The 57,671-nt window shown below is 46.7% G+C and carries 51 protein-coding genes; 36 read left to right on the plus strand and 15 right to left on the minus strand.

The window, feature by feature from the left end; all coding sequences use genetic code 11:
- Nucleotides 1-396: 396 nt before the first annotated feature.
- Nucleotides 397-687, plus strand: a complete 291-nt coding sequence (locus GXP69_RS15640) for an isoamylase early set domain-containing protein (protein ID WP_163916026.1) — start codon at nucleotides 397-399, stop codon at nucleotides 685-687.
- Nucleotides 688-828: 141 nt separating this feature from the next.
- On the opposite strand, the gene GXP69_RS15645 is transcribed toward GXP69_RS15640, so the two are convergent.
- Nucleotides 829-2,301, minus strand: coding sequence for an alanine/glycine:cation symporter family protein (locus tag GXP69_RS15645; protein WP_163916027.1), 1,473 nt, complete (start codon nucleotides 2,299-2,301; stop codon nucleotides 829-831).
- A 522-nt stretch (nucleotides 2,302-2,823) separates the two neighbouring features.
- Here GXP69_RS15645 and GXP69_RS15650 point away from each other — a divergent pair.
- Entirely contained in the window at nucleotides 2,824-3,180 is a 357-nt protein-coding gene (locus tag GXP69_RS15650) for an endonuclease domain-containing protein (RefSeq protein WP_163916028.1), read from the plus strand.
- Between the two features lie 111 nt (nucleotides 3,181-3,291).
- Here GXP69_RS15650 and hrpB read toward each other — a convergent pair whose 3' ends face one another.
- Entirely contained in the window at nucleotides 3,292-5,742 is a 2,451-nt protein-coding gene (hrpB, locus tag GXP69_RS15655; RefSeq protein WP_163916030.1) for an ATP-dependent helicase HrpB, read from the minus strand.
- A gap of 168 nt (nucleotides 5,743-5,910) precedes the next feature.
- Here hrpB and GXP69_RS15660 point away from each other — a divergent pair, with 168 nt between their 5' ends.
- Complete coding sequence (locus GXP69_RS15660; protein WP_163916031.1) at nucleotides 5,911-6,381, plus strand: hypothetical protein; 471 nt, start codon at nucleotides 5,911-5,913, stop codon at nucleotides 6,379-6,381.
- Between the two features lie 570 nt (nucleotides 6,382-6,951).
- Here GXP69_RS15660 and GXP69_RS15665 read toward each other — a convergent pair.
- On the minus strand, nucleotides 6,952-8,496 hold the full coding sequence (locus GXP69_RS15665) for an anti-phage dCTP deaminase (protein ID WP_163916033.1): 1,545 nt from the start codon (nucleotides 8,494-8,496) through the stop codon (nucleotides 6,952-6,954).
- Nucleotides 8,497-8,822: 326 nt separating this feature from the next.
- The gene (locus tag GXP69_RS15670; RefSeq protein ID WP_235925764.1) at nucleotides 8,823-9,014 is read right to left on the minus strand and encodes a hypothetical protein; all 192 of its coding nucleotides are present in this window, start codon (nucleotides 9,012-9,014) and stop codon (nucleotides 8,823-8,825) included.
- 106 nt (nucleotides 9,015-9,120) lie between these two features.
- On the opposite strand from GXP69_RS15670, the gene GXP69_RS15675 reads away from it, so the two are divergent.
- On the plus strand, nucleotides 9,121-9,411 hold the full coding sequence (locus tag GXP69_RS15675; RefSeq protein ID WP_163916035.1) for a transposase: 291 nt from the start codon (nucleotides 9,121-9,123) through the stop codon (nucleotides 9,409-9,411).
- 413 nt (nucleotides 9,412-9,824) lie between these two features.
- On the plus strand, nucleotides 9,825-10,166 hold the full coding sequence (locus GXP69_RS15680; RefSeq protein ID WP_163916037.1) for an ASCH domain-containing protein: 342 nt from the start codon (nucleotides 9,825-9,827) through the stop codon (nucleotides 10,164-10,166).
- 217 nt (nucleotides 10,167-10,383) lie between these two features.
- Here GXP69_RS15680 and GXP69_RS15685 read toward each other — a convergent pair whose 3' ends face one another.
- From GXP69_RS15685 to GXP69_RS15695, 3 genes are all read right to left on the minus strand, one after another.
- Nucleotides 10,384-10,989, minus strand: coding sequence for a YceI family protein (locus GXP69_RS15685; RefSeq protein WP_163916038.1), 606 nt, complete (start codon nucleotides 10,987-10,989; stop codon nucleotides 10,384-10,386).
- A gap of 278 nt (nucleotides 10,990-11,267) precedes the next feature.
- On the minus strand, nucleotides 11,268-11,687 hold the full coding sequence (locus GXP69_RS15690) for a DUF4345 domain-containing protein (protein WP_163916040.1): 420 nt from the start codon (nucleotides 11,685-11,687) through the stop codon (nucleotides 11,268-11,270).
- Between the two features lie 75 nt (nucleotides 11,688-11,762).
- Nucleotides 11,763-12,347, minus strand: coding sequence for a Crp/Fnr family transcriptional regulator (locus GXP69_RS15695; RefSeq protein ID WP_163916042.1), 585 nt, complete (start codon nucleotides 12,345-12,347; stop codon nucleotides 11,763-11,765).
- An 844-nt stretch (nucleotides 12,348-13,191) separates the two neighbouring features.
- On the opposite strand from GXP69_RS15695, the gene GXP69_RS15700 reads away from it, so the two are divergent.
- Nucleotides 13,192-14,037, plus strand: coding sequence for a hypothetical protein (locus GXP69_RS15700; protein WP_235925766.1), 846 nt, complete (start codon nucleotides 13,192-13,194; stop codon nucleotides 14,035-14,037).
- Between the two features lie 355 nt (nucleotides 14,038-14,392).
- Nucleotides 14,393-15,007: a c-type cytochrome gene (locus GXP69_RS15705; protein ID WP_163916044.1), complete on the plus strand. Its 615-nt coding sequence runs from the start codon at nucleotides 14,393-14,395 to the stop codon at nucleotides 15,005-15,007.
- A 162-nt stretch (nucleotides 15,008-15,169) separates the two neighbouring features.
- Here the strand turns inward: GXP69_RS15705 and GXP69_RS19325 are convergent, their stop codons facing one another.
- Both GXP69_RS19325 and GXP69_RS19110 read right to left on the minus strand, forming a co-directional pair.
- Nucleotides 15,170-15,478 carry a DUF6644 family protein gene (locus tag GXP69_RS19325; protein WP_317164603.1) on the minus strand — a complete coding sequence of 103 codons (309 nt, stop codon included), beginning with the start codon at nucleotides 15,476-15,478 and terminating at the stop codon, nucleotides 15,170-15,172.
- 3 nt (nucleotides 15,479-15,481) lie between these two features.
- Nucleotides 15,482-15,655: a hypothetical protein gene (locus GXP69_RS19110; protein WP_235925768.1), complete on the minus strand. Its 174-nt coding sequence runs from the start codon at nucleotides 15,653-15,655 to the stop codon at nucleotides 15,482-15,484.
- 229 nt (nucleotides 15,656-15,884) lie between these two features.
- On the opposite strand from GXP69_RS19110, the gene GXP69_RS15715 reads away from it, so the two are divergent.
- Together GXP69_RS15715 and GXP69_RS15720 are read left to right on the plus strand one after the other, a co-directional pair.
- Nucleotides 15,885-16,664, plus strand: a complete 780-nt coding sequence (locus tag GXP69_RS15715) for a bestrophin-like domain (RefSeq protein WP_163916046.1) — start codon at nucleotides 15,885-15,887, stop codon at nucleotides 16,662-16,664.
- Between the two features lie 410 nt (nucleotides 16,665-17,074).
- Nucleotides 17,075-17,974: a hypothetical protein gene (locus tag GXP69_RS15720; protein WP_163916048.1), complete on the plus strand. Its 900-nt coding sequence runs from the start codon at nucleotides 17,075-17,077 to the stop codon at nucleotides 17,972-17,974.
- A 116-nt stretch (nucleotides 17,975-18,090) separates the two neighbouring features.
- Here GXP69_RS15720 and GXP69_RS15725 read toward each other — a convergent pair whose 3' ends face one another.
- The gene (locus GXP69_RS15725) at nucleotides 18,091-18,714 is read right to left on the minus strand and encodes a DUF4403 family protein (protein WP_163916050.1); all 624 of its coding nucleotides are present in this window, start codon (nucleotides 18,712-18,714) and stop codon (nucleotides 18,091-18,093) included.
- 691 nt (nucleotides 18,715-19,405) lie between these two features.
- On the opposite strand from GXP69_RS15725, the gene GXP69_RS15730 reads away from it, so the two are divergent.
- A complete protein-coding gene (locus tag GXP69_RS15730) occupies nucleotides 19,406-20,332 on the plus strand; it encodes a macrolide 2'-phosphotransferase (protein ID WP_163916052.1) in 927 nt (308 codons plus the stop codon).
- A gap of 109 nt (nucleotides 20,333-20,441) precedes the next feature.
- On the opposite strand, the gene GXP69_RS15735 is transcribed toward GXP69_RS15730, so the two are convergent.
- The gene (locus tag GXP69_RS15735) at nucleotides 20,442-21,494 is read right to left on the minus strand and encodes a transglutaminase domain-containing protein (protein WP_163916054.1); all 1,053 of its coding nucleotides are present in this window, start codon (nucleotides 21,492-21,494) and stop codon (nucleotides 20,442-20,444) included.
- Between the two features lie 252 nt (nucleotides 21,495-21,746).
- On the opposite strand from GXP69_RS15735, the gene glgP reads away from it, so the two are divergent.
- Nucleotides 21,747-23,399, plus strand: a complete 1,653-nt coding sequence (gene glgP, locus GXP69_RS15740; RefSeq protein ID WP_163916056.1) for an alpha-glucan family phosphorylase — start codon at nucleotides 21,747-21,749, stop codon at nucleotides 23,397-23,399.
- 851 nt (nucleotides 23,400-24,250) lie between these two features.
- On the opposite strand, the gene mug is transcribed toward glgP, so the two are convergent.
- Nucleotides 24,251-24,814 (minus strand): G/U mismatch-specific DNA glycosylase, encoded by a 564-nt coding sequence (mug, locus tag GXP69_RS15745; RefSeq protein WP_163916058.1) that lies wholly within the window; start codon nucleotides 24,812-24,814, stop codon nucleotides 24,251-24,253.
- 269 nt (nucleotides 24,815-25,083) lie between these two features.
- Between mug and GXP69_RS15750 the strand changes: the two genes are divergently transcribed.
- Genes GXP69_RS15750 through GXP69_RS15775 form a run of 6 tightly spaced genes read left to right on the plus strand, consistent with a single transcriptional unit; the run spans nucleotide 25,084 to nucleotide 31,708 of the window.
- A complete protein-coding gene (locus tag GXP69_RS15750) occupies nucleotides 25,084-25,974 on the plus strand; it encodes an EboA domain-containing protein (protein WP_163916060.1) in 891 nt (296 codons plus the stop codon).
- 59 nt (nucleotides 25,975-26,033) lie between these two features.
- Nucleotides 26,034-26,960 carry a TatD family hydrolase gene (locus tag GXP69_RS15755; protein WP_163916062.1) on the plus strand — a complete coding sequence of 309 codons (927 nt, stop codon included), beginning with the start codon at nucleotides 26,034-26,036 and terminating at the stop codon, nucleotides 26,958-26,960.
- A complete protein-coding gene (gene eboC, locus GXP69_RS15760) occupies nucleotides 26,961-27,869 on the plus strand; it encodes a UbiA-like protein EboC (protein WP_163916064.1) in 909 nt (302 codons plus the stop codon).
- A 16-nt stretch (nucleotides 27,870-27,885) separates the two neighbouring features.
- Entirely contained in the window at nucleotides 27,886-29,079 is a 1,194-nt protein-coding gene (locus GXP69_RS15765) for a 3-dehydroquinate synthase (RefSeq protein ID WP_163916066.1), read from the plus strand.
- A 12-nt stretch (nucleotides 29,080-29,091) separates the two neighbouring features.
- Complete coding sequence (eboE, locus tag GXP69_RS15770) at nucleotides 29,092-30,324, plus strand: metabolite traffic protein EboE (RefSeq protein ID WP_163916068.1); 1,233 nt, start codon at nucleotides 29,092-29,094, stop codon at nucleotides 30,322-30,324.
- Nucleotides 30,317-31,708: an alkaline phosphatase family protein gene (locus GXP69_RS15775; protein WP_163916070.1), complete on the plus strand. Its 1,392-nt coding sequence runs from the start codon at nucleotides 30,317-30,319 to the stop codon at nucleotides 31,706-31,708. Before eboE ends, GXP69_RS15775 begins: the two co-directional genes overlap by 8 nt.
- Before the next feature lie 31 nt (nucleotides 31,709-31,739).
- Here the strand turns inward: GXP69_RS15775 and GXP69_RS15780 are convergent, their stop codons facing one another.
- On the minus strand, nucleotides 31,740-31,982 hold the full coding sequence (locus GXP69_RS15780) for a hypothetical protein (protein WP_163916072.1): 243 nt from the start codon (nucleotides 31,980-31,982) through the stop codon (nucleotides 31,740-31,742).
- A gap of 454 nt (nucleotides 31,983-32,436) precedes the next feature.
- On the opposite strand from GXP69_RS15780, the gene GXP69_RS15785 reads away from it, so the two are divergent.
- The 3 genes from GXP69_RS15785 (at nucleotide 32,437) to GXP69_RS15795 (ending at nucleotide 35,023) form a co-directional block, all read left to right on the plus strand.
- Nucleotides 32,437-33,075, plus strand: coding sequence for a hypothetical protein (locus GXP69_RS15785; protein WP_163916074.1), 639 nt, complete (start codon nucleotides 32,437-32,439; stop codon nucleotides 33,073-33,075).
- Between the two features lie 3 nt (nucleotides 33,076-33,078).
- On the plus strand, nucleotides 33,079-34,119 hold the full coding sequence (locus GXP69_RS15790) for an SDR family oxidoreductase (protein ID WP_163916075.1): 1,041 nt from the start codon (nucleotides 33,079-33,081) through the stop codon (nucleotides 34,117-34,119).
- A 97-nt stretch (nucleotides 34,120-34,216) separates the two neighbouring features.
- Nucleotides 34,217-35,023 carry a hypothetical protein gene (locus GXP69_RS15795; protein WP_163916077.1) on the plus strand — a complete coding sequence of 269 codons (807 nt, stop codon included), beginning with the start codon at nucleotides 34,217-34,219 and terminating at the stop codon, nucleotides 35,021-35,023.
- 122 nt (nucleotides 35,024-35,145) lie between these two features.
- Here the strand turns inward: GXP69_RS15795 and GXP69_RS15800 are convergent, their stop codons facing one another.
- Nucleotides 35,146-36,318: an alanine racemase gene (locus GXP69_RS15800; RefSeq protein WP_163916079.1), complete on the minus strand. Its 1,173-nt coding sequence runs from the start codon at nucleotides 36,316-36,318 to the stop codon at nucleotides 35,146-35,148.
- A gap of 210 nt (nucleotides 36,319-36,528) precedes the next feature.
- Here GXP69_RS15800 and GXP69_RS15805 point away from each other — a divergent pair, with 210 nt between their 5' ends.
- The 6 genes from GXP69_RS15805 (at nucleotide 36,529) to GXP69_RS15830 (ending at nucleotide 42,372) form a co-directional block, all read left to right on the plus strand.
- The gene (locus GXP69_RS15805; RefSeq protein ID WP_163916081.1) at nucleotides 36,529-37,500 is read left to right on the plus strand and encodes a DKNYY domain-containing protein; all 972 of its coding nucleotides are present in this window, start codon (nucleotides 36,529-36,531) and stop codon (nucleotides 37,498-37,500) included.
- Nucleotides 37,501-37,742: 242 nt separating this feature from the next.
- A complete protein-coding gene (gene hemN / locus GXP69_RS15810; protein WP_163916083.1) occupies nucleotides 37,743-39,116 on the plus strand; it encodes an oxygen-independent coproporphyrinogen III oxidase in 1,374 nt (457 codons plus the stop codon).
- 744 nt (nucleotides 39,117-39,860) lie between these two features.
- Nucleotides 39,861-40,391 (plus strand): CopD family protein, encoded by a 531-nt coding sequence (locus GXP69_RS15815; RefSeq protein WP_163916085.1) that lies wholly within the window; start codon nucleotides 39,861-39,863, stop codon nucleotides 40,389-40,391.
- 58 nt (nucleotides 40,392-40,449) lie between these two features.
- A complete protein-coding gene (locus GXP69_RS15820; protein WP_163916087.1) occupies nucleotides 40,450-41,088 on the plus strand; it encodes a hypothetical protein in 639 nt (212 codons plus the stop codon).
- A gap of 286 nt (nucleotides 41,089-41,374) precedes the next feature.
- Entirely contained in the window at nucleotides 41,375-41,584 is a 210-nt protein-coding gene (locus GXP69_RS15825; protein ID WP_163916089.1) for a hypothetical protein, read from the plus strand.
- Nucleotides 41,585-41,739: 155 nt separating this feature from the next.
- A complete protein-coding gene (locus GXP69_RS15830; protein WP_163916091.1) occupies nucleotides 41,740-42,372 on the plus strand; it encodes a class I SAM-dependent methyltransferase in 633 nt (210 codons plus the stop codon).
- 763 nt (nucleotides 42,373-43,135) lie between these two features.
- Here the strand turns inward: GXP69_RS15830 and GXP69_RS15835 are convergent.
- Nucleotides 43,136-44,125 carry a polysaccharide deacetylase family protein gene (locus GXP69_RS15835; protein ID WP_163916093.1) on the minus strand — a complete coding sequence of 330 codons (990 nt, stop codon included), beginning with the start codon at nucleotides 44,123-44,125 and terminating at the stop codon, nucleotides 43,136-43,138.
- 306 nt (nucleotides 44,126-44,431) lie between these two features.
- Here GXP69_RS15835 and GXP69_RS15840 point away from each other — a divergent pair, with 306 nt between their 5' ends.
- From GXP69_RS15840 to GXP69_RS15885, 10 genes are all read left to right on the plus strand, one after another.
- Nucleotides 44,432-45,196, plus strand: a complete 765-nt coding sequence (locus tag GXP69_RS15840; RefSeq protein ID WP_163916095.1) for a polysaccharide biosynthesis/export family protein — start codon at nucleotides 44,432-44,434, stop codon at nucleotides 45,194-45,196.
- A gap of 3 nt (nucleotides 45,197-45,199) precedes the next feature.
- On the plus strand, nucleotides 45,200-47,575 hold the full coding sequence (locus tag GXP69_RS15845) for a tyrosine-protein kinase (protein WP_163916097.1): 2,376 nt from the start codon (nucleotides 45,200-45,202) through the stop codon (nucleotides 47,573-47,575).
- 89 nt (nucleotides 47,576-47,664) lie between these two features.
- Nucleotides 47,665-49,185 carry a lipopolysaccharide biosynthesis protein gene (locus GXP69_RS15850; RefSeq protein ID WP_163916099.1) on the plus strand — a complete coding sequence of 507 codons (1,521 nt, stop codon included), beginning with the start codon at nucleotides 47,665-47,667 and terminating at the stop codon, nucleotides 49,183-49,185.
- Nucleotides 49,186-49,212: 27 nt separating this feature from the next.
- Nucleotides 49,213-50,424 carry a glycosyltransferase family 4 protein gene (locus GXP69_RS15855; RefSeq protein WP_163916101.1) on the plus strand — a complete coding sequence of 404 codons (1,212 nt, stop codon included), beginning with the start codon at nucleotides 49,213-49,215 and terminating at the stop codon, nucleotides 50,422-50,424.
- 26 nt (nucleotides 50,425-50,450) lie between these two features.
- Entirely contained in the window at nucleotides 50,451-51,746 is a 1,296-nt protein-coding gene (locus tag GXP69_RS15860; RefSeq protein WP_163916103.1) for an O-antigen ligase family protein, read from the plus strand.
- Nucleotides 51,747-51,796: 50 nt separating this feature from the next.
- Nucleotides 51,797-52,735 (plus strand): nucleotide-diphospho-sugar transferase, encoded by a 939-nt coding sequence (locus GXP69_RS15865; protein ID WP_163916105.1) that lies wholly within the window; start codon nucleotides 51,797-51,799, stop codon nucleotides 52,733-52,735.
- 3 nt (nucleotides 52,736-52,738) lie between these two features.
- Nucleotides 52,739-54,004, plus strand: coding sequence for a glycosyltransferase family 4 protein (locus GXP69_RS15870; protein WP_163916106.1), 1,266 nt, complete (start codon nucleotides 52,739-52,741; stop codon nucleotides 54,002-54,004).
- On the plus strand, nucleotides 54,001-54,840 hold the full coding sequence (locus GXP69_RS15875) for a glycosyltransferase family 2 protein (RefSeq protein ID WP_163916108.1): 840 nt from the start codon (nucleotides 54,001-54,003) through the stop codon (nucleotides 54,838-54,840). The genes GXP69_RS15870 and GXP69_RS15875 overlap by 4 nt, the downstream gene beginning before the upstream one ends.
- 12 nt (nucleotides 54,841-54,852) lie before the next feature.
- Nucleotides 54,853-56,088: a glycosyl hydrolase gene (locus GXP69_RS15880; RefSeq protein ID WP_235925769.1), complete on the plus strand. Its 1,236-nt coding sequence runs from the start codon at nucleotides 54,853-54,855 to the stop codon at nucleotides 56,086-56,088.
- Between the two features lie 85 nt (nucleotides 56,089-56,173).
- A complete protein-coding gene (locus GXP69_RS15885) occupies nucleotides 56,174-57,058 on the plus strand; it encodes an alpha-1,2-fucosyltransferase (protein WP_163916110.1) in 885 nt (294 codons plus the stop codon).
- Nucleotides 57,059-57,671 lie beyond the last annotated feature (613 nt).

Here is a 57,671-nt window from a genome sequence, read left to right on the forward strand (position 1 = left end):
TCCTATTTGTGGTATGCAACTATAGCATAATAGTTTAAACTATAGCTATAACCGAAATTCCCCTCTCGGGAGGGGCTGGGGTGGGTTAATTGCAAACTATAGAACTATAGCTTCAACAAGAGCACCTCACACTCCTATTTTAAGGTTTAGACGCCCTTGATAAAACAGAGACTTACTCTACCCCCCAATCCAACCTATAAAACCCAGCTTTAAACGCGCTTGAACATTACTAAACAGAACACTTTCTTATTATTGTCGTAAGGCAGCTAGGAAAAAGATAATAAAAAAACGTGATGTAAAACTGAAGGTTCAGACTTAAAGGCTGGTGTGGTTTACTATAAACTCCTCGACTATTCCGTTGTAGAACCTTAAGTACAGGCGATAAATCTTATACTCATGATTCAGAAAACGAACCTAAAAACCAAAGACCAGTGCAAAGTTAAATTTACTGCAAGCTTTGATAATGCAGAGCGTGTAGAAATTCGTGGCTTGAACAATGATTGGGATACACCTGTACCCATGGCAAGAAAGAAGAACGGCACTTTTGAAGCCGTACAGACGCTGCCTAAAAACAGTCAGCACGAATTTAAGTACGTTATAAACGGTACCGAATGGAGAAATGATCCGGAAGCAGACGGTGAAGCACCAAACGAGTTTGGTGAAACCAACAGCCTCTTAATTGTCTAGCACACAACCATACCGCAGTTAAACACTTTGCTGGTTAAGTTTTCTGGCTCTATAGTTGCGTTGTTATCTCATTTAAAACAAAAGAGACGCTTTAGAGGCGTCTCTTTTGTTTGATCAGGAAACAGGATTCAGAATGGTAAACTATACTGTTTCCAGTTCCTTTTCCTTCTTTACATTTACTTCAGCTTCCGGTTCTATATCCCATTCCTCTGCATTCTTTATACCAAGTTTCTTAGCACTGAAAACTGGGTCGAGGCCGGCTTTGCGTTGCTCCTGGTAATCTTTAAGGGCTTTTAAGGCAGGCTTGCGAAGCAGGAAGATTGCGATCACGTTCAACCAGGCCATCAAGCCAACACCAATGTCTCCCAGCACCCAGGCCGATTCAGCTGTTTTCACAGATCCGTAGAAGGTAGCCACGAGCATTACCAGACGCAGCGCCCAGATCATCCATTTGCGCCCCTTTGTGTTCAGGTAGCTCAGGTTGGTTTCTGCGATGTAGTAATAAGCCATGATGGTAGTGAAAGCAAAAAAGAACAGGGAAATCGCCACAAAGCCGCTGCCCAACGTCGGGAAGTGGGTATTAACCGCCGACTGGGTGTATTCTGGTCCGAAAGGTACGCCAGGCAGATTTTCAACTATAAAACCGCCTTCCGGGTTCACAACGTTGTACTGCCCCGTAAACAGGATCATGAATGCGGTAGCTGTACAAACAAACAGCGTATCTACGTAAACCGAAAAAGCCTGTACCAATCCCTGTTTGGCCGGGTGACTTACTTCGGCGGCAGCAGCAGCATGTGGCGCTGTTCCCTGGCCGGCTTCGTTTGAGTAAATTCCACGCTTCACACCCCAAGAAATAGCCATACCGATTACGCCGGCAAAAGCTGGTTCAAAGTTAAAGGCAGAGCGAAAGATCAAAGCAAGCACCGCCGGCACTTCTGTAATGTTCATCATAATAATGACAACCGACATCAGGATATAAGCACCAGCCATAAACGGCACCACTACCTGCGCTACATTACCAATGCGCTTTACGCCCCCGATAATAATAAGGGCAAGCAGCAAGGTAACAGCGGCACCGGTATATGCTACCGGAACCTGGAAGGCATTGCTGATACCTGAGGCAATGCTGTTGCTCTGCACACCTGGCAGGAACAGGGCCATACTTACAATAGTAGCAACGGCGAACAAAACAGCATACCATTTTATGCCCAGGCCTTTCTCAATGTAATAGGCAGGGCCACCACGGTACTGTCCGTCTTTGGTTTGCTTATAGATCTGCCCCAACGTAGCTTCAATAAAGGCTGAGGCACTGCCCAGAAATGCAATTGCCCACATCCAGAACACAGCGCCCGGGCCTCCCATGGCAATAGCAGTAGCTACACCAGCAATATTACCCGTACCCACACGCCCGGCAATAGCAACCGTAAAAGCCTGAAACGAACTGATTCCTTTGCTGGATGATTCGCTGTTGAATAACAGGCGCCACATTTCACGGAGCTGGCTGACCTGCAGAAACCTGGTAACAATAGAGAAGTAAACCCCTGCTCCCAGGCAAAGTAAGATTAAAGCATCGCTCCAGATAATATCATTAACAAAACTGATGACGTTTTCCATTAGGTAAGGTGGGTAAAAGGTGTGGTAAAGTTTAGTGTTAGTAAGGTTGTTTGGTGTTTGTGCAGTTTAAATTAAAAGAAATAATTCAGAACTGCAGGGTTGTCAGCCAGCTTTCTGTCCAGCCAACCTGCTTAAACAGATGTTACAACACAATTCACCATACCCATACCACACTAGCTATCAGCACATTAATCAATACTCGCGATGTAGCAATCAAAGATTTATTTTTGAGTGAGTGATCACTTTTATTTGGGCATTACCCGCTCGCTATAGTTTCAGAAGATGAGATTTGTAGGTATACCTACCTCGTCTGGACTGCGGACTAAGGGGATTGGGGATTAGGGTTTTCTATGTTGGTGCTGTTTGTACCCTATTCCCTCAGGAAGGGACGTTTTTGTTATATTATAGCTGGAGCTATAGTCTTATAGTTAACATTATCCAACCACCCCTACCCCCTCCTTGTCTAAGGCGGGGAATTATTGGTGAGCTACTGTTGTCTGCATTTAGATAGCTTCAATAAGAATGAAAGTGCATAACAGGAAATACCTGAAGGACTTTAGAAGAGAATTAAGGAACAACTCTACTGGTGCGGAAGGTGAACTTTGGAAATACTTAAAAAACGGTCAGCTTCATGGACGAAAGTTCAGGCGCCAGCATAGTATCGGAAACTATATTCTAGATTTTTACTGTCCTACCGAAAGGCTAGCCATTGAGTTAGACGGCCAAGTGCACCAACACATTATATTAGAGCGGGCAGATATGGAGCGTGACAGAGCGTTAGGAACTATAGGAATTAAAGTTCTTCGTTTTGAAAATAAGGATGTGTTTCATCAACTCGAAGCCTTGCTTCAGGAGATTAGCAACAACTTTAGTAAGTAAGAAAAATTCCCCGCCTTGGATAAGGAGGGGTTAGGGGTGGTTGGACCACGTAAACTATAGAACTGTAATCCAACCGCTGCAAAGCAAACCCCAAACCCTTAAACTCTCAAACTAACCTCTCTCCCACTTCATCTCCGGAAACACTACTTCCAGCTGCCTTTTGATCACCCTATAGTTCCCTTTCCAGAAACTCGCCAGGTCCGACACCGTTGTAATAGCTTTCAAATCAGGCGTAAGCAATGACAACTCCACCGTCATCTCACCATCATCCACTTTAGGGCTTTCCTCCCACCCCAGCACATCCTGCAACCTTATTTCCAGCTTCGGTTGAGCACCATCGGGTTTATATTCTAATTCTATAGATGATCCATCCGGAAGCGTCAAAAAAGCAGGTGCCAGTATATCCAGCCTAGCGCGTTGTGAATCATCCAGGTACTTCTTTTTCAGTATCGGCAGCAGCTCCAGTTCCATCAGCTCGTCGGGGTGCTCGATGTCATACAGATAAGGTTTCAGCCACTCTGCATTTGTTATGAGCAGGGTGCTGGTGCTTACGTCGGGCCAGAACTCGGAGGGGCGCCATTTGCGGAGGCTCATCACGCGGTTTTGCCATTGCGTGAGCTCGTGGTTGAATTCCAGCAGGTGCTCGCCTTCTGCCTTGATGGCTTCAGACATGGCCGGTACGCGGTGCTTCTCGTCGGGTGCAGGCAGCGGCTTGCTTTGCAGCACGATGCTGCCGATGCGCGTGTCCAACGAGGCGGTGAGTTCGCCGTCGTTCACGTCCCAGTGGTATACCTCCTGCTGCTTGAGCAGCGGTGCCAGGTCACGGGGGTTGAGCGGGGAGGCCAGGAAAATGCGGCCCGGGTTGTCGCCCGTGCCGGCGTGCAGGTGCGCGATGGCCAGCCAGGGCTCGTGCGCCAGATCATCCCGATGACCAGCAGAAGCATACTGCCCGCTGGCCAGCTGAAACTGCGCGTTGTTGCCGGGACGGGCGTAGGCGATGCGCTCGGGGTAGCAATGCGCCAGCAGCACACCAGTTTCATACTCGTCGAAGGTGCCGTTGTCGGGCTCCACCTCAAAGAGCTGGCGGTACGAGCGGGCGATCTTCTCGATCTTGGCAAAGCGCTTGCCCTGCCCCTGCTCTTTTCTATACCTGCGGAGGGCTTCCACTCTCAAATTAATGTCGATGCCGGCATTGCGATCCAGCGGGTCGCGCTCTTCCAGCACGGCGGCAATATCAGAGGCCAGCGGCACCTGGTTGGTTTCTTCGGCTTTGAGCAGCATGTGCGCAATGCGCGGGTGGCAGGGCAGCCGGTGCATGTTCTGGCCGTGCTCCGTGATGCGGCCATGCTCCAGCGCCTGCAGCTGATGCAGCATGTCGGTGGCATAGGCCAGGGCAGCGCGCGGCGGCGGGTTCAGCCAGGTAAGGCCCCGTATATCCGTAATGCCCCACTGCGCCATGTCCAGCACCAGCGAGGACAGATCGGCTTCCATGATCTCGGGGGTGCGGTGCGGGGCCATGCGCTCCTGCGTGGTTTTGCTCCACATGCGGTAGGCGGTGCCGGGGCCCAGACGTCCGGCACGACCAGCACGCTGGTCGGCGGCGTCTTTGGAGATGCGCACCGTTTCGAGGCGCGACAAACCCGACTTCGGGTCGAAGCGGGAGGTTTTGCCGAAGCCCGTATCCACCACCACCGAAATGCCTTCAATGGTCAGGCTGGTCTCGGCGATACTGGTGGCCAGCACTACTTTGCGCCTGCCCTGGCGGTCGGGCATGATGGCGGCGTACTGCTTGCCGAAGGGCAGCATACCGAACAGCGGGTGTATCTGCACGCCGCGCAGCTGCTTGCGAAGTATAATCTCTACTTTCCGGATGTCGTTTTCGCCGGGCAGGAACACGAGGATATCGCCTTCCTGCTCCTGCGCGGCCTGCTGCACTACTTTGGCCGTCATTTCGGGCAGCATGCGGTCGTCGGCGTCGCCGGTATAGATGGTGTTGATGGGGTATTGCCGCCCCATGCTTTGCGCCACCGGGGCCTTGAGCAGGCTCGTGAGCTGCGGCATGTCCAGGGTAGCCGACATCACCATGATGCGTAGGTCCGAGCGAAGCGCCTGCTGGGCTTCCCGGCTCAGGGCCATGGCCACATCGGCATGGATGCTGCGCTCATGAAACTCGTCGAAAATCACGATGCCAATGCCTGTCAGCGAGCGGTCGCTGTGGATCATGCGGGTGAGGATGCCTTCTGTCACGACCTCGATGCGCGTGGCAGCGGAGGTGCGGTTCTCGAAACGGATGCGGTAGCCGACGGTCTGGCCTACCTCCTCGCCCAGCAGCTGCGCCAGGCGCTCGGCAATGGTTTTGGCCGCCAGGCGCCGGGGCTCCAGCATGACGATCTTCTGGCCCTCGAGCCAGGCCTCGTCCAGCAAAGCCAGCGGCAGCAAGGTGCTTTTACCGGCTCCGGGAGGGGCGTTAACGATCAGCGTGTTCTGCGCCGCCAGGTGCTCCCTAACAGCAGGTATAATTTCCCGAACGGGTAAGTCTATGGTGAATGGATTGAAGGGCAAGGTTTATGCTTTATAGTAAATTAAATTACTTTGATCCTACAAAGCTATAAAAGATTGATTAGAGATAAATACCTAAGAATTAAACAATAATATTATGAAATTTATATATTTTTAGAAATCAAAAATTCAATAATATCTTCTGTACTTAGTTAGTAACAAAATACATAGATGCTTGAAGTAGCTAACCTTTCGCTCAAACTCAACCTTAATGTACCTGACTATAAAATCATTGACATAGGTTTAGATTCATTCAATTTAGCACTTGAAGCTCAGCAAAAGTTTTTTCAAACTTCAGACGGAAAAGTTCATGTTTGGGTAGAACAGGGGTCTGTTAAATATAGATATAAATTGTATTATGGCTTGCTAACTTTAGTTAACATTATGGGTAATTTTGATGGATTTGTTGGTGGTATTGAAAAAGTTGTTACATATGGAAATAAAGCTATGGACTATATTACTCAAGAGTCTATAGTTTCACATAATACTCAAAATGTTATTGTACTTTCTCATAGTAGATCACTTGGTTTTCCAGGTAAAGTTAAAGCACTAATGACAGAAGTTAGTAAGGGGCATTTAACTCCCGAAGAAGCTACAGATAAAATAATTAACTTATTAGAGGAAGAAGAAAACATAGTTTAAAAAAATAAGTTTGTCGATCAGTTCTATTACACTTCGCAAAATCTTTATCGTTATCCAATAAAACAGCTAGAGCTCTATCCATTAGAAGATTTCGAAATACAAAATCCTGAAAACAGTCAGAACAAACAGAACAAACGCAATCATAGCCCAGCTATAAAGCCACGTTTACAAGGCGTTGAAATTTGGCAAGATGAAATTAGTGGTGATAAAATTATAAAAACTTATAAGAAGTAAGTTTCTGCACAATATTCCAATGTGTATCTTGTACAATAAAAAAGCCGAAGGTTGTTTTTACCTTCGGCTTTTTTATTGTACAAGTAATGAACTAGTCCATTTTCCTATTTAAAATACTTTTGTAAATACTTGATCTATCATTTATTGCAATAACCTTTGTTTCGTTATCAATTGAATTAACAATATTGTAAGCGTAACAGCAGTCTTCTACTAATGGGCTTAATGTTATTACTTTCGCCTCATTGAGATGTACACCAAAGTCTATTCTAAGTTGTATATATTTTGAAACTGTTTTGTTATTTTTCTTAATCATAAAAAGCCCATTTAGAAATAAAATTACTGACCATCAATTTTGATCAACTCTTTACTCTCTAATTCTTTAATAATTTCTTTCTCTAGTATCGGAATTGCTTGCAAAGATACAGTATGCTTAGGGAAAGCTTTCTTTTTATCTATATTTTTAACAATGCCATTTTCCTTCCTAGAATTAGGACTCATTGTAAAGAACTCAAGGTATCTTCTAGGTGAAACACCATCAAACATAAGAATACGTACTTTGTCAGTTTGAGATTCAATCTCAGTTATCGAATCTTGATGTAACTTCAATGCAAGGCTCTTTCTGTAAGGCTCAATATAATAAACATCTTTTATACCAGCAGCTATAATATGCCTTGCACAGTTATGACATGGATAAGTAGTACAAAATAATTTACCTCCGACTACATCTGCCCCTGATTTTTGACTACCAACTATAATCGCATGCATCTCGGCATGCACAGCTCTTGAAAATTCAATGAGTTCTTTAATTCTAGAAGATCTGATAATTGAATCCGCCTTAACCTTATCTTCTAAGTTAATTACACCTTCTTGTATTAGTTTATCAAGTAAAAGAGATTGAATTAATTGTTTCTCAGAATCATTAAAACACTTACCTCCTTCTACGTAAAGACATCTATGATCCTTACCACCCATATGGTTCGTTTCAGAATAAGTGTATACCCCTCCATTATACTTTGGTACATCATTCCAACCTACGGATATTATATCACCTCTATCATTTGTAATTGAAGCCCCAACTTGTCTACTCAAACAGGCTGAATTACCAGCTGCAGCAAATGCTTGATACATAGCTGTTTCACTAGAACTTGGAGTAATAATTTCTGAATTAAATATTAAATTTAAGTATCGAATAATTCTACTATTAACTAAAACTGAATTAGAACTTTCTAATCTTAGAAAGAAATCTGCTTGAACAAATGTGTTAGCTACTTTCTGTCCGAATTGGATTTCTTCTCCAGAGTCGACGTCTATTAGTTTATAAACCTCATGCTTTTGTAAGCGTCTATTTTCTAAATTTTGAACTCTTATTTCAATATTTGAAAAGACACCGATAAAGTAAAATAAATCAGAATATATTAGTCGGAATAGCTCTAACTCTTCAACATTTTTTAAAGAATCAATTATGTAGCATGTTCTTTCTGATTTAAAGGTATTTTCTGATTTTTCTTGCTTAGTTATCTCTCTTTTTACTGCAATTTCATTTATAGCAAGTTCAGCTAATACACTTGGTCCTTTTTCCTTCCTAAGCTCATTTCCTTGAGCAATTAGTTGATTTACATAATCATACTCACTTGTAAAATCCTCACGTTTGACATTAAATAATTTTTTTATAAAATCACTTAACCTAATAATCTCAAATTTGTAACCGTAGTGAACATCTATTACTGAGCCTAATTGTTTCGCTACAAAGTGTATATCAGTACCTATTGGGCCACATAACCCAATTATTAGCTCCTCTGTGTGAGTATCAATGATTCTTTCTTTTAACTTTTTTCCTGATTCTTTCGAATCAGGAAAAATTTTTAGTGCAGGTAGCGACATTTTGATAAGTTTGATTCATAAATATTGGCTAATATATATCATTATAAATATATAAAAAACATAATTTACTCAATCATTTGCAATGCATTTATTCGTAATAAAATAGATTTTCAAATGATTCGCCAACTGGTGCAAGCAAGCACCTCGTCCCTTTTCCTTTCCCCGCAGCCTTACCTTCAGCACAAGTAACAGTACGAGCTACAAGCTCGAACTAGCAGATAATGAATGAGTAGGATAAACTATAAAAGCGGGGCTATAGGGTTATGCACCAGCCCCGCTTTTATTTATGCTATTAAATAGGTTCTCTTTTCTGCAGCTTACTACCCTTAGGCCTCCTGTTTCTGAGCAGCCAATAGTTGATCGAGATTTTCCATGGCCGCTGTCAGGCCTTCTTTAAAGCCCATCTGGATGGTGGTTTCGAGCTGTGCCAGGTCATCGAATGTGATCAGGTTCTCTACTAAGGTAACTTCCCCTGCTGGCGCGAGCTTGTAGCTCGTGCCATTTTCTTCTCCATACAACTATATTTTTAAGCACAAGAAACAGTACGAGCAACAAGCTCGCACTAGCGAAGAACTACTATTACAACACTGAACCTGAAGTAGTGCCGTAGCAGTATATGCTTTCATGAGCCGGAAGTATAAATTTCATAACAAGGAGGGGCTATACTTTGTGAGCTTTGCGGTGGTGTACTGGATAGACGTGTTTACGCGAGAGGAGTACTTTGCCCTGCTTACCGAGAGCCTGGACTACTGCCGCAAAAACAAAGGCATGGAGATTTATGCCTGGTGCATTATGCCCAGCCACGTACATCTTATCTTCCGGGCCAAAGACAACAACCCGAGCGCGCTGCTGAAGGAGCTGAAAACTTATACTTCCAAACAAAACATCCCCCTCCCCCCTTCAAAGGGGGACTAAGTATAGTTGAGCATAACCAGGAGAGCCGGAAGAAGTATGAACCCACCCCTGCCCCTCCCGAGAGGGGAATTTTACAAAAGGAATTTATTCCCCTCCTTGGAGGGGTTAGGGGTGGGTAAACTTTTAGTATCAACTTATGACTCAAGCCTCCGAGCTACTATTGAAGTGAAGTACATTAGTAGTAGCCGGTTTTGTGTCGGAGCCGGAGCATTGGAAGTATAGCAGCGCGATTGACTTTAGCGGTGGCAAAGGTATGCTGGAGATTGATATTGCCTGAATGGTGGAGACACGAGCTGCAAGCTCGCGCCAGCGTTTGCCAGCCAAATTTAGAATTAACTAACTGGCAACAGGATAAGGCTGCAAGCCCGCACCAGCGGGTATAACAGCCTGCTATATTATAAGTAAATTAGCGCATGAGAAAAGCTAAAACAGAGATCATCGACCACCTGCACTTTCATGAAAAATACCTTGAACTGGTGTGTCAGCACCAGAAGACGTCTACCATCCGGTTAGGGTATGTGCTGCCAAACGCCATACAGTTGCCGCTGGTTTTTGGCGATATGACCTTACCAGAAAAGGCACAGATAGAAAAGCTGGATTTTACTAAATCGTTTGCCGACTTAACTGAGGCTGATGCCCTGACGGATGGCTTTGAGAACCTTGAAACCCTCCGGGCAGACCTGAAAGTGTTTTATCCGGACATTACAGCCGAAGACCGTTGTACCATCATTTACTTTAAGTTGCTACCTGCGTAAAATTAATTTTTAGACGATTCCCCTTCTGTAGCATGCTTGTAGCTCGTACTGTTACGCCTACTTGAGGTATTGCTGCGCGTGGAAAAGTAAAAGGCACGAGCTGCAAGCTCGCGCCAGCATTAGACTTCTATTTATGTTTTTAAAGCCGAAGGGACTACCTTTATTTGGCAGCCCCTTCAGTAAATCAACCTATATACTTTGCCCCAGGCAAGCGCGCTTACTTCCTGTTTACCGTCAGGTCGAATTGTATGTCCACTTCCGGCAGGATGTGGTGTTCGCCCAGCTCTGGATCAGCGGCGTAGGTCATGCCCCATCTGGTTCTATCCAGCTTAAAGCTTGCCTCCAGCTCCAGTTTGCTTCCCTGCAGGTTAATGTTTGCCGGGAACGAGATCGGGTGTGTCTGCCCTAGCATGGTAAAGTCGCCGGTTACAATATAGTTGTCCCCTTCTGCTACAGTGGCAATAGGCTGCACCTTCGTGATGCGGAAGGAGGCTGTGGGGTGCAGCGCCAGGTTAAAGAAGTCGGGGCTCTTGAGGTGCTCGAACAGCATGGGCTTCACCTCGTCAGGCAGGTCGAAGTTCTCAATCGTCGCAATCGGAATAGTGAACGTGCCGGACGTTATCCTTCCATCTACCACTTTGATGTCCTGGCTTTGTATCTGAAAGGAGCCATCGTGGTACAGCACCGGGCTGTAGCCTTTCCACTTCACCACAGAGGCGCTCTCCTGCAGGGCATAGGTACTTTTGCTCAGCTCCTCGTCTTCGCAGCTGGTCAGGCAAAGGCCACTAAAAAGAACACACGCAACTAATAGTACTTTTTTCATAGTTTTATTTTGTTTGAGTTTTGAAATGATTTGGATGTAGTTTTTGGATAAGCCTTTTAGGGTGAACAGAGCCAGTCTTAGTGTATAATTATCCCCTTGAGGGGACTATAGGGGTGTTTTCACTTGCAGAGTCACCGGTTTTTGCTAACAGAAGCATTCTGCTCTGTAGCTTTACACCCCTCTGCACTACCCTCAAGGGGAGAATCTTGCAGAAAGAACGGCTTTGTCATTAGAGGGACAGTTTTGAGAGAATCAAGCTACTTGCTGGCAACCTTCCTCTAAACCACCTTATCGGTAGGTATAGCTTTTCGATTAGCCACTGCCAGGCCCAAAGCCAGCACAAAAAATACCGACTCTATCAGCAGCCATTGATTTCCGAAGTCGCCCAGGGCTCCTTCCGAGAAAATGGTGATGGTGCGCGACAAGGCGTAGAAGCCCCAGAGCAGGCACAGAAACAGCAGGCCGCTTTGGGTGTCGCGCCACATCAGGTAAATCAGGCTCAGGAAGAGCGTCATCCCGACGCCACCGTACACCCCGCGTATGGAGCTGAAGGCATCGGTATTGTTGAGCTGCACGCGCACCAGGTCCATCACGGACTGTGGGTTGGCGAAAGCCATTACACTAACAGACAGGAGGCTGAGCGCCGAGAGGAGAATAAAGCCTTTGGAGGCCAGGGTTACGGTTCTTTGCGTCTTCATAACATTCATTTGTTTAAGTTGATGTTACAAAGATGGCGTGCCCCGGAAAGACTATTCTTGGTAAATACCAAGATTTCAGATGCGCACTTTATTGAGTAGTTTGCTGAAGTTGGTTGGGTCGATGCCCAGGTAATTGGCCAGGTACTTATGCGGCACCAGTTGAAGAATGTGGGGGCTGCGCTGCAGCAGTTTCCGGAACCGCTCCTCCGAGGTATAACACTGCAGTTCTACCAATCGCGCCAGCAAACCCGACATACTATGGCTCAGCCCTTCCCGGATCATGGACTCGATAGCCGGCCTGGTCTGCATGAGCCGCTGCAGCTCCGGGAATGGCGCTCTCAGGAAAACGGAGGGGGTAAGGGTTTCATAGTAATAACGGGAAGGCTGCTGCAGCATAAAGGAATCGAGCACGCCGCCAAAGGACGGGGCATAGGTGAACACCAATGTCGCTTCCCGGTCCTGGTCGTCGAAGTAATACACCCGCTGCACCCCATCGGCCACAAAGTATAAATAATGCTCCACCTCGCCCGCCATAGTCAGGGGCTCCTTCCGTTTAGCCACATGGCGCGTCCAGACAGCTGCAAAAGCCTCCCAGTCTTGGTCAGACAAATAGTGAATACCGTTTACCAGTTGCTTTAGCTGCTGTAGTTCTTGCGTCATAGTTATGATGTTGCTGTTGCAATTTAATCGATGTTAGGGGATTTGGAAATTTTGGGGTTGTAATGTCATCTTGAGCCTAAGCGAGAAATCTATCTCACACTATAGTTGTTTCTTAGTCATGTCGAGCGTTAGTCGAGACATCTTATATGTTCTATAGTTGGAGAAGACCTCACAGTGTGCGCAGCTCCTGTGAGCGTCTAATGCTATAGTTGACTAAAGCTACAACTCGACACAAGCCGTTGCTTTCATAGCTACTTCTGATCCTGGGAGCTTTACTGCCTATTGTTTCAATCTAGCTTTGGTGCGCTCACGGCCGCGAGGCCCCGTCTTCGGGCATCGCGCGGTGTACATTTCTTTTGCTCCTATCGTCGCAATGCCTTGCGGCACCAGAAATCTACAAGGCGCTCAACCCAAAGACTGAAATCAATCGATAGCAACAGCTATAGTTTGATTCTATGTCTATAGTTCTGTACCCTTTTCGTGGTCGTAGTTCCAAGGGGCAGGCTGCGCCTTCCTGCTCATGATTTGAAACTATAGAACTATAGGATCAACTATAGGAAAGGTAGTAATTCCCCTCTCGGGAGGGGTTGGGGTGGGTTCAAACAGCTGATCCATAACTATAGATAAACTATAGGAACAGAGATAAACTATCTCTCATAATACAGATCCTGAACATCATAATTAAGGTGCTACAAAACAGTACAGTAACGTGCACAGCCTGTCCGGGAATGGACAGGTTTAATGCGGGTAAACGCTGCCTGATTGGCTTAGAAGATAGAATGAGGCTATATATAAAACTGGCATATAAATTGTCGACACCGACTTACAAAGTACAAATAAACCTATGAAAAACTTTATCTCTAACCTAAACCAGTTCGTGCTGTTAGCCGGGCTGAGTTTAACCTTACTAACTTTCTCTTCCTGCGACAAGGAGGATATTCTGCCTACCACTCCGGGATCACCGGCTACTGGAAAACCAATTCCGACCACGCCAACAACGCCACAGCCTCCCGGTACACCGCCTGGCAATCCCACTACTCCTCCGCCTGTTACAACCAACAGCCTGCTGAAACAGCTGGGCACAAAGAGTTTCAGGTATGACGCGCAAAACCGGCTGGTTGAGTTAAGCTATTCCGACCTGACCTACCTGGGCTATACAATTGATTATGAGGGAAATAAACCAGTGAGGCTCAATTTTAAAAGTGGTGGCAACTACCTGATCTATAGTTATGAAGGCGACAAGGTAGTGGAGGCTGTTCGTTACTACGGCGAGAACCTGGTAAACTACCGCTACCAATTTGAGTACAGTGGCAACAAACTTGTAAAAAAGACGACCATGAGCTATGCACGTTCAAATGAAGGGATTCTGGGTATTGATGAGTACAAGTACGATGCAAACGGAAACCTGACAGAAATTGTAGTGACCTGGTCGACAAGTAACAAGATAGAAGACCTGGGTCGTCCGATGGTTATCCGGTGGGGAAGCTATGATAACAAACCAAACCCGGCGCCTTATGCTGAGAGTGATATTTACCTGCCGGGCATAAAGCTATTTGAGAACAATCCGGGCTTCCGCGACGAAGAACTATATTCCTATACCTACCACGAGCCGGGTATGCCAAACCAAAGGTTCACAAAACTACAGTCGCATCCCAACGTGCCGGCTTTTGTAACTACTTATTCCTACTAATAACCGCCAACTATACTTCCACATTTAAAAGCTGTTTTACTTTAGTGGTAAAGCTGCTTTTACTTTTCTCCTGCATTGCTTCCAGTGAAAGAGTTTAAAACATACTTCTCTCTACTTCCCAATAGCCACTAAATCCTGTACTGGCCTGCGTTCCTCTCCTTTATTTCCGGTGCCAGTGGCTAAACTATAGCAGTAAGTAGAGAAGCAGCCGAACGGTTTATTTCAAAATTTTGAACCTTAACACAAGACACCAGCCCGTTCACATAGTAATCCAATTTATTGTTCTTAGTCTTATAGTTTATAGGTAAATTAGGTAGTACACTTTACATGCGCTATCCACCAAAACCTTACAACTATGAAAATTTATTTATTGATCTCTTCTCTCCTGTTCTTTTCTTTCCTGATACTTTCCACACCACGCTTAAAGGATCTGCCTGAAAAAGGCACGAAGCCCGCAGTTACCTCTTCAGTTCTGCAAGGCAACCAGGAACAAATCAAGCTTGGGGAACGCCTGGTAATGATCGCAGCCTGCCACGATTGCCATACGCCTAAAAAAATGACGGACAAAGGGCCGGTGATAGACTACTCCCGCGCCTTATCAGGGCACCCTGCCGATATGCCCCCTCCGGATGTGAACCGCAAAGAGGTAGAGCAGAAAGGCCTGGCCGTAACCAATACACTGACTGCCTGGGTTGGACCCTGGGGAATTTCGTATGCGGCTAACCTAACATCAGACGCTACCGGTATCGGCAACTGGACTGAAAAGCAGTTCTTCACAGCCATTCGCCAGGGCAAGTACAAAGGCCTGGAAAATTCGCGGTCGCTGCTGCCTCCTATGCCCTGGGATATGTACAGGAACATGACGGACGAAGAGCTGAAAGCCATTTTCGCTTACCTCAAATCTACCAAGCCCATCCGGAATATTGTTCCCGCCGCACAACCTCCGGTAACTGCCGCACACGGTAAGTAAAACTATAGTTTGTTTGGATAAACCAGGTAAAGCCTGCTATTCAGGTTGTCTATAGTGCATCATATTAGCCAATTGGACCTTGCTTGGATTTGTAACACCAAATAAGGAGTCTGCCAATTTGAGGAACTATAGCTGCAACTATAGCTTAACTCTGGATATGAGTTAATATGTCAGTAATCGTCCGCAGGCAATCATTATCACCCACACAACTATAGAACACAGGGCTACAGTTCTGGCGGAGCGGGGTATGTAGTCGTGTTCCCACTTTGGTGATGAAGGAGCAAGAAACCGATGAAAGAATCCAGCATTTAAAGCACCCACTATCAGTATGATGAGCTTTATGTAGAAAACAGGATCGTTTACCAGGGCCACTGCGTTGGTGCTAAACAGAGGCAATCCGGAAGGAATGATCAGGTATAAGCCTTTTCCGGACCACGGAAGCAGATATTGCCCCAGGGCCGGGACAGGCAGCTTTCAGGAAAAGCCCAGCAAGCGCAGATCGATCAGGAAAGCTGCACCCACCAACAGCACAATGCCCAGAATATACACAATCTCCAGTAAAGGGTAAAGCCAGCAAGATTGCCGGATAAGGTTGGCCAACGCAGAGTCCTCCACCCCTTGCACTATTGCGGCCAGAGTACCTGTCACGGTTACCGTAACTCTATATTTTATCGCCTACATATGTCCGTTCTGCTCCCATCTCATCTTTTACTTCTTTAGGCAGATACCCTACTACCCGCACCGAATCGCCGGGCTGGCAGGCTATAGTTTCGCCGTACAAACTTTACCCCTATCCCCCGGAAAAAAACGTATAGTGCTTAGCCGTTTCAGAGGTGCCTGCGGCTGGCTGGTTCAGGATCAGAGAAATATACAGCGTATGACGAAAGAGTATTTATATGAGTACAACAGCATCCTGATTGTGGTCATTTTGTTTGTATTAATTCTGCTTGCCCAGGAAGCGGGCTACCGGCTCGGCCGCCATCACCAGCGCAAAACCGATAAAGATGTAAAAGCGCAGACCAATACCATACAGGCCGGCACGCTGGGTTTGCTGGCGCTTATACTTGGCTTTGCCTTCAGCATGTCGTTGCAAACGTATAACAACCGCAGCGAAGCTGTTATAAATGAAGCCAATGCCATCGCCACAGCCCTTATGCGTACGCACCTGCTCCCTTCCCCTTACGATTCGCTTACCCGCTCCCAACTGCAGAAATACATCGACCTGCGGCTGGCCATCAGTAACACGAATTATGCTATGGTACAGGAACAGGAGGCACTTGCCGACAAAACCGAAGCATTGCAGCGCAGCATCTGGGACCAAGCTGTGCAGGCAGCACGCATAGACCCGAACCCGGTAACCACGGGCTATTTTATCACGGCGCTGAACAGTGTTGTAGTTGCCCATAACGAGCGCAACGCCTTGCTGGCGATGCATGTGCCGGAAGTAATTCTGTACCTGCTGTTCATTGTGTTTATCATGTCGGGAGCCCTGATCGGATATGGAAGCGGACTAGGCCAGCGGCGCATCAATCTGCCATCCGCTTTGCTGAGTTTTATGATCTGCCTGGTTGTTTTCATCATCATCGACCTGGACCGACCCATGCGTGGCATCGTAAAAGTAGACCAGCACAGCCTGGAGCGTCTTAAAAAAGATTAAGCGTCTTCATCGAAACCGCTCGACGGGTACCCCTTTATTTCACGCAGTTTCTCATGCTCCTGCTGTAAGAATAACTATTCTGAGAGAGTTTACTGATCAGGAATATGTAGAAGCCTGGATATATTTCCGTTGATTTCTGTTGACCTGGAAATGAAACTATAGAATCGTTTTAGAGCAAACTTCCTTTCACGGGTAGCAATTACTCCACTCACCCGATTTTGCATTACATCGACCAATAAAAACTTGGCATAGTTAAACTTTTGAGACCTATATTCATATATAGTACCTATGTAAAGCTGATCCTGTTCAGGCAACACCAATGCTAATTTACCTCGCAAGTTCCGGCCGGAACCAGTTGAGGTCTAATCTCTGGCAGGACATCCGGACGCGTTTCACCAAAAGTTTATATTATGAAATACCTAAAACAAATCTTACCAGTCACACTACTGGCAACAGCAGCATTCTCGTGCCAGGATCAGCTAGAAGACACACAAATGGATGCACAGCCTTTGGCAGCGTCCACCGAAAACCTGATGCAGGCAGAACTACGGCATGGTAACTATGCCGTACTGAAAGCGGAGTATATTACTGCCGGCGAAGACAACACACTGGGCAACGTGGTATACTTCAATAATCGCGGAAACAAGCAACTGGATGCACATTTTCTGCAGGAATACAGCGAGGACGGGACAACAGCCATAACGTATTATGTAGATAATAACCGGCCATCGCTGGATGTTTCTGCTGCCATTTCGGAAGCAGCTATCGACAGAGCCATGAGCACCTGGGATGCATCTACCTGCTCTTCGCTGGATATAACCAAAATAGCTTCGGATGGCAGAGCAACTGGTTTTGTTGCGGCTTTGCTTGGCTTAAGAGGTAGCTATAACTACGTAGCCGATATAGTGCATGCCGGCTGGTTACCTGCCGCCTTCTTTAACGCAATTGCACCAAACGGAGCACAATCTATACTCGGTGTAACCTTTACTATTATTTACCTGGATGAAAACGGAAACGAATCCGATATTGACGGTAACGGTAAAGCAGACGTGGCGTTCAGAGAGATTTATTACAACGATAGATTTTTATGGAACGACGGAAGCACTTATGATATAGAGACAATTGCCCTGCACGAAGCAGGCCACGGATTGAGCCAGGGGCATTTCGGCAAAGCTTTCGCAACGGTGAGCAACAACAAACTGCATTTCTCTCCACGCTCTGTCATGAATGCGGCCTATTCGGGTGTGCAGACAACAATTACGGCAACCGATAATGGCGGCCACTGCAGCATCTGGGCCAGCTGGAAATAGAGAAGATAATCTAAACCACTAAAAAGGTAGTGCCTCCTTGCTTAACGGAGGCACTACCTTTTCTGTTCTATACACTGTTCACTTTCTGGTTCAGGCGCCAAGTCAGGTATCAGAAATTACTGTGCTTTGGAAGGCATAAGGCTGACCAGGTCTTGTATGGCTACCTCCAGGTTGCCTTGTGCCAGTAAGCGCAGAGAAAGTCCGTCTGGTTTTGGAGTGATGTCCTGCACTGTAACTGTTTCTACAGTTCCTTTCAGTTTCAATCCTTTCAGCTCTAAACCCTGACCCAGCTGGCTGTTTACTTTTTCCATTTCTGCCGCAATTATTGCGCTCAGGTCTATTCTGGCCTTTTCGATGATCTGGTTATAGGCAACTTTATTCACTAGTACCTGCAGTGCCGTGTTGTAAAAACCACTTGATGTAGCAGACTCCATGGAGAAATGCTGCACATAAAGCTGCTGGGTAGCATTGTCGTAAGCCAGCGCCACCGAGGCGTAAAGATCCACCTGATCCCGTTTGAGCACCGTGCGCAGTATGCTCAGTTGCACCCGTAACAGGAGGTTATAGCTGCCGGCACTGCTCCCCGCTATCCCCACGTCCAGCACCTGCGCGTAAGGGTTTGCTGCAACGCCTTCTTCAGGCTTGGGAATGTACATCCCGATAAGCTGCTGTTTCAGCACATGCTCCAGGGCGGAATAAGAAACCGTGATGGGTATATTCAGTTGTAAAGTATTTTCCATAGAATTTGTTTAGAGGAGACCGGAAAGTATCAACGGTCGGTATAATACGGTATCGAAGAGAGGTGCCCGTTTAAAGAATTTGAGCGAAGCCTGTTCTCCAGGTTTAAAGATGCTATAAAGGTAAGCACAGATGAATGGCAGGGCAAATCAAAACAGCAAGAAATGCTTTCCTTACATTTTCCGGATCGTAAGCTCATACTCCAGTTCGGGTCTATAGTTTATAATTCTCCGGCTTTACGCAGGCATCCCGTATGCTGGTTATATTTATTGTAAGTAGCACTGTTCTTTTGCTGTATTGCGTATCCTTATGAATCAGGTCTTCAGCTCCTCTTCCCTGCCCAACTATAGTTCACAACATCTAAAATTGCGAATACACCTATAGTGCATAGCCGTATAATGCTTATCTTTACTTAAAGTCAGCAAAACCTGATCATGAATTACACTACTTCTTTACTGCAACTATACCTGTAAGCCTCCGGGGCTGCGGAAATCCTGTATGGCACAAACTATAGTTTCTGCCTTTCATTTTCTGCGCTCTATTCTGCAGTCCCCTTCCTGTTGCAAACTATAGTTTAAGTCCTTAAGCCGCTGTGTCCTGTATTTAACTTTCAGGCAGGCGCAACTATAGTTTCATTGCCTTAACAAGCAAGAGAAACGGAGGACGATTTTCTGAACACTAAAGAATGTAATCATGAAAGAAGATATAAATCCAAAAGCACCGGCCACACCGGAAGCAATTTGTGCGATGGCCGCCACGCATCAACTATACCTGCAACCCGACTCCTTTGAGTACAACGAAACCGGCCTTGATTTCCAGGTGATCCATGCAAAAGACACCAACAACCAGGACTGGATACTGCGCGTGCCAAGACGAGCCGATGTGTTGCCTCGCGCCCGAAACGAACAAAAAGTACTGACTTTGCTGAAGGATATGCAGGCCTTTTCGGTACCCGACTGGCAGCTATTTGAACCGGAACTGATCACTTATCCGCGACTTGAAGGCACTCCGGTAGCTAACATCGATATGGAACAGAAATGCTATATCTGGAACCTGGACCACGAGAACCTGCCCGAAACATTCATCGCATCACTTGGCAAAGCCATCGCTGCCTTACACGCTACTAATACAGCAATTGCACAGCAGTGCGGGCTAAAAATCAGCGAACCAAAGCTGGTACGGGAGAACCTGAAGCTGCAGATGCAGCGCATTAAGCGGGAAATAGGCGTAGCCGAAGAACTGTGGCAACAATGGCAAGCCTGGCTACATGACGACAGCTACTGGCCAGCCCACTCCTGCCTTGTGCACGGCGATCTGCAGGCTGCCCATATTCTTACCGACAATACAGGTACAGTTAACGGCCTGCTCGACTGGACTGAAGCCGAAGTAAGCGACCCGGCCATTGATTTTGTGGCCCTGCTGGCAGCATTCGGGGAGCAAACTACAAAAACAGTATTGGAAGCCTATGAGCAGGCTGGCGGTAAAGTGTGGCCTCGTATGCTGGAACACATACAGCAGCGTCATGCATCCTACGGGGTAAACATTGGCTTGTTTGTCCTGGAATCAGGTACCGATGTGTATCTGCCTATGGCAAAAGAAGCTCTTGGTATCAGCAGCTAAACTTTGCTGAACTATAATGACAAAGGCGTAGGGAGTAAACCTGCGCCTTTGTATTAAAGCATCTACAACTATAGTGCTCTTTTTGCCGATATAGGTAAACTATAGTTTCTTACTTAACAGCTTTATATTCCAGGAAGTAGTTATAGTTTACCTTTGTGCCTTTCTTGCGGGCCATGATCGCTACATCGCCGTCTACTGGGCGCAGCTGTAGCATATGCACATTTCCTTTCGGCTCGAAGTGATGCCAGTTCTTACCGTTTTTCAGGATCAGCTCTACATCATCGGCAGCTTTAATGGCAAATGTATAGTTGCGGCCCGGTGTTAGTCTGCCTTCCAGGGGCACATCAGCCAGTTGTACATCCAGGTCCGATTTCCAGGTTTTGGGCAGCGATTTTAACTTGCCTTTCAACAGATTATACAGCACATCGGCACCGTTTGCGCCCAACCTGAATATCGAAGCTTCTACAAAAGCCAATTGCTCATACTGGGCCAGCGTAATTGGTTTCGGAATAAACTGATACTCCGGCTTTACAGGAAGGTGGCTGAACAAAAAAGCGTGTGGCTCTACATCAAACCAGTAAGGATCGTAGCGGTAAATGGTTTTCAGCTTGCCGTTTGCTGTGGTTGCGCTCCCTGCGGCCCAGGTCGGGTCTAACAGCATCCAGCGGTCGTTCAGGCGCACGGCGTTCCAGGCGTGGTTTGTTCTCGGAAAGCGTTTGCCTGGCGCATATCCGTACCCTTTGGCATAGCCGCTCACTTTTACTACGTCCAGTCCCATTTCCTCGCCTAATGCCTGAAAGAGCCGGGCGTACCCATCACAAACAGCACGTCTGTACTTCAGCACAGCTTCAGGCGATGCATCCATTACCTTTCCGGTATTAAAGCCATTATCGTCGTAGCGGATATTTTTTGCGATCCAGGCAAAGATCACGCGTGCTTTCTCATAATCGGTTGCAGCGGCCTTGCTCAGGTAGGCTGCCAATTGCGGTACACTGGTTGTATACCGCGGGTCAGTTTTATGCGCAAACTGGTCCAGTTGTTGCATCCGGCTATTATCGGGGAGGCTATTACCAGCCATAGCCGGCTGTATCGCAACTATAGAACAGGCAATTATAAAGATGCTGAACTGCCGCCTGGCAAGGTGAAGAAGGGCTTGAAACATGTACTTACGAAAGCATTTATCCGGTAAAAGAAAATCATACGCTATCTGGTTCCTTTACAACGTTTGAAAACCACCCGGCAGTATAGGAGTATACAAAAGGATGTTTCTGAAAATACCGGAAAAATTAAAATGCATAATTTACAGCAGCTCTGTATAACTAAAGTAAGGGATAAAAGCACGATTCGGGGTTTATGGTGAATGCAGGAAACTATAGGCATTTGCCTGAGGTTACACAAAAAACTATAGTAGCATATGAAACAATACAGCAGGTGGTATCACCCATACGATATTGACGAAAAATACAATAAACGTGTCGCTTACTTCAGTATGGAGTATGGCATAGACCAGCCTCTGAAAATATATTCTGGCGGGCTCGGTTTTCTGGCTGGCTCGCATATGCGCAGTGCACACGACCTGCGGCAGAACATGATTGGTATCGGAATGCTGTGGAAATACGGCTATTACGACCAGGTACGTAACGACGACCAGACCATGCGTTCGCAGTTCAGTGAGAAACACTATACTTTTCTGGAAGAAACAGACATTACCGTAACAGTTTCAGTAAACAACCACCCGGTAAAAGTAAAAGCCCTGGTACTGAAGCCCGAAGTTTTTGGCACGGTGCCCATGTATTTCCTGACCACAGATATCCCGGAAAATGATTACCTGGCACGCACCATTACCCACCGTTTGTACGACCCTGAAGAAAGTACCCGTATTGCGCAAAGTATTGTGCTGGGCATTGGTGGCGGCAAAGTAGTAGAGGCCCTGGGCGGTGCCGACCTTTACCATTTGAATGAAGGACATGCCCTGCCACTTGCTTTCTGGCTGCTGGAAAAATACCGTAGCGTAGAACAAGTGCGTGAGCACATGGTATTCACGACACACACACCCGAAAAAGCAGGAAACGAAGAGCACGACATCCATTTTCTGGATCGGATGAGCTTTTTCAATGGCACACCTCTGGAAGAAGTACGTCGTTTAACCCGTATAGAAGGCCACCTGTTTAACCATACGCTTGCTGCCCTGCGCCTATCAAAGGTATCGAACGGAGTATCGAAGCTGCATGGCGAAGTAGCCAAGCAAATGTGGCACGAAAACGAAGGCATCTGCGAGATCATTTCCATTACCAACGCACAGCACGCCCATTACTGGACCGACGATGACCTGTGGGATGCCCTGCAGTCGGGCAACGATCAGGCTCTGCTGCAGCGCAAAAAACAGATGAAGCACTTGTTGTTCCGGATCGTAGCCGACCAGACCGGAAAACTGTTTAATCCGGAGGTACTGACTATAGTTTGGGCCCGCCGCTTTGCCGCCTATAAGCGCGCAGACCTGTTGTCGCATGACCTGGAACGTTTCCTGGAGATTGTAAATAATTCTGAACACCCGGTGCAGGTAATTTGGGCAGGTAAACCTTACCCGTTCGATGAAGGCGCCGTGAGTACATTCAACAAACTGGTTAAGCTATCTATCAAGCAGCCAAACGTGGCAGTTCTTACAGGTTACGAAATGGAGCTATCGCGCAAGCTGAAACAGGGCTCTGATGTGTGGCTGAACACACCGCGTCGTCCGCGTGAAGCCTCTGGTACAAGTGGTATGACGGCTGCCATGAACGGTTCTGTTAACTTTTCGGTGCAGGATGGCTGGCTACCGGAGTTCTCCCGCCACGGCGAAAACAGCTTTATTCTACCAATTGTAGACACAACACTTCCGACTCATCACCAGGATACAGAAGATCACAAAAACCTCCTTCACATACTGGAGAACGATATTATTCCAACCTACTACTATAATCACGACCGCTGGGTAAGAATCATGAAGCAGGGTATGTACGATGTACTTCCTTTCTTCGGGTCTGACCGCATGGCGCACGAGTATTACGAGAAGCTGTATAATTACTAATAGCATATAGATAGTGTATCCAAAAGCCCGTTCACAAAAGAGCGGGCTTTTTGTTTTTGGACCAGTGATTGATTATCTGATCCGAGATTAAAGGGTTTACCTCACCCCAGCCCTCTCCTTTTATCGAGGGCCCCTACCTCCAAAACAGGAGAGGGAGTTTTTAACCGTTTCTAGTTAGGGCTATAGTTCTATAGTTACTTTTATCAAACCACCCCTGCCCCTCCTTATCTAAGGAGGGGAACCCTGACATTGCTATTGCTTAACTATAGTTCTATAGTTGGCGTGAGTCATCCCCCTACCCCCTTCAAAGGGGGACTTCAACTACTGCTACAGTTCGAACTATAGTTCTATAGTTACAGACTACGAGCAGGCAGGCGCAGCCTGTCCCACGGAACTACTACCGCGGAAAGGCTACGAGCTATAGTTGATCAATTAAACTATAGCTGTAGCTATCGAAGTGATCACAGTCTTTGGGTTGAGCGCCTTGTAGATTTCTGGTGCCGCCAGGCATTGCGAGGTACGAGGATAGCAAGAAGGCAGCAGCGCGATGCCCGAAGACGGGGCCTCGCGGCCGTGAGCGCACCAAAGCAACTATGGCAAAGATAGGCAGGTAGAGCTCCCAGGATCAGAAGTAACTATAGCACGAACTGCTTGTGTCAATTCAGCTACTAGAATTGGCTATAAGACAAATAAGATCCTTCACAGCTACGCTGGCTCTTTTCGACTCTCGTCTCAAGAATGCTCAGGATGACAAAGAAGCAACTATAGGACAAAAAGATTCGACTCTGCTCAGAATAACAAACGATATTCCTTATGAACCCTTTTATCTCATACTACAATCATCAAACCCACTACCCTTCTATAATTCCAGTAGAAATGAGTTCTTCGCGAAAGTCTCTAAAAACTTCTGCCAGTTTTACGGGGGGAAAATGCGCATTAAGGCCGCTGGGATTGGGTAGCACCCAAACTATAGTATCGGCCAACAGTTCAGGTTGCCTGCCTAATGTAGTTTTGGGTTGGCTGAAAGCAGTACGGTAAGCAGATATACCCAGCACAGCCAGTACCTTTGGCCTAAAAACCTGCAGCTTACGTAGGAGTCGTTTCCCACCTTCATGCAGTTCTTCTTTTTCAAGCTCATCTGCAGTGGCAGTAGCTCTGTCGACCAGGTTTGTGATGCCGTAACCAAGAGAGATCAGTTCCAGTTCCTGATCGGGAGAGAACAAAACAGGTGTGAAACCGGAACGATGGAGCGTAGGCCAGAACCTGTTGCCCGGTCGTGCAAAATGGTGCCCGGTTGCTGCAGAATACAAGCCGGTATTTATCCCGCAGAAAAGCACATCCAGTTCTGGCGAGATCACATCGCTGATGGTTGTATTGCGGGCTGCGGCCAGGTCGGCTTTTGTGGGTTTTATCATACTGAATATGCAGGTTAAATGTAATCAACACACGCTGAAAGTGAGTTACGCAACTTAAACCAAATGTATATCTACAGCAAGTACAGGTTCACAGGTTTAACACGGGGCGTAACTATAGTGCTTAAGATTAACCTTCTCCTACAGAAGCCGTACTTAGTGAAATTCAAATATAGCTGGAAGCTATAGTTTACATACTGCTGTTTGCATGCAAAAATGCGGAAAGCTATGGGTAAAACCGGCAAAAACGTAGTTACATAACCAAGAAGACTGTGGATAGTATAGTTCTACAAAGGATCATCGCATTTCTGGAAAAACTACTTGCAACGCAAGCTACTCCTGAGGCGCTCAACTGGCTTCTGGAGAAAAAACAGTTGGTACAGGCATCTGAAACCGGCAAGGAACTATACTTACCCTTTAGTGCTACCCCGCGTTATGTGGGCAAAGCACCATTAAATTCAACTTTAGAAGAACTGGAGCAGGCAAATCAGCTCCGCAAAGGTTTTAACCCCGGCAACTGGACCACCGACCAAATAGCCAGAACGATACTGCTGCTGTGCCTGCCTTCGGAAAATGCCGATAACTACAGCAAAACGATACTAAAGCTTTTTGGCAATGCCGATATGGGCGAACTGGTAGCTTTATACGCAGCATTGCCACTGCTGCCGCACCCCGAGAAGTTTGTATACCAGGCCACCGAAGGCATCCGGACGAACATGGGAAACGTGTACGAAGCCATCGCGCTGAACAACCCTTACCCTGCCGAAAATTTCACAGAAGCCGCTTGGAACCAGATGGTGCTGAAAACGATCTTCACGGGTAAATCGCTGAACAAAATTTACGGATTAGATGAGCGCAGCAACCCAGAACTGGCACGTATGCTATCGGATTACGCACATGAGCGCTGGGCTGCCGGCCGCACCGTAACACCCGAACTATGGCGCCCGGTGGGTCCGCACATCAACCAAACTATAGTTTCAGATATCAAACGGATTTTTACCAGCGAGAATGAGGTTGAACAGGAAGCCGCTGCCCTGGCTTGTTCACAAAGTAACTACCCTGAAGCACAGGCGCTTTTAGAAGAACACCCGCTACTGAAGCACAAGATCGCAGAAGGTCAGCTCGACTGGAGCCAGATTAGCCAGAAAGCTATCATGGCCTAAGACCCAACTATAACATTTCACCCCGAACCAAACCCTTTACGCTAATGAACCATCTCAACATGAAATTTATTGATCCGCACATTCACATGACATCCCGCACTACCGACGACTATGCGGCTATGCAGCAAGCCGGTATTGTGGCGATTATTGAACCTGCTTTCTGGCTGGGTCAGCCCCGCACAGAACTGGGCTCTTTTAAAGATTACTACAGCAGCCTGATCGGTTGGGAACGTTTCCGGGCGAGCCAGTTTGGGATAAAGCATTACTGCACCATCGGGCTTAACTCTAAAGAAGCAAACAACGAAGCGCTGGCTGAAGAAGTGATGGACCTGCTGCCGCTATTCATTTGCAAAGAAGGTGTGGTTGGCGTTGGCGAAATTGGGTATGACGACCAGACCGCTGCCGAAGACAAATACTATAGATTACAATTGGACCTGGCCAGAGAAGCCAACCTGCCGGTACAGATACACACCCCGCACCGCGATAAAAAAGCAGGAACAATACGCAGCATGGATGTAGCCTTAGAACATAGGCTTGATCCGGGCATGGTGATCGTGGACCACAACAACGAAGAAACCGTGCGCGATGTGCTGGACCGTGGTTTTTGGGCGGCTTTTACCATTTACCCGAACACCAAAATGGGTAACGAACGCATGGTTGAAATAGTGAAGCAGTATGGTTCTGAGCGCATAATTGTGAACAGCGCCGCCGACTGGGGTATCAGCGATCCGTTGGCTGTTCCTAAAACAGCCGCCCTGATGCTGGAGCGCGGCATCAGCATAGATGATATTCACAAAGTCTGTTACCAGAATGCCTTGGATTCATTTGGGCAGAGCGGGCAGATGAAAGAAAGCGACTGGCTGGATAATACGACAGTAGACCAAAGCGAGAAATTGTTCAATAACTCCATTCTTCGAGGTGGCCAGACGCCAACTATAGGCGAACTGAAAACCAACCCGCTTTTCGAATCCAACATTATCCGCTAAATGACTACACTCGGAGCTTACATACGCCTGATGCGGCCTGCCAACATTGTAACTGCTATTGCGGATATCCTGCTGGGTTTTGCGGCATCAGGTGCTTTGCTGGTATTAAGTCAACAAGCTGAAGGCAGTTATTTTATACACCTCCAACCGTTGGCCTGGCTTGTATTATCAACTATAGGTCTGTATGGCGGTGGCGTGGTATTTAACGATGTGTTTGATGCTGATTTAGATCGTATTGAGCGGCCTGAACGCCCCATCCCGAGCCGCAAAGCAACTATAGCCGGCGCATCAGTACTTGGTGGCACCTTACTAACTATAGGTATAGCGGCAGCGCTGCAGGTATCTATAGTTAGCGCAACTATAGCTTTTGCTGTAGCCTGTCTGGCCCTGCTCTACGACTGGAAAGGCAAACACCACCCGGTGCTCGGCCCGATTAACATGGGCAGCTGTCGTGGAGGTAACCTGCTGCTGGGCGTAAGTGCTATACCAGCAGCCCTGGAACAACTATGGTTCATTGCTTTTATCCCGATCATTTACATCTCGGCTATTACCATGATCAGTCGTGGGGAAGTGAACGGGGGTAGCACAAAGGCTTTGAAAGGCGCTGTGGCGTTGTACCTGGTGGTTTTTGCCGGTATTGCAAGCCTGGCGCTGTTACCGCAGTTTTCGTTGTGGTATAGTTTACCATTTCTGGCGCTGTTCGCTTACCTGGTATTTCCGCCCCTGTTTAAAGCTATGCCGTCGCCGGAGCCGCAGTTTATTATGCGTGCCGTTAAGGCCGGCATTCTGGCCCTGATCGTGATGAACGCTAGCATAGCAGCCGGTTTTGCCGGTTGGCAGTATGGGCTGGCGATGCTCCTGTTGTTACCTGTATCCATGTTTATGGCAAAACGTTTTGCTGTAACCTGAACTATAGCTTAGGCCTATGAGACCAATTATACAATCTTTTGCTGTACAGTTTAACTACGGCGTGTATTTTACAGAAGACCTTTTTCAGCAGGAAAACACCCTGCTGCGCGATGTGGTACAACAAGCTGCTACATCACAGGCAAAGCTGTTTTTTGTAATAGACAGTGGTGTAGCCGATGCAGACCCGTTTCTGGTACACGCCATCCAGGACTATTGTACCGAGCATGCTGATGCCCTTAACTTGGTGGCAGAACCAATGATTATACCGGGCGGCGAAGCTTGTAAAAACGACCCTAACGTATTGCAAAAGCTGCTAGAATATATAAATCAATTCGGTGTTTGCCGTCATTCTTACCTGGTAGCTATTGGCGGAGGCGCTGTGCTGGATCTGGCAGGTTTTGCGGCAGCTATTGCGCATCGTGGCATTCGTCATATCCGCATCCCCACTACCGTTTTATCTCAGAACGATTCTGGAGTTGGCGTGAAAAACAGCATGAACGCTTTTGGGAAAAAGAACTTCTTGGGCACGTTTGCGCCTCCGGTTGCCGTGATTAACGACAGTAGTTTCCTGCATACCTTGGACGACCGCGACTGGCGAAGCGGCATTTCCGAAGCCATTAAAGTAGCGCTTATTAAAGATGTCGACTTCTACGACAGCATTAAAGCAGATGCCAGCCTGTTGAACCGAAGAGACATGCGTGTTATGAACCGCCTGATCCACCGCTGCGCCGAAATGCACGTGGAGCACATTGGCGGCGGCGACCCGTTTGAGTTTGGCTCGTCGCGCCCACTGGACTTTGGCCACTGGGCTGCCCATAAGCTGGAACAGCTCAGCAACTATAGTTTGCGCCACGGCGAAGCAGTAGCCATCGGCATTGCCCTGGATGTAGTGTATTCTAAACTAGCCGGCATGCTATCTGAGTGTGCCTGTACCGATATCCTGAACCTGCTCCACAAGCTTGGCTTTGACCTGTACTCCGAGCACTTGGCTGCAAAAGAAAACGGCCAACTAAGCATTTTAAGAGGCTTAACTGAGTTCAGAGAGCACTTGGGCGGGCAACTGACCATTATGCTCCTGGATAAGATAGGCCACGGCGTAGAAGTACATCACATCAATGAATCCATCGTTAACGCTGCCGTTACAGAGCTGCAGCAGTTCCATCAACAACTTTCAGCCAAACCCGAAACCGAATATGTAGTACCCTTTTAATACCCTTATGCCATGCTATTACCAAACGGCACTCACCTTACCTACTGCACCAACATACACCCCGGCGAAAACTGGGAAGATGTTTTTGCAAGCCTGAAAACATACCTGCCAAAGCTGAAGAAGCAGCTCTCCCCCGACGCTCAATTCGGCGTAGGCCTGCGCCTTTCGAACCTGGCAAGCCAGGAACTGCTGATCAGCGACAACCTGCCAGCGTTTAAAAACTGGCTGGATGCAGAAGGCCTGTATGTGTTCACGATGAACGGCTTCCCATATGGCGGATTTCATCACCAGGAAGTAAAGGATGCCGTGCATAAACCCGACTGGACCACCCAGAACCGACTGGCCTATACGATACGGCTGGCTTACATTTTGGCGGAACTGATACCGGAAGGCATGGAAGGTGGCATATCTACGTCGCCGTTATCTTACAAACCATGGCTGGGCTTCAACAAGGAGCGCTTTAAGGAAGTGTTTGAAGTATCGGCGCTGCATTTGGCAATGGTAACCGAAGAGCTTTTGTTCCTGAAAGAAAGTAAAGGCAAAACGATACATTTGGATATTGAGCCGGAGCCGGACGGGCTATTGGAGAACTCGCAGGAGGTAATCCATTTTTACCAGAAATGGCTGCTTTACATCGGCTGCAAGCGCCTGGCCTGCACAAAGGGGTTAAGTCCGGATGATGCCGTGACAGCACTGCTGAACCATATAAGAGTATGCTACGATGTGTGTCACTTTGCACTGGCTTACGAGCAACCTCACGAAGCATTTGCCAAACTACAAGCAGCTGGCATACAAATAGGCAAGATACAGTTAAGCTCAGCACTAAAAGCAGAATTACCGGAAAGCGAAGTGGCCCGAACCGAACTGGCCCGAAAACTACAGCCTTTTGCCGAATCGACGTACCTACACCAGGTGGTAGAACGTAACGGGAACGGCCAACTCCACTTTTATTCAGACCTGCCACAGGCGCTACACCATATCCAGAAACCAACAGCCCGCGAATGGCGAACGCACTTCCATGTGCCGCTTTTCACACAAAACTATAATGGCCTGCAGTCTACCCAGGATGATGTGGAAACCGTGCTGAACTATATCTCAGAGCATCCGGAACTGAGCCAACACCTGGAAGTAGAGACCTATACCTGGGAAGTGCTGCCCGAGGGCCTGAAAACCGACCTGACCACCTCTATTGCCCGCGAACTGGAGTGGGTACTGCAACAGATACAAATCAAAGAGAATGCGTAAAACCGTAGTCATAAATGTAGTGGGCCTTTCTGGCTCGCTCATCGGCGAACATACACCCTTTTTAAAACGCTGGTCGGCACAGGGCCAACAAGCAACTATACAGCCTACCATGCCAGCAGTTACCTGCTCGGCGCAAGCCACGTACCTTACCGGCAAATGGCCTGAAGAACACGGCATTGTAGGCAACGGCTGGTATTTTAAAGACGAGTGCGAGATCAAATTCTGGCGGCAGTCTAATAAACTGATGCAGGCTCCGAAACTATGGGAAGTAGCCAAAGCCATAGACTCTACCTTTACAGTGGCGAACATGTGCTGGTGGTATAACATGTATTCCAGCGCCGATTACGCCCTTACCCCACGCCCACAATACTTGGCAGATGGCCGCAAACTGCCCGACTGCTATACCCAACCTGCCGAACTTCGCGATGAGCTACAGACAAAACTGGGCACTTTCCCGCTTTTCAATTACTGGGGACCGATGACGTCTATCAAGTCCAGCCAATGGATTGCGGAAGCTTCTAAAATAACCGACGACAAGTATAACCCGACGCTTACGCTGATTTACCTGCCTCACCTGGACTATAACCTGCAGCGCTTTGGGCCTAACGATGCCCGCATTACAAAAGATTTGCAGGAAATCGATGCCGTAGTGGAAGACCTGGTAACATTTTATGAGGGCAAAGGCGCACAGGTGATCATCCTGTCAGAGTACGGCATCTCTGCTGCTGACAAACCAGTATACCTGAACCGTGTGCTTCGCCAGAAAGGTTATATTGCGGTACGTAACGAGCGCGATACAGAACTGCTGGATGCCGGCGTAAGCAAAGCCTTTGCAGTTGCCGACCACCAGGTAGCGCATATTTATGTGAATGACGCTTCCGACCTTGAATCAGTAAAAGAACTGATAGAGCAGACTACTGGCGTGCAGGAAGTGCTGGCTGGTGACGAACGCAACAAGTATAACCTGGCCCACGAGCGCTGTGGCGACCTAGTTGCCATTGCCGAAAAAGGAGCCTGGTTTACCTACTACTTCTGGCTCGATGATGCCAAAGCTCCCGACTATGCCCGCATGGTTGACATCCATAAAAAGCCTGGCTTCGACCCGGTGGAAATGTTCATCAATCCAACTATAAAATTCCCGAAGGCAGTACTTGGGGGAAAGCTATTGAAGAAGAAACTCGGCTTCAGAACCGTGATGGATGTGATACCATTAGATGCTACCTTGGTGAAAGGATCGCATGGCAGGGTGCCCGAAGACAAGGGCGAATGGCCGGTATTACTGACCAAAAACAGGAAGCTTGTATCACAGCATGAGTTACACGCCACCGATGTATTTGACATAATATTGCAACATTTGCAGGCAGAGCAACTTGTACTAAACTAAGCAAAAGAGCAACTATAAAAGTTGCTCTTTTTTATTCGTTCAGTGCGCGGCTATGCGTAGGCCTGAACAACAACCACACCACCAACCCGACTGGCCAGGAAAGTAAAGCCACCAGCAGCGCGACGAGCCACCCGGGCTTGCCACGGTTATTTGCATCGCGGTAAGCCCACACAATGCTCCAGATATAGAGCGCCAGCAACACGATCCCCAGCACAATCCCGATCAGGCCGAAGGCAGCAAAGAAGTCTTCCATGTACATTGGTGTTTCCTCCATAAAACTCAAGCTGTCATACTATAAAACGAAGGCATATTAATTTAGTTTATATCACTATTAATCAGCGTTTTTACTCAACCAACATAAACATATTCTTTATACTATAAACACTCTAAATCTTGCTTAAAAAGAACGTGAGCTATGGTTATAAAAACTTCTGAATACCCTACTTATAAAAACCCGCCTACAAATGCATCTGGCAACGCTGCCATAGGTGACATGAGCTGCACTCAAGACGCAATTATAACTTATAGCTATAGTTCACACACAAACACCAAACATATTGATAATTATATATTTAACACCATACACAAGACAATTTGTCAGTATCTCATAATTTGGCTTTAACCTATAAAAATTCGCGTATCTGGGGAAACTATAGTTTCAACCCCTTGGTAGTTGCCCGCGTAACTCTAAAGTCCTGAACCAGGAAAACAAACTTAACGAGCAAACTATGGGACTGAAGAATTTCTTAAATAAAATAAAGCATGAAGCCGAGGCATTAACCGGCGATGCTACAAAAGACAAGGCTTACACCAACCAGAACACCTACCCCAACGAAGCAGCTGCCAAAGAAGCTTTTGAGCTATCGAAGCAAAAACTGTTCGATGTAAACCGCTGGTCCGACCTACCCGGCATCAATTCTACTTTTGAACTTTTCGACGAAACTGGCAACAAGCTAAACCAGCCAGTGGACAAGACAGGCTACTACATCCGGATAGAACTACCGGGGCCGACGCCTGAAAACTGGGTGCATGTACGGGACCTGAAAGTAGAAGAGCACAGAGCCGAATTTACAGTAAACCCCAGCACCAAACCTCAGCCTGCACCCCACGAAGAAAACGAGATCAAACACTTCTTTGCCAAAGAGGCCAGCAGTACTTTCAGGGTAGAGCGAAACGGCAATACACTTATCGGGTATGAGATCGGGCGTAACGAAGCGATCAACAACCAGGGCGAAGAAGCCGGCGACCGTGCTCTGGCCAACACCCTGATTGCCGAAGGCGGCTGGGCTGGTGTGCAGAAGTTACAATGGGATAAGCTTACCGCCTACCTCGTGCATTTAGAAGAAGCAGAACCTAAGCAGAAATAAACTATGGAAAAAGAGAACAAGGGTGTAGTAGTCGTAACCGGGGCATCGGCGGGGCTGGGCCGGTCTATAGCCCGCGAGTTTGCCAAAGTAGGTTACGATGTGGCTTTGCTGGCACGCGGCGAAGACGGACTGAAAGGTGCTAAAAAGGAAGTGGAAGAAATGGGCCGCCGGGCCGTGTACTTTACAGTAGATGTAGCCGATGCCGCAGCCGTGGAGCGTGCAGCCGAAGAAACCGAAAAGCAACTGGGCCCTATCACCGTGTGGGTAAACAATGCCATGAACAGCGTATTCAGTCCGGTAAAGGAAATGGAGCCGGAAGAATACAAGCGCGTAACCGAAGTAACCTACCTGGGTCAGGTATACGGCACACTGTCGGCGCTGAAACGCATGCTGCCGCGCGACAAAGGCGTAATTGTGCTGGTTGGTTCAGCGCTGGCTTACCGTGGCATTCCGTTGCAATCGGCGTACTGCGGTTCTAAACATGCCATACAAGGCTTTTTCGATTCGTTAAGATCAGAGCTGCTGCACGACAAGAGTAAGGTTAGGGCAACGATGGTACAGTTACCGGCCATGAATACGACACAGTTCAAATTCGTGAAGACGCGCCTGCCGAACAAGCCTAAACCGATGGGTAAGATCTACCAGCCCGAAGTGGCCGCCAAAGCCATCGTTTACGCTGCCGAAAACGAACGCCGTGAAGTGTATGTAGGCTACCCTACCGTGCAGGCTATAATTGGCGACAAGATTGCCCCTGAAGTTGGCGATTGGGTATTGGCCAAAACGGGCATAAAAGGGCAGCAAACCGACATACCCGAAGACCCGAACCGGCCAAACAACCTGTGGGAGCCTCTCCCTGGCGACCATGGCGCACATGGCACGTTTGATGCTGAAGCCACCTACCACTCTCCGCAACTATGGCTAAGCATGCATAAAAAAGAGATCATAGCTGGTTCGCTGGCTTTAGGTGGGATGTTTTTGGGCAACATGATTCTTAAAAAGTGGATGAATGGCAACAACGATAAGCAGCCCGAGTACGAGATCTAACCTATAGTTAATCACCAGGTACTGAGCTAAGACAAACTTACACAAGCTATTGCCGTTAATTTGAATGGCAGATAATTAAACTATAACACTTAAAGCTATGAACAACAACGAAAGAGACCGTTACCGAAGCGACCGCGGCAATTATAGATCGCATCGCTCGGAGCGCTACCGCCATCCTGAAAGCGATACATACCACTTCGATAACTATGGCGATGCTGCACACGGCGGCTATGGCAACGAAAGCTACTCCGGCACCTATGGCAACCAGGGCGATGAGGGGGCCGGCCACCGCTCCAGAAACGTAGCGAATCGTGGCATGAGCACTTACGACACATCGCGCAACTATGGCAACATGGGCAGTTATGGTGGCGCACAGGGCTTTGGCTCTTCGCGTGGCGGATATTCTTCGCAGCGCCGGTCTTCAGATTTAGGCTCAGAATTTAGCAGCGGCCACGGACGCTACGAGCGCACCGGCTATGGCCGCGGTACCAGCCAGGGCCATAGCCGCGGGTATGAAAATGACTACGACAGCCACGGCCAGAACGCTGATTATGATAGTTACGAACGCGGCAGTAACCGCGACATGTACGGCGACTACACTTCCAGACGTTTCCAGGGATCGAACCAGGGCCGTTTTGATTTTGACCGTGATGAGTATAGAACCAGCAGTTATGGCGGCGACCGTGAAAATTACATGGGTAGCGGCTACGAGCGTACCCCACGCCGAAACGAATACGGCTCAACCCGCGGCGACTACGGCTCATCGGGCCGATACCTGGGCAGAAGCACAGGCAGCTACGACCAACCCTATGGCATGAGCGGCTATTACCAGGGCGGTTACTACAACGACACCGATTACAACAGTTACGCCCGCGACCGAGATGAGCGCCAGAACGACTGGTAGTTTGTCTGAACCGGGATTAAGATAGATTATTGAGATTATCAGGAAGAAAGAGGCGCAGGATATTGCGCCTCTTTTTTTGTGTGATGCTTAAGACCTCACAGTGTGCGCAGCTCCTGTGAGTGTCAAATTATCTCCGAAGTAAGACACTCACAGGTCCTCCAGACACTGTGAGGTCTGGGAAACTGTAAATAGCTCTCCGGCAAGCCCGCTAAATGCTCCAGCCGTTCTCCTTCCAGTGTCAGGTAACTTTTCATACTGTCGGCGGTGAGGCAGGAATGGATCGGTAAAATGTACATGATATCGCCTATACTATAGTTCGCAAACTGCTCATCTGTAGCTTTCAAAATACCATGCTCCTGCGATAACGATACCAGGTTAATGCCTTCAACCGGATCAGTCCAGCCATTTCCGGTCATCGCCACAACTCTGCCGAATAAATTACTGCCATCTGACTGCGATAATACGTCTTTCGAGAAATGTACGCTGCCGCCATAAAGGATTATCTCGTTTCGTTCAGAGTGTTTGGCGATGACCGGACAGGCCATGCAAACTGCTATCTGGTTATAAGTATTGCTGCCGATGTGCTGCTGCGTGAGGTCGTAAAACACAAAATTGCCGGGCCTGATCTCGTCTACACCAACTATAGTTTCCAGAATACTGCAGCTTGGCGTATCGCCGATGGAGAGTTCTATAGTTTGAAACTGGCCTTTGTAGCGCTCAAGCAACTGGTTCAGATGGTCAACTGTCGTTTGATGTATAGCACGGATTGCTTCGGCATCGGTTTGTTTATAGGTATGGCCGTCGTGGGCCATAAAGCCCTGGAACTCCAATTTATCGGTAGCAGCTATAGTTTGCAGGGCATTGTCTATCGTTTTATAGTTAGTAGCCGGGATACCTGTACGATGATAACCTGTATCGATTTTTAGCCAGACTGCTACCTTGTGGTTTAAACCTTTCTGCAGTATAGGCACTACTTCTTCATTCACTACGATCAGGTGCAGGCGTACGCGGCTGGCCAGTTCGTTAATTGTTTCCAGTTCCAGCACATTTACAGGTATAGCCACCATAATATCGGTCCAGCCGTGGTTGGCAAAGTACCGCGCCATTCTCACCGATGAAACCGTGATCGCTTCCACACCTTCCTGCCTGAACCACTCTCCAACCTGCGCCGACTGATGCGTTTTGAAATGCGGCCTTAACCTTAAGCCGTTGCGCCTGGCTTTCTCCACCATCAAGCGGATGTTTCGCAGGCACTTTTCTTTGTCGAGGAGCAGGGTTGGGACGGTAATTTTCATCGGTCAAATTCAAGTAAGGTAAACCGTGAAGTTACCAAGATTTGGGGAGAGATGCTTTTATAGTTTGGGCTACTACGGTATTTGATAAAGTTTATATATTAGCTTTTGCTTACGATTTTAACATCATAGTCAACTTCGTATAGATAAGCAGAATAGACTTATGCTTACTTTAATGCAATAGTTGGTAGCAATTACAACAGACATCCTGCAATGACAATAGGACGATTAATAATTTTAGTTTTGGGAATTTCAATTTTGACTAGTTGTAGACATGGATATAAAGTTGAAGACGGCAAAGTATATTACGAGTACTGGCATGAAGGATTGGGATTTGAACAAGGTAAACGACTTATTGAAGTAGCAGATGCAAAGAGCTTTAAACCGTTGAGTTTCGATTGTGATTGCAGTTTCGAGTTTGGCAAAGACAAGAATTACCTGTTTATAAACGGTGAACCTATTAAAAATATAGACCCAAACACTTTTACATTTATCGGAAACTATATTTTCCGTGACAAAAACTCAGCTTACTTTTTTGGTTTCTATAACAACTTGAATGATTGTGATATCAAAGGAGTTGATCCTGATAAAATAACATTGATAAAATATCCTTGGGCGAAGGCTGATAACTTTTTAATTCACGGAAGTGACACAATTAGACTTGACGATATCAATGAATTTATCCCAATTGACGATAACTGGGGAAGGACAAAGAAATACATTATAAATAAGGATAAAATTCTATACGGTGCAGACGTAGAAACTTTTAAAATCACAAGCTCTTTTGAAGGGAAAGATAAAAATTACAATTATGAATTTGGATTCATAGCAAGAGACGATTTTAAGAAAACGAAGTACAAAAATTTTAGCTTTCAAAAAGAAGATATATGCAATTCTGGATTATTGGAATTTACAGATATATATGATAATGAAGAACCAATACATGATTACCAACATGAAAAAAGTGTACTTACAGAAAATTTAAAAATTAATGGGTTTACACTAAATGCATTTAGACACGGAAACTGGTCTAGCGGACCAAGAATTGTGAGCTATATACTGACAGACAACCATTGTGACTGCTATGTTGACAAACTTTATCATTATGACTATTCAAAACCTTCTGAAACAGAAAAAAATTATAGAGTAACAGAGAGAATTCATTGTAGACCAACAGCATTGTAGACCAACAGATAGAAAATAAATGAAGTGGAAGATAGATTATAAATAAACCAGCACAACTCAGGCTTTAAAATCGACTACACCTCATTCATAGCTTGTACAAACTGTAGAAATAAACCTGACAATTATCCCCCTTTCCACTCCCCTACTACTGACATATATCATTTCCTGCGGCGCGGCAACTTCGGACCTTTGCAGTATAATTTCAGCCCGAAAAACGGGCAACTGTACTAAACCTGTAAGTTATGACCGCACAAGTAACTACACCAACTGAACTGCTAGCCAAATACGACGTGCCTTCGCCGAGGTACACCAGCTACCCAACAGTACCGTTTTGGGACGAAAAGCCACTGACCGAAGCCGCCTGGATGCTGCACGTAAAACAGGCTTTTGATAAGACAAATGATACCGACGGCATTAGTGTGTACATGCACCTGCCTTTCTGCGAGAAACTTTGCACCTACTGCGGCTGCAACAAGCGCATTACCAAGAACCACGCCGTAGAGGAACCTTATATTGTAGCCATTTTAAAGGAATGGGAACGCTATCTGCAGGTTTTCGGAAGGAGGCCGCGCATTACTGAGCTGCACTTAGGCGGTGGTACTCCCACTTTTTTCGGTGCTGAAAACCTGAAACTGATGCTGGGCAAACTACTGGAGAAAGCCGAACTGGCTCCGGATGCCGCATTAAGTATAGAAGTACACCCAAACGCCACCAACGCCGAGCAACTGCAGGTGCTTTACGACCTGGGTTTCAGAAGACTGAGCGTTGGTATACAGGATTTCGATATTAAGGTGCAGTTCGTGATCAACCGCATCCAGACCTTCGAGAAGACAAAAGAGATATTTGACGCTGCCCGCGAAATTGGCTACACATCCATTAACGGAGACATTATTTACGGCCTGCCAATGCAGACTGCCGACAGCGTGCGCCATACGATAGAAAGGGTAAAAGAGCTTCGTCCGGAGCGCATTGCGTTTTATAGTTACGCCCACGTGCCCTGGAAGAGCAAAGCCCAGCGCCGCTACTCCGAAGCCGACCTGCCGGAGCCATCTGTAAAACGTGGTTTATACGAAATGGGCCGCGCTATGCTGGAAGAGGCCGGTTACGTAGAGATCGGCCTGGACCACTTTGCGCTTCCAACTGACGAACTATACCTAGCGGCACAAAACGGCGCTTTGCACCGCAACTTTATGGGCTACACCCCGCGCCACACTGAGCTGCTAATTGGCCTGGGATGCTCCAGTATCTCCGATACCGGCACTGCTTTTATGCAGAATATTAAAGATGTCGAACCTTACGAAGCTGCGGTAGAGATGGGAATTCTTCCGATCCTGAAAGGCCATGAGCTGACCGCCGAGGACCGCCTGATACGCCAGCACATTACAAACTTGATGTGCCAGTTTAAAACTGAGTGGGACGAAGCTGTAGCCCCTTATTTTGTAGATGCATTGGTTCGTCTGCAGCCGCTTGCCGAAGATGGGCTGGTGGAGTACTCCAACACAGGTATTCAGATCCTGCCAGCTGGTCATCCGTTTGTTCGCAACATCGCCATGTGCCTTGATGCCCGCTTGTGGTCGCAACAACCAACTACGCCGGTGTTCAGTAAATCGGTCTAGGGCCAGCGGATAAGGTGATTTAAGATTTTGGATTTCGATTTATAAGAAGGAGCTGTTCTCAGGGGCAGCTCTTTTTATTTGTCTGAATCAGGATTAAAGGATTAAATGATGTGCAGGATTGGGGCTTTGGCTGTTGTTGGCTGCTATAATTATATAGTTAGTGTTATAACCCACCCCTACCCCTCCCAAGAGGGGAATTCTCCCTTTGCTATAGTTGATTCTATAGTGCTATCGTTACAAATGATGAGCAGGCAGGCGCAGCCTGCCCCACGGAACTACCACCATGGAAAGGCCACAGAACTATAGTTGATCAACCAAAATATAGGTTAGCTATCGAAGGATAGCAGTCTTTGGGTTGAGCGCCTTTGACTTGTTGCGGTGGCGCAGCCAACACGAGCGCAGCGAGGGTAGCAAGAAGGCAGCAGCGCGATGCCCGAAGACGGGGCCCCGCGGCCGTGAGCGCACCAAAGCAACTATAACACTGTAGGCTGGTTGAGCTCCCAGGATCAGCAGCAACTATAGCACGAACTGCTTGGGCCAAGTTGCAACTATAGCCAACTATAGAATGATAGCTTAAACTATAGTTTGAGATAGATTTCTCGTTACACTCGAAATGACAAAAGAAATTAACTTACGCTGGCTCTCCTCGAATTACGTTTCAAGAATGCTAATGATGACAATAGCTCAATAACTTTTAACTATAAACTCTACCACCTACCTTTGCTATAACCTAAACTATAGTTCATGAGCTATTTTTACGTAAAGGCGCTGCACATCATCTTTGTGGTAACCTGGTTTGCCGGGCTTTTCTATATCGTGCGCCTTTTTATCTACTTCGCCGAAGCTTCAGAGAAGCCTGAACCGGAGAAATCCATTCTTCAGGACCAGTTTAAAATAATGCAGAAACGGCTGTGGTATGGCATTACATGGCCATCGGCAGTGCTGACGGCCATATTCGGGCTGAGCATGTGGAATTTGTATGGCGGCACTCCCAACTGGCTTATCTGGAAACTAAGCTTTGTGGTGGGGCTTTATGTCTATCATTTCCTGTGCCACGGCATCTTTAAACAGCAGCAGCTGGGAATTTTAAAATATAGCTCCACGCAGCTTCGCATCTGGAACGAAGTAGCCACACTTTTCCTGATCAGTATTGTGTTCCTGGTTGTGCTGAAGAATACCCTGAGCATGGTTTGGGGTATTGTAGGTCTAATCCTGTTTTCAGCTATCCTGATGCTGGCTATCCGAATTTATAAACGTGTACGGGAGAAGAATTAACATCGATTAAGAAGTAAAAACAGCCATTTAACTATTCAGCAACTCAACCTTTACCAATATGAAACAGCCGGAACTGAAAGCGAACGAACGTGAACTGATCAAACTTATCCGATATTTCAGCAAGCGCGCTAATGCCTTAATTGAGTCCGGCGAACTGAGCGCGGAGCACGAAAAACTTACCACCGCATGCCAGAACCTGGAGCAGCAACTATACACGCATGCCCAGAACCGTTGCGCCATCTTGGACAAACGCGCCCGTCTGGAGAAGGTAGTGGAAGACAACGCCCAGTGCCCGCAATGCAAACACGCCGACATGCTGAAACGCTCCGGCATCACCAGCAACGAGCATGGCTGGCGTTGTAATACCTACAAATGCCGCCGCTGTAACATTACGTTTACCTGGAACCGGCCAAACAACCCATGGCACCTTGTCGAGTTCCTGGAACTATACATAAAGGAGTTGGAAACTGCTTTGCAGACAGAACAGAACGAGGCCATGCGCGAGCATATCGTGACTTCTGTAGCCCAGATGCAGGACAGCCTTAACCGACTGCGCCCTGTTTTGAATGATTCGGATGAAGAAGTAAGCGCATTGGATGCAAAAGAGTCAGAAATGACACGCTTGATCCATCAGTTTAAAAGCTACCTGCAAATCGAGAAAATAAAGCTGGACATGAGTCAGGAGCCTGAGGCATAAACTATTGCTCAGGTTTAAATCAAATCCTTTTATCAATAACCGGCTATAGTTTATGAGCAGCTACTGACCAACAAACTATAGTTTTTGCTCATAAGACCTGATAGCATTAGGGTAACAATAGCATTTAAACTATAGTTTTGATCAGGTTTAGCCTTTAAAACATAATTATTCCTCTACAACAATAAAATTTAAAAAGAATGTAACCCTGTTCGCTAAATTTTCGTAGCGCGGCCGTACAACCTGTGTTTTTATTCTCTATCTTGTACATGAAGTTAGTAATTACACAATGGAGTACAATATTATAATCGCACCTGATTTAGAGACTTTGGCTACTGAAGTGGCCGATTTCATTCCGATGGGCTGGAGGCTGAAAGGCAGTATTCTGGAACATAACAATGGTTTTGCTCAGCAGTTGGAACGTAGGCCTTCTGACACGCTGAGAATGCAGCGCAAACAGCGCCAAATCAAGCAAAAGCGTACTAAATGGATTGAATAGCTCCAAGAAGATAAAAACCAAAGGTAAACCACTCCTTATTTTGCAAGCTGCATCAGGGAGTGGTTCTTTTTTTGTATTTATGTCATATTTCTGCCCTAACCAAACGATTGCCTTTGCAGTATAGTAAAGTTATTAACCCTTAAATACTTTACTTAATGGCGGAAACTGCTACCATTACTGGCACAGCACCAGCAGCCAGCGTAAACCAATCCCTTATAAATCAGCTGTATTTACCTGTAAAACGCTGGTTCCTACTCAACTTCAAGCTCGACAGCACTTATTTCAAGAAACAGCCTGATCGTATCTGGCTGGATCAGAACTTATATCCTCGTCTTGCCAAAATTAAGCAGGGACGCATCTTATTTGTTGGTTGCGCCTATTATACCTGGGAGTCTCTGAAGCATTTTAACAAAGGAGTAGACCTGGTTACTGTTGATATTGATGAGTGCAACATAATATGGGGAGGCAAAAACCACCTGGTGGCCAGCATCCTGGAGATAGATAGGTATGTAGAGGCCAGCAGCTTCGACATTGTGTTACTAAACGGCATTTTCGGACATGGTGTTGATTCACCGATGATGCAGATCCAAACCTTCAAGTCACTGCACCGCATTCTGAAACCAGGCGGCTTGCTCCAGATTGGCTGGAACCACGACCTTACCCCGGACCCGCTCAACTTTGACATCAGCAAAGAATTATATTATAAAACTGACTACGAAGGTCTGCCCGAACGCACAACTTTCCCGGACTCAACCCACGTCTTCGATTTCCTGAGAGCAAAAAAGTAACTAAAGCGTTGTAGTTGGCAGGACTAGTGATTTTTGTCTGAATCAAGATTAAGGGGGATTTTAGGGATTTATGGGATTAGGGCTTCTGCTGTTTGCAACTGCTATAATTTTATAGTTAGTGTTCTAACCCACCCCTACCCCTCCCGAGAGGGGAATTGCTGCAATGCTATAGTATAGGTTATAGTTCTATAGTTAATCATCCCCCTACCCCCTTCAAAGGGGGACTTTTTGGCTACTATAGTTTGGGCAACCGTTCTTCTATAGCTGCAAAACATGAACAGGCAGGCGCAGCCTGCCCCACGGAACTACCACCACGGAAAGGCGATGCAACCATAGCTACTCATGAAAACTATAGTTGTAGCTATCGAAAGATCGCAGTCTTTGGGTTGAGCGCCTTGTAGATTTCTGGTGCCGCCAGGCATTGCGACGCAGGAGCAAAAGAAATGTACACCGCGCGATGCCCGAAGACGGGGCCTCGCGGCCGTGAGCGCACCAAAGCAACTATAGCACTGTAGGTGAGTAAAGCTCCCAGGATGAAAAGCTACTATAGTACGAGCTGCTTGTGGCAAATGCCTGCTATAGTTAGCTATAGAATGATGACTTCAACTATAGTTTGTAATAGATTTCTCACGATGTTCGAAATGACAATAAAGTAAACTATAGGACATATAAGATGTCTCGGCTAACGCTCGACATGACGAAGGCGAAACTATAAACAATTATAACATCCCTTAACTCAGCTCGAAACACCAGAGAACCACAGTCAAACCTTTGCTTTCAGCTTCTTCAGCATCCCCTTCATTTTATCCAACACATGAAAATCAGAGCGGTAGAAATCGCATTGGCTGATCAGGTCTTCATTGCCCCATATGGTGAAGCGGTTTAAGGTAAGCAGGTTCGTTGGCTCGTAAAAATCAGGGTTAAAGTTTTTTGCGTGCTCTACAGTAATCCCGAGCTTTATATCTTCCTCACGGCAAACCTTAAGTGCTGTTTCATTAAATTCGCCACATGGGTATGCGATTGTTATTGGTCGGTAACCTACCATATCTTCTAAAATATCCTGTGCCTTGCTAATCTGCTCTTTTATGCCAGCAGCATCATAGTTAGGTAACACGGCATGATCGCAAGTGTGGTTGCCGATATGGATGAGCGGGTGCTGGGCCAGTTTATTTAATTCCGTTGGAGTAAGTGGACGGTCAGTATCTCCTACTGGTGTAAAGCAATCCGGACCATATTTACTGATCAGGTAAGCGTCTATGGCATCGTCGGTAAGGGTTAGTAGGTGCTTTTTCTCCAGGCCGATGGCAGCGTCGCTCATACCTGCTTTTTTACCCTCGCGATAAGCTACATCCCACCAAAAGGCTTTGTTCTTCAGCACGTGGTTGGCCGAAACGAAGATCAGGGCTGGTACATTAAATTCTTCCAGTATTGGTAACGCACGCAGGTTGTTATAATAACCATCGTCGAAAGTAATCATGACATAACGATCGTTGGGGGGCAGGCCATTTAGCACATCTACCGGCGACACGAATTTATAGCCTTTGCTCTTGTGGTATTCCACAAACCTGCGGAAAATGGGCACAGTAACCTGTTGCTGCGGGTCGGCAATTTGCTGTTCTATTTCCTGTCTATCGCGAAACAGGGCATGAAAAAGATAGGTATTTAAGGCGTTCTGTTCTTTAACCGCCGAAAGTATAAGGGGTGCCATCATCACATCCACCTGGTGGATGGCCTTGCGTATAGTTGATTTCATGTAAATAAAGGGTAATTCTGCCAGCTTTGGCCGGCTATTTACAGACTTATACTGTGTGCAGCCAAGCTTAGTTATAGCCTTTTTTCAGAATCAAACACACCTTATAGTATAGATCAGCGGTTGCAGGCAAACTCTGCTATTTGTGCATCACAATATTTGAATGTTTCAGCATCTTTTTTAAGCAATCGCAGTATATATGCCTGAAATTATGAAATCCGGTTTAACCAGAATAATCCAATCACTTGGTACCGGCACCCAGCCTGGCAAACAAAGCAGGCTTAAAAAAAACACCCTTAACCACTGATCATGAAAAGAATTAGTTACTTTCTGTTCTTTCTGGTATTTATCAGTTCCTGTATTTCTAAAAAAGAACTGGTTTACATGCAGAATGGCAACCTGAAAACAGCTACTCCTACTACTTTTAACACCAACATTCCGGATTACAAATTACAGATAAACGATGTGCTCTCTGTGAAAGTGCTTAGCGCTGAACGTGAGCTATCGGAAATTTATAACATCATCAGTCCTACAAACGGATTTGGTGTGGCCGAGCCAGGCAGTTTATACCTGAGCGGGTACTCCGTGGATTCTGAAGGAAATATTAACCTGCCAAACGTAGGCAAGCTTAAAGTGTCTGGACTTACCACCACGCAGGCACAACAACTGATACAACGCAGCCTGAACGAGTACCTGACTGGAGCTACAGTTGTGGTAAAACTTATCAGCTTTAAAATAAGCGTTCTGGGAGACGTACAAAAGCCCGGCTACTATTATGTGTATAATGAGCAGGCCAGCCTGCTGGAGGGTCTGGCACTTGCCGGTGACCTGAATTATACAGCAAGCAGACAGAATATAAAGCTTATCAGGCAAACGCCAAACGGCTCCGAAGTTATTTTGCTCGACCTCCGCGACCCGGGGCTCGTACAATCTCCGTATTACTACCTGCTGCCAAACGACGTACTATACGTAGAACCGCGCACATCCTTTGTGAAGCGCGATAACCTGGTTGTGGTTACCACTATCCTGAGTGTGGTGTCTACAGCAGCTCTATTCCTAAATTTTGTAAAGTAACCCATGAGAAGAAATAATACTAAAGAACATGAAATAGACCTGAAGAGCTGGTTTTTCAAGTTCCGCTCCAAATGGTACATGTTTGCTATTTTCAGTGTACTGGCGCTGGCCGCAGCTTATGTCTATATCAAAAGTTCGGAGCGTATTTACCAGTATAGTGCCACACTGTTACTCGGAGACCAGCACACCGGCTCTAAAAAGGCCCAGGAGCTGCTAAACCTACTTGAGGTACAAAACAAAGGCATTAAGGTAGAAGACGAGATCGGGTTGATTACCTCTACCGAAATGATCCGGAAGGCTATGCTGCACCTGGATTTTAATGTTTCTTACTATAAGGCCACCGACCATTGGCTGAATAAGATAGCAGACCTTGTGGTGGAAGAACAGTATGAAACTGCCCCGTACGTTATCAAACTGGATACTTCGTCGGCACAGCTGGTTGATGTACCGATGGAAGTGCGCATGCTGCCTGACAATAAGTTTGAACTGAAAGTAAAAGGCAAGAATGTAGCCCGCTATAATTTCCGGAACCATACCATACTGGAAGTACTGCCGGAAGTGGAATTTACAAAGGTATTGCCTGTTGGGCAGCCATATAAGGACAAGTACATGAGCTTTACGCTGTTCCCTGCCAAAGATGCTGACATTGCTCCTGTCAAAAAACATTTTTTTGTGGTTAACAGCTTAGATAGCCAGGTTGGGCACCAGCAGGCAAACCTGCATGTATCGCCGATAGAGCGTGAAGCCCGCGTTTTGCAGCTGGTAAGCAGAGGCAGCATCCCTGAAAAAGAGATTCTGTTCCTGAACACGCTGATGGACACCTATGTAGAAAACGATCTTCAGGAAAAGAACCAGAACGGCCGCAAGACACTTGAGTTTATAGACAAGCAACTGGCAGATCTTTCCGATTCATTAAGAATCAGTAAACAGGCGCTTTCATCGTTCCGTTCTGCTAACCGCATCGCTAACATCGGTGTGCAGTCTAACATCCATTACGAGAAACTATCGCAGCTCGAAATTGAGAAAGCCCGCATCACGACCGACAAGATCTATTACCAGAACATTCTGGAGCAGATTCAGAACGGCGATGGCATTGCCCAATCTGTTTCGCCTACGGTAGCTGGTATCCAGAACCCGAACCTGAACAACCTGTTCCTGGAGCTTTCGGAGCTGAACAAGCAGAAAGCAGGCTACGAAGTAAACGCCACCCAGAAAAACCAGCTGCTGCAGGTACTGGAGGGTAAAATAGAAAGCACAAAGCTGGCTATAGTTGCCAACCTTAAAAACCTGATCCGTTCAGCGGATATTTCGCAGCAGGATGTGCAGCGCCGCATGAACCAGATCGAATCCAACCTGGCCAGAGTACCTGAAAACGAGCGCCACCTGATGGACCTGCAAAGCCAGGCCGACTTCATAAACAAGCGTTACGACTTTTTACTGGAAAAACGTGCTGAAGCTGCTATCTCGCTCGCTACCAACACTACTGATAAAAAGATTGTAGACCATGCTGCTATGGTAAGTGCGGCTCCGATAAATGTGAAGCCTAAAATGATCTACATGCTGGCACTGTTAATTGGTTTAGCAATTCCTGCTGGCCTGATCGTGCTGATGAGTAACGTGGACAACACCATACAAGGCAAAAATGACCTGAGCGCTATTACCAGCATTCCATTCCTGGGGGTAGTGGCACACGGTTCCAAATCAGATAAACTGGCTGTTGTTAACAATCAGCGTTCTGCTATAGCCGAGTCGTTCAGGTCCATCAGGATAAACCTGCAATACCTGCTATCGGAAAGCAGCTTTAAAGTGGTTGGGGTTACCTCATCTATCTCGGGCGAAGGTAAAACGTTCTGTTCGGTTAACCTGAGCAGCGAACTGGCCTTATCGGGCAAGCGCGTGGTACTGATTGAGTCGGATATGCGCAAGCCTACATTCGGCAAGTACTTCGACACGCACAACGCTTCGGGGCTATCCTCATACCTGATGCAGGGATTGCCGATTGAAGATGTGATTCAGCCGACAGGCATCGAAAACCTGGATATTATTCCATGCGGACCAATCCCGGAAAATGCCATTCGCCTGCTGGAACTGCCTAAAATGCGCGAACTGCTGGACAAACTGAAAGAGCATTATGATTATGTAGTGGTAGATACACCTCCTATCGGTTTCGTGTCAGAGTACTTTATTCTGATGAAGCACATGGATACAACCCTGTATGTGGTAAAACACAAGTACACAGACAAAGACATGCTGGGCCAGATAAATGAGCTGTATGCAGCCAAACGAATCAAAAATATCTACATGGTCATCAACGACCTGGATTACAGCAATACATACGAATACGGCTACAAGAAAAAGGCGTCCTACTACTATGTATAGTAACAGGCTGCCTTAAAACCTATACCCTTAACCTGGCGTGCCTGCATGTGCTATTCGTATAGTTGGCAGGCAGCCGAGAAAATCTGTTTATGAGTGATAATTTGGCATCGAAAGCGGTGAATGGCATCAAGTGGGGTTCAGCTTCTACGATTGCCAATGCCGTGATGCAGATCGGATACACGGCCATCATGGCCAGGCTGCTGACACCCGAAGCCTTTGGTCTTGTTGCACTTGCCGGCGTGGTGCTTCGCTTTGGAGCCTATTTTGCCAACCTGGGCCTTAACAAAGCTATAGTTCAGCGCGAGGAGCTATTGCCGGAACACGTCCGGGCAGCATTTACTTCGTCAGTTTTACTGGGGCTGCTGTTTACGGGTATAACCTGGGTTGCCGCCCCTGCCGCCGCTGCTTTCTTCCAGAATGAAGAAGCTATTCCTGTTATCCGCGTAATGGCGTTCATGTTCCTGATAAATGGCTTATCGTCTACGGCGGTAAGTATGATGGAACGCAACATGCAGTTTAAGGCGCTCAGCATCCTCGAAACGGTATCGTACATTCTTGCCTATTTAGGTGTCGGTATTATACTGGCTTACCTCGACTTTGGGGTTTGGGCGCTGGTATTTGCGTCGCTGTCACAGTTCTTCTTTGTATCCATTGGAGCTTATGCCGTTGTCAGACACAACATCATTTTCCTGTTTAACTGGCAGGCCTATAAACCGCTTTTTGCCTACGGTAGCCGCATGTCGTTAATCAGCTTCCTCGAGTTTCTGAGCATAAATGTGGACACGATCCTGATTGGCCGCTTTCTTGGAGAGTACAGGCTGGGTATCTATAGCCGTTCGCGCGAGCTGGTAAGCCAGCCCATGCACATGCTTACCCGCATGCTTATAAAGGTAGTGTTCCCGTCTTTCAGTAAAATGCAGTCTGATAACGAAAAGCTCGGGAAAGCTTATTCATCAAGCATAACACTGCTGGCCGCAGTTATCATCCCGATCTGTTTGGGCATAATGGTGGCTGCTCCTGAAATTGTATATGTTTTACTAGGCGAACAATGGGAAGCGGCAATTCCTGTGCTCCAGATTCTTTGCCTGGGTATTCCACTCAACTTCCTGACCATGTTTGCCGGCATTATCTGCGACGCAAAAGCCATCCTGAACATCAAGATCGTTTTGAACATTGTGTTGATGGCGGTAATTGCCCTGTTCTTCTATGTGCTCAAAGATTTTGGCCTGATCGGATTTGCATGGGCAGTTGTGTTATCGGAACTGGTGAAGATGGGCTTTTACCAGCGCGTTATGAAAAACGCACTCGAAATTACGTACAGGCAGCAGTTGCAGGCCTATTTACCAGGTCTGGTGAACGGTGCCTTAGCCGCAGTAGCCATTTACATGGTAACCTCGCTCCTGCACAACTTTAACCTGCCAGTAATAGTACTACTTATATCACAGATCGCTACTGGTGCAATTGTCCTGGGTGTGGCAACTTTGTTTTTCCCCCACAGGCTGCTGCGCGCCGAAATCGGTAAACTGTTGTCTAAAATGGGCCTATCAGAAGATTCAGGCTCCTATTATGGCAGAATGATCAACAGGTATAAAACATTCATTATTAAGTAAGTATCACAGGAAGGTTTATCAGAATATATGAAGATTAATGTAGGGGTTTGCGGACCAATAGACCTGAAGCTGCTAAACTGGAAATTAAAGCACGAAGATTTACCGGACACAAACGCTTTTCCACTCACATCATACTATATAAATGCGCTGCTTAAACGCGGCTTTAAAGTTACAGGCTATACCAATGCTCCCGACCTGAAGGAGCCAAAGGTGCTGCAATGCGGTAACCTCACCATTTGTATTGGTACAGTAAAGCAAAAGCCAGGGCGTCGTTTCTTTGATTTCGAGATCGAGGCACTGCATAAAATGATAGAAGCCAACCCGGCGGATATCATCAGCGCCTTCTGGACCTATGAGTATGCGCTGGCAGCTCTTAAAACGAGCATCCCGACTATAGTAAACATACACGATGTAGCCCTCAAGATCCTGCTGAAACAGCCCGATATGTTCCGGTTCGTGCGCTGGATCATGAACTATAAATCAGTAAGTAAAGCAAACTATCTGGTTGCCAACTCCAGCTACACATACCGCCAGCTTGCCCGACCTGAGCAGGCCAAAGCCGTAACTATAAATAACTTCTATACATCCGACATAGAAACTATAAGTGAGGCTATACCAGCAAAAGGGAATTATATAGTATCGGTGGTGCAGGGTTTTACCAAACGCAAGAACATACATGGCAGCTTACAGGCCTTTGCCAAAGTTCGTGCCCTCTTCCCCAATCTTGAATACCACCTGGTAGGTGTAGATATGGAAGAAAACGGACCAGCACACCAATATGCCAAACAACTCGGCATTGCAGATGGTGTAAAGTTTATTGGCTGCCTGGGTTTTGAAGATGTGGTAAAAGAAACCGCCGGAGCGAAAATATTGGTTCATCCATCCTATGAAGAATCGTTTGGGATGGCCATACTGGAAGCGATGGTGGCAGGTACAGCCGTAGTTGGTGGCGATAAGAGCGGTTTTGTGCCTGAATTACTGGCGCACGGCAAAGCCGGGTTGCTCTGCGATATCACATCGCCGGATGCCATGGCGGAGCAAATAATTCGACTGCTGGAAAGCGAACAACTATGGCGTGAAACCGTACGATACGCAAAGCAGCATGCCCGCAAACATTTTTCGGAAGATGTGGTCATAAATCAGCACTTGGCACTTTTCAGCCGCGTACTTGCCCGTGAACTGATACCTAAATATGCACAGGGCGCTTACAGCCCAATGCCGCTTCCCGACACTGCCTGAGTGCCTGCTATACGTTACATAGCCCCATGAAGCTAAACTATACATTCTTATTTATCATCCCTCTGGCGCTGATCTTCCTGCTGGACAACATGTTTATGGAGTTGCTGGCGCCAGAGAGTGCACATGGCGGAACTCTCATCAGCTCAATGGCCAAGCTCATTGCGGGTATTGCTATAGGGTACAGTGCGCTGTTCTTTCAGCGCATGTCCATACCAATGAAGTGGGCCTTCTTCTTAACCTCGCTGTATTTGTTCGGGCTTTCTATGGAGTCAGCTTATAAGTACGGCACCTTCTTCGTGTATCCGCACGTATTCCTGAAGGTGATGATCTTCTTTTACTCGATCTTTATTTACACCTACTATAAAGGAAACAATTACCTGAAAATGAGCCACCTGGTATTTTTTATACTGGCTGGATTCTGGTTAAATGTGCTTGTTGTAAACCCTGGTGCACTCAGCATATCCTCCTTCACACAGCATGAGCGCGGTGTACACTCTACCTCAGTGTACATGCTTGTTATTCCTTTTCTGTATTTCCTGACACAGTATTTCTTTAAAGCCAAATGGTATAGTTTGCCGATGGCCTTTTTTGTGCTGCTTACTATATTCTTTTTTCAGCACCGCACGGTGTGGGTTTGTACAGTTATAGTGCTGGCCGTCTACTACCTTTTGTTTCGTTTCAAAACCGATACCCCGATTGGTATCGGCAAGATCCTGCCTATCATCGGTATTATAGTTGCAGGTGGCTTAGCCAGCAGTGCTTTTCTTTTCTCTATGCACCCGGAGATCATTACCAAAATCTTAGAAAACTTCTCGGATATAGAAAACTTTGATAAACAGGGCACCGGCAGCTGGCGCTACAACCAATGGCTTTCTTACCTGCCCTTTATCAAAGAGAACCTTGTAATGGGCATGCGTTTCGAGGGGTTTGAGCTGCCTATCCAATTTTACCGCGACGATATTGATAAACCCGTTTTTGAAGACGGATATGGGCACTTCTTCCATAGTTTTTACGTGGATGTGCTGTTCTACGCCGGCTTAATTGGCCTGTCGCTATTCCTGTGGCAAGCGTTTTATGCTATCTGGAAAGCATTACGGGTAAAGCGTTTGAACGAAAACCAGATCATCATGATCGCGTTTATTATCAGTGGCTTTGTATTTGGTATCTCTTATATACTTCCAGCGTATTACTATGGGATACTCGGCCTCACCATTGTGCTGCTCGAAGAAGATGAGCCAGACCGGACATCGTACCTGAGAGAGTTTGCCACCCGCAGGAAACGACAACTGATCGCATTAAGGGAAAGACTTATTCCTTCGTGAGCAGCAACAGGCCCTGAACTATAGTTCATCCTTATTCAAACCCTTTAACTATGCAAACATCTACCGACCATACACAACCTTTAGAGACCCCGGTGCTCCTGATCATATTTAACAGGGCACATACTACCCAGAAAGTACTGGACCGCATACGCCAGGTACAGCCCAAAAAACTATACGTTGCCGCAGATGGCCCGCGACCTGGTAATGCCAGCGACTTGGAGCGCTGCGCCGAAGCCCGCGCCGTAATTGAGCAGGTAGACTGGGATTGCGAAGTAAAAACACTATTCAGAGAGCAGAACCTGGGCTGTGGCGTAGCTCCATCAAGCGCTATAAGCTGGCTGTTTGAGCACGAAGAAACTGGTATTATACTGGAAGACGACTGCGTGCCATCTAAAAGCTTTTTCTGGTTTTGCCAGGAGCTGCTGGAGAAATACAAGCAAGATACCCGCGTAATGCACATCAGTGGCAACAACTACCTGAACGGCTGGAAACGCGATTCGGATTACTCTTACTACTTCTCGAACAAAGTGAACAGTTGGGGCTGGGCTACCTGGCGCCGTGCCTGGCAACTATACGACTTTAACCTGGGCAACTATCCCGAGCTCAAGAACAAGGGTTACCTGAATGGCATCTTTCTGAACAAGTTTGAGGAAACCTACCGCCTAAGCAAGATAGAAGAAACTATAGCCAATTTGCAGAAAGGCGATGTGTGGGATTACCAGTGGGAATTTACTGTGTACTCTAACTCCGGTTTGTGCATTGTGCCGGAAGTGAACCTGGTGAGCAACATCGGTTTTGGCGAAGACGCCACGCACACCTTTAACCAGTTCGAAGAAAAGGCCAAGATTCGCGAGAACGAGATCAGTTTTCCGCTGCGGCACCCGCGCTTCGTTATCCGCGACCAGGAATCGGACCGTCGGTATTTTAATCGCATGATGCGCGACAAGGCCAGCGCCAAGTTAAAAGCGTTGTTCAATTTTAGCCTGTAAGCCATGAAAGTACTTTTATCGGCATACGCCTGCGAACCGCACCGTGGAACTGAACTTGGTAACGGCTGGAACTGGGCACTAAATACAGCTAAACTGGGCCACGACGTGTGGTGCCTCACAACGATAGAAGGCCGCACCGCCATAGAAGCAGAAGTGGAAAGACTGGCCATGCCTAACCTGCACATTGTGTTCGTAGAGCTGCCTGCCTGGATCGATAAAGCCTTTGAATACCACCTGGGTTTTTACTTTCATTACATTGCCTGGCAGCAATACGCCTATCGCAAAGCAAAAGAGCTGGACAAAACGATAGATTTTGACCTGGTGCACCATGCAACTATAGGTAGTCTGCAGTTAGGAACCGCCCTCTGGAAACTGAATAAACCGCTTATTTTCGGGCCATGTGGTGGCGGACAGGAAGCGCCTAAAGCATTCAAAAAATACTTTTATAGTAGCTGGAAAGAAGAAGTTATCCGCTCCTGGATCAGTAAACTGTTGCTGGCTGTGAACCCGGACGTGAAGAAAACCATGCAACGGGCATCATTGGTACTGACAACCAACCAGGATACTTACGACATGGCTGCAAAAGCCGGCGCCTTAAACCCACAAATGTTCCTGGACACCAGTCTGCCGGAGAGCTTTTACCCGGAAACTTACCCTACTCGTGCCCCCAAAGAAGTGCTGAACATACTATGGGTGGGCCGCCTGTTTGCCCGAAAAGGAATGCCGGTTGTATTGGAAGCTCTGAAACACGTTCGCCCGGATGTGCCGTTTAAACTGACGATACTCGGTGATGGCCCGATGCGCGATATGGTGCCCCAGTGGATAGCCGAAAATAACCTGCAAAGCAAAGTGGATTGGAAAGGCCAGGTGCCGTGGGAAGAAGTAAAACGGGCCTACACCGAGAGTGATCTGTTCCTGTTCTGCAGTCTGCGCGATTCCTCGCCAGCTCAGTTCCTGGAAGCGATGGCTTATGGCTTGCCTGTGGTAACACTGGACCTGCACGGTGGCAAGAACTTAGTGCCTGACAGCGCTGGTATAAAAGTACCTGTCACCAACCCCGAAAAAACCTGTAAAGCCTTGGCAAAGGCTGTGGAACAACTATACGACAACCCAATGCTGCGCGAAGAAATGGGCCGAAATGGCTATGCCTTCGCAAAAACGCAAACCTGGACCCTTAAAACAGAACATATTGCCGGCCTTTATAGTAAGTATACCCAAGCTAAACCTACAGAACAAACTGTTCAACCCAATACCCTTAACCTGACATGATTCATATAGTTATACCCGTTTTCAACCGTAAGAATTTTACCCGCGAGTGCTTATTGTCGCTGAAGCGCGGCACCAACCAGAACTATAGTATTGTAGTGGTAGATGATGGCTCTACCGATGGTACGGCCGATATGCTACGCGAAGAGTTTCCGGAAGTGAAAGTACTTTTCGGAGATGGCAACCTGTTCTGGACGGCCAGCGTGAACATGGGCCTGAAATATGCCCTGCAACATGGCGCAGAATATGTGATGACGCTAAACAACGACCTGGAAGTAGCAGAGGACTTTATAGAGAATACCTACAAGTGGATCAGGCAAAAGCCGAATGCTGTTATTGGGGCCCTGGAGATGGATGCCGTAACCCGTGAGCCTTTCTGCGGTGGTGAGATTATCGATTTTAAACGCAACAAGGTTCGTTATCTGTTAAATGAACTGCCAAAAGAGAAACAGGTAGGCTTGCACAATGTATCGCAGTTGCCTGGCCGTGGTTTGCTGATACCGCGTGCAGTTATCGAAAAGATTGGCTTATTTGATCAGGATCGCTTTCCGCACTATGTAGCTGATTATGACTATACGCATACTGCGCTGCGCAACGGTTTTGAACTATACGTAAACTACGACGCCAAACTATATACCTACCCTGAAGAGAGCGGTGAACGCAAAAACCGTAAAGAGAAATCGCTGAAGAACTTTTACAACCACCTGTTCGATATAAAAGGCGGCGGCAACCTGCGCGATTTTACACGTTTTACACTAAAGAACTGCCCGGCACCCTATATCCCGTATTACCTGGTTAACGGGGTAGCCCGTCGTATTTTCGGATACCTGGTACATTAAACTAATAGCATTATGTCCCGAGTTGGTAACAGCATCTCTCCTGCCATGGCGAACTATACCAACTATAGGTTACTGGTAACTATAGTTGCCCTGGCAGCTATAGTTACCGGCTTATACTTTTTGCTTCAGCCAGGGCAAAAAGAGACTATCCTTACCCAGGCTAAAACAAACCAAACCATCGTCATCACAAAAGGCGGCACCTACTCTGGTACCTGGGTATCGTACGACTCCGAAATTCCGGCCGTTGATATCCAGACCTCAGAACCTGTTATCATCGAGAATTCTATCGTTCGTGGAGCGGGATACCTGATAAAAAGCTGGGGCTATGCCTGCAACCTGACCGTGCGCAACACCGAAGGCTATGGACTGCCTCCTACCCCCTGGAAAGACTATACCAAACCGCGCTATTTTGTAACAGCAGATGTGTTTAAGAATGTAGTGGTAGAAAACTGCTATCTGGAAAATACGGCAGGCATTAATATTACGGTAGAGTACCTGGGCAACGGCTCCGAGGATGAAACTATAAAAATCCGCTATAACAAGGTCCGCAACATAGATGGCAGAATTTACGACACGCTTGAGACGGTAAACTTTGTGGGCCTGAACTTCAGTAACCCGATCCGCCATGCCGAGATTGCCTGGAACGAAGTGATAAATGAGCCGGATAACTCTATAGTTGAAGATAACATCAACATTTACAACACGCGTGGCACCCCTGACTCCCCCATCCGTATACACAATAATTATATAGAAGGCGCTTTCCCGTACCCGGCCAATGCTAAAGATTACTCCGGCGGAGGCATCATTTCGGATTCTCCTAAAACCGACAGTACCAAATCAACAGCTTATGTAGAGATTTACCGGAATCAGCTGGTGGGGCTCGGCAATTACTGTATCAGCGTGGCGGGTGGCAACAATATAAAAGTGTATGATAACACGGCTATAGTTTCGGGCCTGTTTGAAAATGGCAAGCGTTACAAATTCTGGACGAGCGGTATCTGGATAAAGGATTTCTATAAAATGAAAAGCACTTATAATATTGAGGTATCCAATAACAAACTAGCGGTAGTGGGGCAAAACGGCGGCTGGCGAAACGAGTTTCTGGATAGCCTGAAGGTAAGAGATTTGCGTCCTCTTAACCATTTTATCAAAGGAGAAGTAACCAAATCGCTGGAGAAAGAAGAATACCGTGCCTGGCGCCATAAACTACAGCAGCAAGCTATCAGACCAGGGCCTGCAAAAGGCTGATTCTGGACTTATCGAAACACAACAAAAGACCCGCTTACAAGTATAAACTACTGCGAAAATATCAACCCTAATTATCACCCTGACTATGGTTATAGTAAACTATAAAGCCGGGCAACTGGCAAACAGACTTTTCCATTTTGCGCATTTTATATCGAATAGCATCGAATACAACTATAAGTTAGTTAACCCATCGTTCAACGATTATAAGCAATTTTTTACCAGCACCTCCTCCAACAACTTCAACGGGCTCAAGATCAGCACCCAGATAACACCTGACGATAAACTGGATGGACTTATCCGGAAGTCGATGCTCGGGATGGGCAAAGTGCTGGTAAATCCACTGAAGAAAACACCTCTCTACCACTTCCATAATGTGCAGGATTACGACAAACAGGATGTGTGCTATGACATGAATGACCCTGAGTTTGTGGATTCAGCTAAAAAGAGACTCACATTTATAGATGGCTGGCTGTACCGCGACTTCAGGAACTTCCAGAAACATGCGCCGGTGCTGCGCAAGATCTTTACGCCTGTACCTGCTTACCAGGATCAAGTGAATCAAACTATAGCGCATTGCCGTGACCTGGGCGATGTAATTATTGGTGTACATATCCGACGGGGCGACTATAAAACTTTCCTGAATGGCTGCTGGTACTACGAAGACGACGTATATGCGGCAAGAATGCGTGAGTTGATGGAGATATTCGCCCAGCAGAATAAAAAGTGCGTGTTCCTGATCTGTTCTAACGAAAAAATCAATACCGACAACTATAAAGGCATCAACATAGTGACCGGTGATCGTCATTTTATAGTTGACCTGTACTGCTTGTCGCAATGCGATTACCTGATCGGTCCGCCAAGCACTTTTACCATGTGGGCCTCCTTTTATGGCGAAACCCCGCTCTGCACGCTAGACTCTGCTACGAAACAGGTAGCACTCGCTGATTTTTCTGTTGTAAAGGAAGGTTGATCATTTAAACTATAGTTTACAGACTTACCTTAATTGAAAATGCCACTCACACAGGTGGCATTTTTAATTGATGAATAGACAGCCTAACAACTTACCCAACCCTAAACATAGATACATTCAAATATTACAACTTAACAATATACAATTCGATTTATCGAATCGAACTATACTTTTTGATTACCTATATCGTTACTTTGGATTACCTTTCCCGTAAAATACAAATATTAGCTTTCTTTAATATAAAAATATCTAGCACTTTACCAATAACACTTATAATAAATAAAATATTAAACAAATATAAATTTACAAAGTTTTTTAAATTATTTGCAACCTTTTAAATTAGCACAAATAGCCCAAACAACTCGCCAAGGCTATTTTTGATGTTATTTTGCGATGTAAATTTATTTATTCAGTATAATTTTATTCAGAAAAAGAATTTAAAAGTGTAGCATTTGAAATGTTTTCTAGCTTATCTTTGCAACATCTTATTTATTAATCATTTACAATTTACCGCCTCCGAGTAAACACAATAGTAAGTAAGAGCAGATAGGGCAGATCGGATTGAAAAAGGAGAAACTGCACTTATTACAAAGCTCGCCACATTAGATTAATT

The sequence above is a fragment of the Pontibacter burrus genome (genome assembly GCF_010686685.1).
Classification (GTDB): Bacteria; Bacteroidota; Bacteroidia; order Cytophagales; family Hymenobacteraceae; genus Pontibacter; species Pontibacter burrus.

Bases quoted from the DNA above. Each gene is read 5' to 3' on its own strand.
- GXP69_RS15640 (WP_163916026.1), top strand. From the start codon at position 397: ATGATTCAGAAAACGAACCTAAAAACCAAAGACCAGTGCAAAGTTAAA.
- GXP69_RS15645 (WP_163916027.1), bottom strand. From the start codon at position 2,301: ATGGAAAACGTCATCAGTTTTGTTAATGATATTATCTGGAGCGATGCT.
- GXP69_RS15650 (WP_163916028.1), top strand. From the start codon at position 2,824: ATGAAAGTGCATAACAGGAAATACCTGAAGGACTTTAGAAGAGAATTA.
- GXP69_RS15660 (WP_163916031.1), top strand. From the start codon at position 5,911: ATGCTTGAAGTAGCTAACCTTTCGCTCAAACTCAACCTTAATGTACCT.
- GXP69_RS15665 (WP_163916033.1), bottom strand. From the start codon at position 8,496: ATGTCGCTACCTGCACTAAAAATTTTTCCTGATTCGAAAGAATCAGGA.
- GXP69_RS15675 (WP_163916035.1), top strand. From the start codon at position 9,121: ATGAGCCGGAAGTATAAATTTCATAACAAGGAGGGGCTATACTTTGTG.
- GXP69_RS15680 (WP_163916037.1), top strand. From the start codon at position 9,825: ATGAGAAAAGCTAAAACAGAGATCATCGACCACCTGCACTTTCATGAA.
- GXP69_RS15685 (WP_163916038.1), bottom strand. From the start codon at position 10,989: ATGAAAAAAGTACTATTAGTTGCGTGTGTTCTTTTTAGTGGCCTTTGC.
- GXP69_RS15690 (WP_163916040.1), bottom strand. From the start codon at position 11,687: ATGAAGACGCAAAGAACCGTAACCCTGGCCTCCAAAGGCTTTATTCTC.
- GXP69_RS15695 (WP_163916042.1), bottom strand. From the start codon at position 12,347: ATGACGCAAGAACTACAGCAGCTAAAGCAACTGGTAAACGGTATTCAC.
- GXP69_RS15700 (WP_235925766.1), top strand. From the start codon at position 13,192: ATGAAAAACTTTATCTCTAACCTAAACCAGTTCGTGCTGTTAGCCGGG.
- GXP69_RS15705 (WP_163916044.1), top strand. From the start codon at position 14,393: ATGAAAATTTATTTATTGATCTCTTCTCTCCTGTTCTTTTCTTTCCTG.
- GXP69_RS15715 (WP_163916046.1), top strand. From the start codon at position 15,885: ATGACGAAAGAGTATTTATATGAGTACAACAGCATCCTGATTGTGGTC.
- GXP69_RS15720 (WP_163916048.1), top strand. From the start codon at position 17,075: ATGAAATACCTAAAACAAATCTTACCAGTCACACTACTGGCAACAGCA.
- GXP69_RS15725 (WP_163916050.1), bottom strand. From the start codon at position 18,714: ATGGAAAATACTTTACAACTGAATATACCCATCACGGTTTCTTATTCC.
- GXP69_RS15730 (WP_163916052.1), top strand. From the start codon at position 19,406: ATGAAAGAAGATATAAATCCAAAAGCACCGGCCACACCGGAAGCAATT.
- GXP69_RS15735 (WP_163916054.1), bottom strand. From the start codon at position 21,494: ATGTTTCAAGCCCTTCTTCACCTTGCCAGGCGGCAGTTCAGCATCTTT.
- glgP (WP_163916056.1), top strand. From the start codon at position 21,747: ATGAAACAATACAGCAGGTGGTATCACCCATACGATATTGACGAAAAA.
- mug (WP_163916058.1), bottom strand. From the start codon at position 24,814: ATGATAAAACCCACAAAAGCCGACCTGGCCGCAGCCCGCAATACAACC.
- GXP69_RS15755 (WP_163916062.1), top strand. From the start codon at position 26,034: ATGAAATTTATTGATCCGCACATTCACATGACATCCCGCACTACCGAC.
- eboC (WP_163916064.1), top strand. From the start codon at position 26,961: ATGACTACACTCGGAGCTTACATACGCCTGATGCGGCCTGCCAACATT.
- GXP69_RS15765 (WP_163916066.1), top strand. From the start codon at position 27,886: ATGAGACCAATTATACAATCTTTTGCTGTACAGTTTAACTACGGCGTG.
- eboE (WP_163916068.1), top strand. From the start codon at position 29,092: ATGCTATTACCAAACGGCACTCACCTTACCTACTGCACCAACATACAC.
- GXP69_RS15775 (WP_163916070.1), top strand. From the start codon at position 30,317: ATGCGTAAAACCGTAGTCATAAATGTAGTGGGCCTTTCTGGCTCGCTC.
- GXP69_RS15780 (WP_163916072.1), bottom strand. From the start codon at position 31,982: ATGGAGGAAACACCAATGTACATGGAAGACTTCTTTGCTGCCTTCGGC.
- GXP69_RS15785 (WP_163916074.1), top strand. From the start codon at position 32,437: ATGGGACTGAAGAATTTCTTAAATAAAATAAAGCATGAAGCCGAGGCA.
- GXP69_RS15790 (WP_163916075.1), top strand. From the start codon at position 33,079: ATGGAAAAAGAGAACAAGGGTGTAGTAGTCGTAACCGGGGCATCGGCG.
- GXP69_RS15795 (WP_163916077.1), top strand. From the start codon at position 34,217: ATGAACAACAACGAAAGAGACCGTTACCGAAGCGACCGCGGCAATTAT.
- GXP69_RS15800 (WP_163916079.1), bottom strand. From the start codon at position 36,318: ATGAAAATTACCGTCCCAACCCTGCTCCTCGACAAAGAAAAGTGCCTG.
- GXP69_RS15805 (WP_163916081.1), top strand. From the start codon at position 36,529: ATGACAATAGGACGATTAATAATTTTAGTTTTGGGAATTTCAATTTTG.
- hemN (WP_163916083.1), top strand. From the start codon at position 37,743: ATGACCGCACAAGTAACTACACCAACTGAACTGCTAGCCAAATACGAC.
- GXP69_RS15815 (WP_163916085.1), top strand. From the start codon at position 39,861: ATGAGCTATTTTTACGTAAAGGCGCTGCACATCATCTTTGTGGTAACC.
- GXP69_RS15820 (WP_163916087.1), top strand. From the start codon at position 40,450: ATGAAACAGCCGGAACTGAAAGCGAACGAACGTGAACTGATCAAACTT.
- GXP69_RS15825 (WP_163916089.1), top strand. From the start codon at position 41,375: ATGGAGTACAATATTATAATCGCACCTGATTTAGAGACTTTGGCTACT.
- GXP69_RS15830 (WP_163916091.1), top strand. From the start codon at position 41,740: ATGGCGGAAACTGCTACCATTACTGGCACAGCACCAGCAGCCAGCGTA.
- GXP69_RS15835 (WP_163916093.1), bottom strand. From the start codon at position 44,125: ATGAAATCAACTATACGCAAGGCCATCCACCAGGTGGATGTGATGATG.
- GXP69_RS15840 (WP_163916095.1), top strand. From the start codon at position 44,432: ATGAAAAGAATTAGTTACTTTCTGTTCTTTCTGGTATTTATCAGTTCC.
- GXP69_RS15845 (WP_163916097.1), top strand. From the start codon at position 45,200: ATGAGAAGAAATAATACTAAAGAACATGAAATAGACCTGAAGAGCTGG.
- GXP69_RS15850 (WP_163916099.1), top strand. From the start codon at position 47,665: ATGAGTGATAATTTGGCATCGAAAGCGGTGAATGGCATCAAGTGGGGT.
- GXP69_RS15855 (WP_163916101.1), top strand. From the start codon at position 49,213: ATGAAGATTAATGTAGGGGTTTGCGGACCAATAGACCTGAAGCTGCTA.
- GXP69_RS15860 (WP_163916103.1), top strand. From the start codon at position 50,451: ATGAAGCTAAACTATACATTCTTATTTATCATCCCTCTGGCGCTGATC.
- GXP69_RS15865 (WP_163916105.1), top strand. From the start codon at position 51,797: ATGCAAACATCTACCGACCATACACAACCTTTAGAGACCCCGGTGCTC.
- GXP69_RS15870 (WP_163916106.1), top strand. From the start codon at position 52,739: ATGAAAGTACTTTTATCGGCATACGCCTGCGAACCGCACCGTGGAACT.
- GXP69_RS15875 (WP_163916108.1), top strand. From the start codon at position 54,001: ATGATTCATATAGTTATACCCGTTTTCAACCGTAAGAATTTTACCCGC.
- GXP69_RS15880 (WP_235925769.1), top strand. From the start codon at position 54,853: ATGTCCCGAGTTGGTAACAGCATCTCTCCTGCCATGGCGAACTATACC.
- GXP69_RS15885 (WP_163916110.1), top strand. From the start codon at position 56,174: ATGGTTATAGTAAACTATAAAGCCGGGCAACTGGCAAACAGACTTTTC.